The sequence below is a fragment of the Desulfobacula sp. genome (genome assembly GCF_030145145.1).
GTDB lineage: Bacteria > Desulfobacterota > Desulfobacteria > Desulfobacterales > Desulfobacteraceae > Desulfobacula.
On record NZ_JAQYWD010000039.1, the window covers coordinates 1 to 56,698 of the forward strand.

Consider the following 56,698-nt stretch of genomic DNA (forward strand, 5'->3'; position numbering starts at 1 on the left):
CCTTTAAAAACGCCCAGCCTTCAAACGTATCCGGGCAGGTTATCCGGGCATATCCCTTTTTAAAGGATAACGCCTTGATTTGGAAATCACCAAACCCGGCTTCCGAATACGTATCAACGGCCGCCTTAAAGCTCTCAGCCGTGTGGTTTAAAATTCCCTTTTTCAGGGCTGTCCGGGAAAAAATCTCTGCCAGGCCGGCTTCGAAAAATACTCTTTTTGCGGTATCCTCGCCAACAAAAAGGGATATGGATCGCCAGAGATCCAACCATCCGCCGGAAATATCCAGCATACACATACGGGTTCCTGCCAGGTCGAGCCAGCCTCTCTTTTTTTTTGACGTAAAATTGACCGTTGTTTTCCCTGATGTTTCCATCTGAATGACCTGTCGTTTGATGTGGCGATCAAATTTTAAAGCGGTTTTTTCAAGCGCGTCATCCAGATAAAAATTCAGGTGTTGCAGACCGTCTGTCTCATGGGGCAGGTGTTGATGGAAAATATCAAAAAAAACAGTTCTCAGGGTTGAAATCAGGCGCACCACTTGTGGTAAATCAAGCAGGTTTTGATCCATCAGCCTAAAAATAATCTGGATGAATGGATCAACCGCCAGTGGGATTGGTTCAGCCTGAATGACCCGTGTAAAGCCGCTGATGAATCGTTCAGCAATTTCACTACCATGGATCAAGGAGTTGTTTTTTTTAGAAAGGCTTGAAAGAATACTCTCTCGGTTTGAGTGTAAACACTGTAATACCTTTTTCAAACAGACTCCTGATGACACCCCTGCCCGGGTCACACCAGGGCAGGGGGGATGAAGCGTTATTGATATTTGTCTTTAATAAAGGCCAATGTTTCATCAATGGCGGTCACGGTCAGTTCCAGGTCTTTCTGGGTGTGCCGGTAGCTGATGTACGAATGATGAAACGGGGTGAAAAAGAACCCTTTTCGGATGAGCTGGGTGTAAAAATCCGTGCGTTTGGATTTGTATGCGCCGCTTGCTTCCTTTTCAAAGGTAATGTAGAACATGGGGGCCACGCCGCTCAGTTCTGCGCCCACATCATATCTGTCTATGAGCTCCTGGATTTTTTTCATCATCCATTCGCCCTTTTCCCAGATATTTTCCAGCACCTTGTCCCGTTCCAGGATTTCAATGGTCTTGAGCGCGGCCACAAAAGCTTCACTGTTGGGGAAAAAGGTGGACGAAATAAACAGCTTGGATTCAGCCGCCATCATGATGTCTCGTTTACCGGTGACAACAGAGATGGGGTATCCGTTGGCCATTGCCTTACCCATCACGGTGAGATCCGGGGTGACCCCATACAGTTTTTGGGCCCCGCCCATGGATAGCCTGAAACAGGTCCGGATTTCATCATACACCAGGACAGCCCCATATTTGTCAGCAATCTGTCTGACCCCTTCAAGGAAACCCGGTTTGGGGAGTTCCATTTTTTGATGGTTGGGATGGCCAAAGGGCGTCATGATGATGGCCGCGGTTTCATCCCCATGGGTGGCCATCAGCTCTTCCAGCTGTTCAAGGTGGTTGTATTGAAACTCAAACACATCTTCATAGAATTTGGACGGGATACCGCCTTTCATCTCAACGCACCAGTCATGCCAGCCATGGTAGCCGCAGCGCATGACCTTTATTTTGTTGGTATGGGCCCGGGCAATACGGATGCTGGCCGTGGTGGCATCAGAACCGGTTTTCAGGAAAATGCTCATTTCCGAAGAGGGGATAATCTGGGTTAATTTTTTTGCCAGCAGGTTTTGAAATTTCTGGGTCAGGGTAAAACAAAACCCTTTGTTTTTTATCTGCTGGTAAACCGCATCATCCACTTCTTCTTCGCGATATCCTAAAATGATGGGGCCGTACCCGCACAGGAAATCAATAAATTCATTACCGTCCACATCGGTGAGGCGACAGCCTTTACCGGATTCAAGAAAGATGGGGTATTCTCCATTGATAAAATCACCAGGCTTTCTGGCACCCAGGACCCCACCGGGGACCAGTGTGAGTGCTTCATCATATAATTCCAGGCTTTTCGTTATATTTAATTTTTCTGTTTCTTTCATGGAAAGCCTCCTGATTTATTTGTCTACTTCAAACATGGATTCAATTTTTTGACTCTGGTGGATTCTGGCCCCTCTTTTTAAGAAAGCACCAAGGAATTTATCCGGATCAATGCAGCCTTCCGGGGCCACAACGCCTTTTACAGTAACATCCCCGGCATCCATCATCAACGATGCAATGGATGCAGGAAGTCCGGTTCCCGGTGCCATTCGGCCCACCATGTCTGCGGTGTAGGTGATTTTTTTGCCGTCTTTTTCTCCCTTGACAATGACTTTAAGCCCTGAAGACTGGGGACCGTTGTCTCTTCCCTCGGGAATGGTTTCCCACAGTTTTAAGGCAAGGTCATAGGGGGTAACTTTTGTGCCTTTGATATCAATGGGGTCGTTGCCTAGAAGACCGGTCTGTTTCTGCTCTTGGATCAGTTCATCCACCCATAAGGGGATCAATGCACCCTTGATAATGATATTTTTTACCCCTTTAATATATTTGGGCAGGGTGATGGGCTGGGGATGGCCGACATACCGGACATGGCAGGTGCCTAAAGGGTCAAGAAACTTTTCTGCCACCGGTTCTGTCCCGCCTTCCACATGAACCAGCTCTCCGTTGATATACTGAGGAATTTTACCCAGGGTCATATGGAGGCTGTGGTCCCATGCGGCGCCTTTAAGTTCGGCAATGCTGACCACCCAATACAGATAGATTTCGTCTACACGGTCCAGCCGGTCTGCATACCATTTTACCAGCACATTGTTGGTGCCGGGATCTGATCCCATGCCCGTGAGAACGGTGATGCCCGCATCCTTGGCCATTTGGTCAATCTCGGACTCAAACAGAATCTGGGTGCCCTCATAATCGTCGCAGATATCAATATAGTTCACTTTTGCCGCCACAGCCGCTTTGGCCACGGGCACGGCGGTTTTGTAAAAAGGTCCTGCCGTGTTGATGACTACGTTGACGTCTTTGAATGCATTGACCATGGTGTCATGATCATTGACATCCATTTTGATAAGGGATGTTTTTTCACTTTCGCGCAATTTTTTTGACAGTCTTTCCGGATCCGGGTATAAGTCCGCTAAAATTACCTGGGTTACCTGTTCTTGTTTGATCAGGTCCCGGGCAACACCCTGACCCATACCGCCGACTCCGCCAATGATTAATGCTCGCATGTTTTTTTCCTCCTGAATGTTATTTTTATTCGTTATTTTATCTGTTATCGTTTAAGCCCCTATTTTTAGTACCAGGGCTGCGCCGGTATCCCCGGCTGCGCAGCCGGTGAACAGCATATATCCGCCGCCCTTGTCGGCCAGTTCCTCAATGCCTTCAATAATCAGACGCCCGGCCGTGGGGGCCTGGGGATGGCCGAAGATGAGGGAAGACCCGAAATTGTTGAAGCTGTTCACATCAATGTTCATCTGGCGGGCCAGATAGATGTCATTGGCAGCAAAGGGATTGTGGGTCTTGATCACTTTAACGTCTTTGATGGAAATGCCGGCCCGGTCCAGGGCCATTTGAGCGGCAGGGACCACGGCCATGGCCATGAACCCTTTTTTTGCCCGGGAAAATCCATAGGAAACAATCCGGGCATCCCGGGATGCATCCTGGCTGAGGTCTGCGGCTTTTTCTTTTGAGGTGACAATGAGGCCGCAGTTGCCGTCCGCGGGATGGGTCTGGGCGCCAAAGGTATGGGCGCCATTGGGCAGTACCGGCTTTAGATTCTCAAGGCCCTGCCGGGTGGTCGGCATCACCCCTTCATCGGCCACTACCTGGATGGTTTTCTTTTTGGATACGGCGATATTGACCGGTACCATATATTTTTTCTGGAATTCCCTGTCATTGGCAAGACTGTCCATGTACTGTTCATACCGTCTGAGAGCAACGTCATCACATTCTTCTCTTGTTACCCCGCTCTCTTTGGCCACATTTTCTGCGGTCTGAATCATGGCATTTTTTGCCCAGGGATCATGGTTGAAATTGTCCATCATCCAGTTTTCTGAAACCACTTGTCCGCCGGGGCCCTTGGGATTGGACCAGATGGTGTGGGGGCCGTTGGAACACCGGTCTGTCATCAGGGTAAAGGCTGTTTGATAGAGTCCGGTCTCAATGCCGGTGGCCGCCTGGAAGATGCAGGTGGTAGAGGTGGAACAGGCCTGGCTGATCATCACCCCGGGAATGTCTTGAGCCCCGATCAAGGCAGATGTCCATGGTCCGCCGTAAAACATGTGGGGTTGCCCCACCGTGACCCCAAGGATGAGGTAGTCAAAGGTATCGGGACGGATGTCCTTTGTTTCAAGCCAGCTTTTTGCTGTCTGGGATCCCAGGACAATGGAATTTTCGTTTGCCAGGCTTCCCTGCCATTTTGAAAAAGGGCTGGAATAGTAGCCCTTGTATGGGATAAACGCTTTTGTCAACATGATTAATTTCCCTTAAATTTAGACTGATCAGATGATCGTCTCACCCGATCTATAATAATTTGTTCTATAATCTGCTTAACGATTGTACTCGCTTAAAATGGCTTCCAGTACACTGCCGCCAATGGCCCGGGATTTTTCCGAGACGGTGGAACAATAATCGATATTCCCCCTGGGATCAATATCCCCGATTTTAAGCTGGTCCGTCACCTGGGTGTGGTTTCTTATCAGTCCCCTTAAGACCCCGTCGATCCGGGAGATGACCGGCTGGGTGTCAACCTGTCCGATCACATCATTTTTTTTCACCAGGGTACCAATGGTTAAAGAAGACGTGAAGATACCGGAGCAGGGGGCCCGGAGAACCCGTTCACTGGTGTATCCGGCAATATTGCCGGGAATGCCGGTGTTCGGTTCGGGACAACCGTTTGTCAGAATCCTTCCAAGGTTATGGCCCCGGTTGGTTTCAATGGCCATATGTACATCAAGGCCTGCCTCAAATCCAGGCCCCAGACCAATTACCAGCGGTGCCTCTGAGCGATGGGTGCCCAGGTTTTTTTTTGCAATAATGGCATCGATTACCACATGGGGACGGAGGGCTTTGATGGTATGCCAGTCTGGATCAACCACCACTGGGATCTGATGGCGGTTCCAGGCGGATTGAATCTCTGCCGTATCGGAAGTCTTTATGGCTGTAATGCCCTCTACACAGGTTGTCCCGTCATAAGCAGTCTCACAGAAACTGACGTTTCGTCGCACTGCCACAGGGTTTTGAATTTCCATCATAAAGATGTATTTAAAATTGGCATTAAAAAGACGACAAGCTGTACCAGTGGCCATTTCTCCGGCCCCTTTTATGGCGATGACCAGGTCTTTGATTTTTTTTGATTTCATTTGTATGTCCTGTTCGATTAAGTTTTCATTATCTATAATGGTGTGCGTTTAAGGTTGCGGGGTTAATCGGTTGGACCAACAGCCGATACAGAATCCGTTTGGTTTTAAACGGTATTTTAGATAAGGATGTTTCAAACATGATAGGTCTTCTCTCTGGTTTATCTTCCAAACGAACATACCGGATAATGACACACCTTACAATTCATGCACAAGCCGCCATGCCCCATGGCGGCAATGTCATCACCACTGATGGTCTCTCCTGCCAGAACCCTGGGAAAAATCAAGTCAAACACGGTCTGTTTATAATAAAATACGCAGGCCGGCAGACTGATAACAGGGGTGGTATCTAAAGTTGAGACCATGAGCATGGCGCCGGGAAGAACAGGGCTGCCGTAAAATGTGACATCGGCCCCGGCCTGGATAACGCCCTGGCGGGTCACATCATCCGGGTCAACAGACAGTCCTCCTGTAGTGATGATCAAATCGCACCCCAGCTTTTTCAACGCCAGAACAGCATTGGAAATGGCTGGGATATCATCGGGAACAAGAATTTTTTTAATGAGGGTGCATCCGGCATCTGTTATTTTTTTGCCCACGGACGGATCGAAATCATCCGTGATCAGACCGTTAAAGACCTCAGAACCGGTTACCACAGCACCCACCTTTAAGGGCGTGTAGGGCTTTACCGAAACAATGGTGCCGGTCTTTTTTGTCAATGCTTCAAGTTCTTCGATGTGTTTTGTGGGAATGGTCAAGGGGATAATCCGTGTGCCGGCAATGATTTCCCCCTTTTTACAGGGAAAATTATTTTTCAATGTGGCCACAATAATCTGTCCCATCTTATTGACCTGGAGCAGTGCATCCACATTGATTTTTAAAAGGCCGGCGTGGCGGGTGACAAGATTGATTTTGCCTTCCCGTGGTTCGGTGAAGTCAAGGGTTTGATCTGAAATGGCCGTTGCAATTCTTTGGGCGGCATCGTTTTCATGGAGCTGGTCATCCCCAAGCTCTAAAACATATAAAGACTGCTTTCCAATCCTTAAAAGTTCCGGTATATCCTCTTTTTTTACCAGATGACCTTTTTTAAACGCCACTCCTTTGAATTTCCCCCTGGTAATCCGCGTCATGTCATGGGCGAGAACTGTTCCTATGGCATCTTCAACTCTAATCTTTTTCATTCGTATACGTCCCATCAAGTATTTCGGTCAGAACCCCGCAGGTTTCAGTGGGCGGCATGATAAACGCATACCGGTTTCCAAACAGTTCTCTTGGTGTATCATCAATCAATTTTTTACCTTTGTTTTTTAACTCTTTTAATCCTTTTTCAACATCATCAGTCCGGTAGGAAATCAGGAAAACGCCTTCTCCTCTTTTTTCAATGAATTTTGCCACATCTCCGTCAGGAGATGTGGCTTCCATCAATTCAAGGGCAAGGTCTCCCAGATAATACCGGGCAACCTTTATCTTTTCGCTTTCCGCCACATATTCCTGGGCCAGTTCAAGTCCCAGGGTGTCTTCATATATTTTTTTGGCCTGCTCAAGGTTTTTAACGGCAAGGCAGATATGATCAATTGACGTGGCTTTCATTTACGACTCCTTGTTTTGGGGCCTGGATTTTTTTTCCTTAATAGCGGCCAGGATTTTGTCCGGTGTCAGGGGGAAAGAATCCATGTAGACGCCAATGGCATTACTGACGGCTGCTGCATACCCCTGGGCGGCAGACATGGCAATGGACATGCCGGCTTCCTTGGCACCATAGGGACCTAAAGGTTCTATTGATTCCACAATGATATTTTTAATGGTTGGCATGTCGCAGGCCAGGGGCACTTTGTAATCCAGCATGGTGGGATTGAGACACCTGCCGTCTTTCCATTCATGGTATTCGGTGAGCATACCGCCCTGTCCGCCCATGGCGATGGAGCCTTCAAACTGTCCTTCCAGCACAAGGGGGTTCAATGCTTTGCCCACATCCTGGCAGGCAGTGGCATTGAGTACCTCAACCTGTCCTGTTTCAGGGTCTACTTTGACCTCCACAATGGTGGTGCCGAAGGAAAAGGCTTCACACATCTGGCCATAGGGGTTGGAGACCCATTCCCGTTTCATATCCACTTTGGGCCAGTAGCCGCCTTCGGCATTGACAGAATTAAAATTCGTAAGGCTGATTCTGACCACTTTCTTAATGGAAATGGATTTTTCAGGAGTATCTTTGACAAAAATCAGGCGGTTTTTAGCAACAAGCGTATCCGCTTTAACCTTTAATACCTTGGCGGCCACTTCAAAGAGTTTTTGTTTACAGTTTTTAGCAGCGATCTGGACGGCCTGGCCCCCCACAAAGGTGGAGACCTGGGAATAGGACCCTGGATCCGAAGAGGTGGTCTCGGTGTCGGCGGACACCAGGTGAATATCTTCGGGCAACAGTCCCAGTTCTTCGGCAGCAATCTGGACCAGCATATTGTCATTTCCCTGGCCATTATCCACGACCCCGGACATGACAGTTGCTTCTCCGTCTTCATTGAATTTGATGAAACTCTGGGATCCCCCCCGGATGCCCATGGGAAATCCGACCTGCACCGCATTTGTGCCCATCCCTATGCCGTGAAAAGGGGGAAGCTTCCCCCATTTATCTTTAAACCCCGATGTCACAACGGCCTTGTGAATGGTTTCATCCATGGCACAGGAGCCAACCAAAGACTTTGTGTTGGTATACTCTCCTGGTTTCCGGACGTTCCTCAAGCGCATTTCCACAGGATCGATTCCCAGGTGCTCGGCAATCATATCCAATTGAGTGTCAAGACCTGCAGCAAAACAACGGCCATGGGTCCGAATCATTCCCCTGATGGGTTTGTTGGTATAGAGGCTGTAACCATTATACCGTACACTTTCCATTCGATACACCTGTTCCATGGAGAGAAATGGGACGCTTACCGCTATGGGCCCGGTGCTGACATAAGCACCGCCGTCCAGGTAGCAAGTGGTTTCCCTGGCCAGGACCCGTCCCTCTTTGTCTACTCCGGTTTTATGGGTGGTGATCATGGCATGTCCCTGACGGGTGGCAATGGAATTTTCTTCCCTTGTGAACTCGATTTTGACGGGTTTGTCCGATTTTTTGGCCAGCAGGGCACAGATATAGTCAGCCGGACAGATTTCAGACCGACCACCGAATGCACCGCCAATGGCTATCTTTCGAATTTTTACCTGGTGAAGCGGGATTTTGAATGCATTGGAAAGGGGTTTGGATTTCATATGGGGACCGCCGTTGGGACACCAGACTTCCAGGCATCCATCATAATCAAATTTGGCTACCACGGCATAGGGCTCGGCCATGAAATAGGAATCTTCCGGTGCCGTAAATGTATCTTCCCTGACATAGTGGGCTCGCTTAAAGTTTTCATCCACTTCACCGGTCTCGATGTTGACATGGACATTGATGTTATTGGGAAAATCTTCATGGATGGGTTCAGTTTGGGATGCCATGGCTTCCATGGATTCAAACACCGCCGGCAGTTCCTCGTATTCAACCTCAATGAGATCCAGTGCTTCTAACGCTGTCTCTTCATCCACAGCCGCCACACCAGCGACTTCATCTCCGATGTATCTGGCCTTTTCCATTTGAATGAACTGCTGATCCCGTGTATAGGAAAAAACCCCCCATTTAACCCCTTCGGTATCTTTCCCGGTTACCACTGCTTTAACACCGGGAAGTGCCTCAGCTTTTGACGTATCAATATTTAGAATCCGGGCATGGGCATAGGGGCTTCGTTTGATTTTTCCCACCAGCATGCCCGGTAGTTTCAGATCTGCGGTAAACCTTGCCTTTCCCATAACCTTGGCCCTGGAATCAACCCTGGGCATCCTTTTTCCGATGATGGTGTAATCAGACATCTCTTACTCCTTTTTCATTACTGCCCTGTTTTACAATCCGGACACTGGTTATCGGGACTGCCGGCATGGCAGACGGCATCAACAATTTTTGCATACCCTGTGCACCGGCAGATATTACCGGCAAGGGCTTTTCGGACGGTTTTCTCATCGGGTTTTGGATTGTTCTGCAACAGCGCATCGGCTGAAATAAGCATACCCGGGGTGCAAAAACCACACTGGACGGCACCATGGTTGATAAATGATTCCTGAAGATCTGATAATTGGTCCCCGTTTGCCAGTCCTTCTACTGTTTTAATGGTGCACCCGTCGGCTTCCAATGCCAGGGTCAGGCAGGATCGCACCGGTTTGCCGTCCATTTGAATCGTGCAGGAACCGCACACGCCTTCCCCGCAGCTCTCTTTTGATCCGGTCAGATCAAATTTTTCCCGTAATACTTCCAACAGCGTATCATTCGGGGCCACGTTGACCTCACGAAGTTTGTCATTTATAGTTAACGTAATCTTTATTTTTTCCATTTTATAATTCCATCCTTCACTTGATTATCTATCTGCAGCCTGAGCGGCTTCTTTGAGGGCCCTGAATACCATCTGGGCCACCATCTCGCATCGATACGCCAGGGTCGCGCCCACATTATGCACGGCAAAGGCTGAGGCACTGTTCATGGCTGTATCAGCTGCGGTTTTAAAGGCATCGATATCAGACAGTTTTTTCCCCTTTAAAGAGGATGACGCCTGGGCAAGAAACAGAGGAGACCTGCTCATGGCACCGACGACAATCCTGACGTCATCAATTTCCTCTTTTTTAGTGTCAGACGGTTTTAACAGTACGCCGGCACAGACAACAGGGTAATCAATGGCTGACCGGTAGGCCAGGCGATGATAAGCACTTTTGGCCCCTGTTAAAGGAATGGTGATTTCCTTGAGAAGTTCATGGGATTCCATGGCAAAGGGCATGATGCCGTCACTGGTATAAAAGTCTTCCAGATTTACGGTTCTTGCACTGCCTTTACTTGCCAGGGTGAGCTTGGCCCCTAAGGCCATCAGGGCTGTGGCCCCGTCTGACTGGCAGGTAGAGTTACACCGGTCGGCTTCATCCCGAGCATAACAGATTTTCCCCCCGTCCTTGTGACACGGTTGTCGACCAGATCTGTGAAAACTCGACTGGTTGTAGTGAAAACATCGGTTATCCTGGAGAATATTGCCGCCAATCGTCCCCCTGTAATGTTGAAGGGTGATGGCGCCGACTTTTTCACATGCCTGGGCCAGGGCATTTGCCTGGGTTTGAATCAGGTCAGATGCAATAATATCGGCCAGGGGGGTCCTGGCACCGATTTTAATCTCCTTGCCGTCTTCTTTAATATAGGACAATTCATTCAATGCTTTGAGGCTGATGAGCACTTTTGGTTTTAAAAGGCCTTTTTTCATCCTGACCACAAGGTCTGTTCCCCCGGCAAGTATTTTTGCCTCCTCTTTGTGGGTGGCTAACAGCTCCAGGGCAGCGTCAAGCGTATCGGGGCCTAAATAGTCAAATCTGGGTAACCGCACGGTTTTTTCTCCTTACTTCTATCAATTATTCTATGGGGTCAGTTCCATGGGGTCAGGCTTGATTATTGTACCAATAAGCCAAACCTGACCCCATTATGTTTTATATCAATAAGTCAATAACCCAAGCCTGACCCCTTTACTTTGCTTTATAAGAGGTTCGGTAAAAACAGAACCAATTGTGGAAACAGCATCATTATAATGATACACAATATATAGGCTGGCAGAAAATAAGCAACCCCTTTAAACACCTGCTCAAGTGGCACATCTTTTGCCATACCGCCAACCACATAGGTGGTGGCGCCCACAGGCGGGGTTACTGCCCCCAATGTGGTGACAATGGTAATGGTGACCCCGAACCAGATGGGGTCGTAACCGAGCTCCATGGCCACGGGAAAGAAAATGGGAATTGTGATGAGCAATAAGGCCAGGGCATCCATGACAGCGCCGCCGATGGCATAAATCAAAAAGATGATGGCCATGATGGTAATCTTTGAAAAAGGAAGGGCCACCACCCAGTCGGCAATATCAAAGGGGATTCTGGTAATGGCCAGAAACCGCCCAAAGATCATGGCCCCGGTAATAATAACAATCACCATGCAGGATATTTTCATGGTATCATAAATGGAATTGTAAAAATCATCCCAGGAAAGGCTTTTTTGAACCACACCAATGACAACGGCAAAAAATGATCCAATGGCACCGGCTTCTGTGGGGGTAAACAACCCGAAATAAAGCCCGAGCATGACCACCATGAAAAGAATGAGCATTTCAACGGCACCGGCAAGAGATTTGATTTTTTCCTTAAATGTGGTTTTATCTCCCACAGGTCCCCAGGAAGGATGTATGGTGCAGAGCACATAAACCGTGAGGGTCAGCAAAAGGGCTAAAAGGATGCCGGCGCCTAAGCCCCCGTAGAAAAGTTTGGCAATGGACTGCTCTGTGGACAGCCCGATAATAATCAGCACCACACTGGGGGGGATAACAACCCCCAGGGTTGATCCGCAGGCAATGGCTCCGGTACTGAGCATGGGTTCATACTTGTATCGGTTCATCTGGGGCAGGGCCACCGTGGTCATGGTGGCTGCCGTGGCCGCATTGGAACCGCAGATGGCGGCAAAGGCCGAGCAGGCCAGGACAGTTGCCATGGCAATGCCGCCCCGGATATGACCCACCCAGGTAAAGGCAGCCGTATACAGTTTTTCATTGACGCCGGAATAAAAAGCAATCTGACCCATGAAGATAAACAGCGGGATAACCGTTAATCCGTAGCTGGAAAAGGTGTCCCAGGTGACGGTGGCCAGCATGTTGAATCCCGCATTTAATGAAATCACATAGGAAAAACCGCAGAATCCCACAATGCCCATGGTAAACCCCACTGGGATACCAAAGACGAATAGAATAAACAGCAGTGCAAAAATACCGATAATACCAATCATTGTCAGGCTCATCTGGCACCTTCCTTTTTGGGCAGCACTGCCTTTAATAAATCTGTAAAAAGGGCCAGGGCAAGGATTAAACAGCCCAATGCCACGGCCAGGGTAAACGGATAATAAATAATCCGCAGGGTTTCGGAAACTTCATTTGCATTTTTCAGGGTCAATGCCTTTTGAACAATCTGCCAGGAAGCGATCAAGAAAAAAGTGCAGCAAACGATATGGTTGATAATGGAGATAATCCGTTTCAGCGGTTTGGGGTAGATGTTGACAAGGACATCAACAGAAATATGGCCATTGGTAAGCTGGGTGTATCCAAGGGCAAAGGCCGCTACAACGGCCCCGGCATATCCCATAAGTTCAAAGGTTCCCCTGATGGGAATATACATCTGTCGGATAAAAATGTTGGCACAGGTCAGAAGGATCATACCCAGAAGAAGGGCACCGCCGGTCAGTGTGAGCAGCTTATTCAAAAACTTATTTATTTTCGTTAAAAGATCCATGGGAGGCTCCGAGGTCTGGGGACGAGGGGACAAGATGGAACATCTGTCCCCCGTCAACCCAGTCAAATTACAAAGGGGTTATTGAATAAATGCTTTTATATCCTTGATGATCGCTTCTGCCGGAAGGCCTTTTTCATTGGCGTTCTTAATCCAGTTTTCAGTAATAAACTCAAGTTTGCTGTCCCATTTGGCTTTTTCATCAGCAGAAAAGGAGATAAATTCAACATTATGGGCTTCTTTTGACCAGGCAATGGCTTTTTGAATCTGGTCATCCATATACGTTCCAGTCCAGAGCGATTGTTCTTCTTTCAGATCCATCATGACCTTTTGTACATCTGCCGGAAGTGCATTCCATTTTTGTTTGTTCATAATAACGGCAAAGGGGTAGATGACCGTTTCGGTCATGGTGACATATTTGCAGTATTCAGCAAATTTAAAGTCCTTCATGACTTCCAGGGAAGAAAAAAGACCTTTGACGGTGCCTTTCTGCAATGCTTCAACCGTTGCCGGCATGGGCATTCCCACCGGGTTGGCGCCCCAGGCTTTCAGGATCTGTGCGGCACCACCGGAAGCTCTTAAAGACAGACCTTTCATATCATCCAGGGTTTTTACCGGCGCCTTGGTCATGACATTTCCCGGGGCATTGGCAAACATGGTCAGAACAACAACATCCTTAAAGGCTTGGGGTTGATACTTTTCATAGAGCTTGAGAAGGGCAAGGCTGCCGGTTTTGGCATCCGGGATGCCCAAGGGAAGGCTTGTGGCATTGGTGACAATGAACCGGCCCGGCTGATATGCCATACAGATGTTCCCGATGTCGGCCTGGCCTGCAATAACACCGTCCATCATGCCTTTTGCTCCCAGAAGGGTTCCGCCGGGAAAGGTATTGATCATCACCTGTCCATTGGTACGTTTTTCTACTTCTACCTTCCATCGTTCCATTTGAACACAGGGAAATGTGGGTGCGGGAGGGAAATTGGCATAATTGAGTTTTATTTTACCGGCCATTACCGGCGCTTGAAATACCAGAAGACAAATGACAATCGTAAACAAAAACAAAGTTGCTGATACAATAGATCGTTTTACCATGGGTTGATCCTCCTTGATTAAGAGCGTGTTTGCTCTGTTAAAAAATGATCGGTTATTAAAAAACGGATAGCTGTATTGTTTTTAACCGTTTTTTTCCTTTAACGCGGCCAGTATTTTTTCAGGTGTAATCGGCAGATCCTTAATCCTGACACCGACGGCATTATAGATGGCATTGGCTATGGCAGGCGCTGTTGGAACACATCCGGGCTCTCCAATGCCTTTGGCACCAAAAGGGCCGTCTTTGTCATCTGTTTCAATTACCGGGGCTTTGATTTTAACCGCATCTTTGGCTGTAAACAGTTTGTAATCCCGGAAGTTGGCATTCATGATTTCGCCATTTGCCACTGTCACTTCTTCTGTCAGGGCATACCCAAGCCCCATCACAACGCCGCCATAGACCTGACCTTCAAGGAGTAAAGGATTGATGGCACGGCCGACATCATGGGCTGCCACGTATTCCAGTACCTCTACTTTACCGGTTTCTTCATCTACCTTGACTTTTGCGCCATGGGCGCCGAAAGAGTATGTCATGGACATATTCCCTTTTAGTTCCTTGCCCATGTTTTGATTGTCAGGATCATAAAAGTGTTCTGCCATGAGCATGTTACCACCCGGTGAAAAGTGGGCTTTTCTTAACAGTTTTCCAATGGGCATATTTTTTTCCGGGTTGCCTGTTACAAATACCATCTTGTCCTTGAGCTCAATCTCTTCTGCAGGCGTTTCAAACAGTTTTGACGCAAAGTCCTGGATTTTCTTTTTCACTTTTTTGGCCGCACCTAATGCCGCATTACCGGCTACAAACGTGCTGCGGCTGGCATGGGCACCCACATCCCAGGGACAGATATCCGTATCGGAATGCACGACATTGATATCTTCGGCAAGAAGTCCGAGCTCTTCTGCCACGATCTGGGCGGTGATATTGTCCAAGCCCTGTCCCATGTCTGTGCCGCCGGTAAAAATATCAACCTTGCCGTAATCATCCATTTTTAAGATAGCACCACATCCGTCAGAACCGTAGATCCTTGCACCACCTCCCACATGAATTAAAGAAGCAATGCCCGTGCCCACGCCTTTTTCGCTTTTATCCTTAAAGTCTAACTCTTTTTCAACCGATTCAATACATTCGGCAAGACCGCAGGAGGTTATTTTGAGTCCTTGGGGTGTTTCCTCTCCGGCATGGTTTTTGTTGATTTTCCTGAACTCAATACGATCAATACCGGCCTTTTCCGCCAGCATGTCTATGCTGCTTTCAATGGCAAATGTGGCCTGGGGATTTCCATACCCTCTCATGGCCTGGGAATATGTATTGTTTGTATAAACACATTTTGCAGTATATTTCACATTTTTAACCGTGTAAAGAGAACTTATCGGCATCAGCATAACAGAAGGGGTAGTGGCTCCCCAGGAGGTATGTCCACCGTTATCCAATACCATTCTCATATCCCTGAATGTCAGTTTGCCGGTCTTGTCGCATCCTTGTTTGATATAGATGATGGTCGGCTGTCTTGTTGACGTTGCCTTGAATTCTTCCACACGGTCAAACACCATTTTTACCGGTTTCCGGCAGGCATATGCCAGAAGAATGGCAATATGCTCGTAGGCATACGTATCTAATTTACTTCCAAAACCACCACCGATGGTCGGTTTGATAACCCTGACGCGTTTGTTTTTAAGACCCATGGCCTTTAACGCTTCAAGGAAGTCTTTCTGGGCAAGGGAAGGAATTTGTGTGTTGGTGTAAATCGTCAGGTTTTCGGATGCATCAAACAGTGCAACCGCTCCGCTGGTACCCATACAGCAGTGGGTAACCCATGTCGTTGTAAATCTGTCTTCCACAACAAAAGCAGATTCTTTTTCTGCTTTTTCCACATCTCCATAATGAATGTCCCAGGGCATTTTAAGTACATTTGATTTAAGATGGTCATGAACCAGGGGTGAATCTTTTTCCATGGCTCGTTCAGGATCAAAAATACCTTCAAGCTCTTCATACTCAACTTCAATCAGGTCAAGCGCCTTTTTGGCAATTTCCGGGCTTATGGCAGCAACCGCGGCCACTTCATCCCTGAAACAACTGACCTTGCCTTTTTTTATGGGGGGATTGTCCTTGATAAATCCCATTTTCATTTTTTCCGGAACATCCTCTCCAGTGAGAACGGCATGGACGCCTGGTAATGCCCGGGCTTTTGATGTGTCAATTTTAATGATATTGGCACTGGCATATTTGCTGTAAAGAATTTTTCCATATAGCATTTGCGGCAGCTTGATATCTTGAATATACGCTGCCCTTCCCATGGCTTTCTGGGCTGCATCCAGCTTGGGGATTCGTTTGCCGACCACACTGAATTCTCTTTTAGTGTTACTCATTTTGCCCTCCCATTTTTTTGGCCGCCTCAACCGATTCAAATATCGGTATATATCCGGTGCATCTGCAGATATTTCCGGCAAGTGCATGCTGTATTTCTTCACGATTCGCATCTGGGTTTTCATCCAGCAGCGCCTTGGAAGACATGATCATGCCCGGTGAACAGAATCCGCACTGGATGCCGCCGTTGTCCACAAAGGACTGCTGGAGCGGGTGCAATGTGCCGTCAGTTGAGGCAAGGCCTTCAATGGTTTCAATGGTGGTCCCGTCGGCTTCAATGGCCAGATAAAGGCAGGAATTCACCGCCAGTTTGTCAACAATAACCGTGCAGGCACCGCACTCACCATTCCCGCACCCTTCTTTTGTTCCGATCAGTCCCATTTCTTCCCTGAGAAGATGCAGCAGGGTCCAATGGTCCTTAATCTCATAAGAGATCTTGTCGCCATTTAATGAAAAAGATATAGTGGTTGTCATGGGTAAAGTTTCTCCTAATTGTTCGCTCGTATTATGTTCATACATTTGAGACCCATCCTTTTTACATGGACCCGGACCATTTCTCGCCTGTGCCAGGCTTTGCCTCTGACAGAGTCCCTTACCTTGGATTCGTCAGCCGCAAGTTTTCCCGCCTCAATCAATAGATCTTCATTAATTTTTTTTCCGACCAGATAATTTTCCGCATCAAATGCCCGCATGGGGGTGGGGCCTGCGACTCCCAGGACAATTCTTGCCCGGGTGCAGGTCTCAAGATCATCATCCAATGTTAAAAGAACACCAATACCGACCAGGGGCAGCTCCATGGCGGCCCTGCGGCCAAATTTAGTATAGGCGCTTCCGGTATGGGGCGCCTGGGCGGGAATGGTGATCTTTTTCAATATTTCGCCGGGCTTTAAAATGGTTTTATAGGGTGCCAGGAACAAGTCTTTGACATCTGAAGACCGTTCACCGTCAGGTCCGTGAAGCAGGGCGACCCCGTCCAGGGCAATCATGGGGACGGCCCCGTCGGCGGACGGCACCGCATTGATCAGGTTGCCACCGATGGTGCCGACATTCCTGACCTGTAAGGATCCGATATTGGAGACGGCATCATAAATGATGGGGTACTCGTTTTTAATCATGAGTGATTTTTCAAGGGTAGCATGGGTGACAAGGGCCCCGATGGACAGTTCTTTGGTGGCCTCATTTTTATGGAGTTCACTCATTTCTTTGATTCTTTTCAAAGAAATCAGAAAGTCCGGTTCCATCCAGCCTTCTTTGACCTTCACAATCACATCTGTTCCCCCGGCCATGAATTTGGCTGTTTCACTATGCTGGCCATAAAAAGAAATGGCCTCTTCAACGGTTGTGGGGGATAAGTATGTAAATGGTTTCATATGGGTTCCTTTCTTTAGCTGCGGTTATCAAAGATCCGCTTGGTTTTTCCTTCAAACCGCGGCAATTGGCCATAGGCACAAATTTGTGCATCACAGCTGACCATGATCTTTGAGTGAACAGTTTTCTTTATTTTGTTCCTGATATCATCCGTATTTGCCAAATCAAATCCCTGAACGGCTTCAGCCCTGATGGTCATGTAATCCTTGCCGTCATCCTTTCTTTCAAGATGAAGCTGGTACTCACTGCCCACCTCGGGAATGGACGACAATACCTCATCAATCTGGCCGGGATAGATATTCACCCCTTTTAAAATGATCATGTCATCGGAGCGTCCCATGATTTTATCATGCATGAAAAGGATGTTTCCACAAGAGCAGGGGGCACTAATCTTTCGGGTAAGATCCCTTGTCCGGTAGCGCACGAGGGGAGCCGCTTCTTTACACAGGCTTGTGACCACCATTTCACCGACTTCGCCGTCTTGAACAGGTTCCAGGGTATCCGGGTCTAAAATTTCAAGAATAAACTTGTCTGCCCAATAGTGAATCCCTTCATGTTTTGGGCAGTCAAGGCCGGTCCCAGGGCCGTAAAGCTCTGTCATACCAGTGATGTCAAACATATCTTCAAGCCCAAGAAGATCTTTGATCTTCGCATGCATGGCCGCACTGCACCGCTCTGATCCTAAAATGATTTTCTTTAAATTGATCTTGTCTTTCAGTCCCCTTTTATGGACCTCTTCGGCCATGAGAAGCGCCATGGATGCGGTACAGCAAAAGACAGTGGCCTGCAGATCCTCAAGGAACTGGCATTGCATGTCAATATTGCCGGGGCCTATGGGAATGGCCATGGCACCGAACCGTTCACATCCCATCTGAAATCCCATGCCGGCGGTCCAGACACCATAGCCAACGGCAATCTGTACCCTGTCCAGTTGCGTCAGGCCGGCCAATTCATAGCACCGGGCAAACATGTCAAACCAGTCATCCAGATCTTTTTGGGTATAGGCAAGGACTTTCCGTTTTCCCGTGGTGCCCGAGGAGGCATGAATGCGGACCACCTGTTCTTCCGGTACGGACAAAAGGGGCAATGGATAGCCGTCCTTTAGATCCCTTCCCGTGGTAAAGGGAAGCTTTGACAGATCATCGAGACTCTTGATGTCATCCGGGGTCACGCCGGCGGATTCAAATTGTTTTTTGTAAAAGGCGGATCCATTATAGGTATGGGCAACAGTCCACTTCAGTCCGTCCAATTGATGGTCAAAAATTTGCCCTGGATCATTAAACTGGGGCATAAAGGTTTTTTTCATTTTCTGCTCCACTAAGTGCTCAATTGTTATTCTTACGACATTGTCGGGTCGCAGTAAGATCGAGTGTTAAGGTGTCTGGCTCAATAATCACACCATAATCCACTTTCGCTCGTTCAATACTTACATAGCCATATTGTACATCTTTTTCCACGGCTTCTGGGTCCCGTTCAAAGGGGTCGCCGTACCCACCGCCACCGGCGCTGACAAAGGAAACGGTATCACCCGGCTCACAGAAGGTCAGACCGCTGGGGTCTGCATTCTCACCGTTTTTCAAGAATTTGGCCAATGATCCGTCTTTCCCTCCAAAGATGCCCTCAGGCGGATAAATATAGCGCCCTGCCTGCACGGCAATGGATGTCGTTCCCGGAGAATTATCCCCATCGTCGGGTGATCGGATGATCATCTGTCTGCCAATCCCCCCCCGCTGCTTACCAGGACCCCCTGAGTCTTGTATCAGGCTTCTTGATTCAACGATCATGGAGGTATCGCTTTCAAGAATTTCGACAGGCGTATTTGCGCCGTTGGCCGGGAAAATGGCACAGTGATGACCGTCAAGCCGGGAAGAGGCTCCCATGCCGCCGCCGCGGATAATCATGGTATGCCAGGGTTTGCCGTTGGCAAAAGTCCCATGGAAAATATTGGTCTGGGCAGGCGTTCCGCCCGATCCGGCAATAATATTATCCGGTGCGGCCTGGCCCAGTGCCTTGAACACCATCTCCGTCATGAAATGACCCACCACCATCCTGGCAGCCACAGCTGCAGGGAACTTACAATTGACAACAGAGCCGTGCGGTGCTGACATGGTGATCGGCCGAATCGCACCGTCATTAATGGGGACGCCAGGGTCAAAAGCAGACTTAACCGCCATGAACACATAGGCATAGGTAAAATTGTAAACAACATTAACCCCCCAAGCCACCTGTTTGGAGGTACCGTCAAAATCAACATGGATCTCGGATCCGTCCACGGTTACGGTGAGTTTGATGGGGATGTCCGATTTATCGCCCGCACCTTCGATAATCCCCTCGTGGGTATAGGTACCGTCTTTAATCCCTTCAATGGAAGCGCGCATGCTTTTCTCGGTCCGGTCAAAAATTTCGTCAGCAAGGTCATCTAAGGTATCAAGCCCTTCGTCTTCCATCATCTCTATGATTTTCTGGGAACAGACATGGTTGGCCGCGACCTGGGAACGGATATCCCCGTCAAATTCCTTGGGTGTCCTTACATTCCAGCGGATCATGTTCACAATATCCTGGTTGAGCTTGCCTGCATCATAGAGTTTGGTCAACGGGATATAAAGACCTTCGGCATAAACATCCCGGTTGTCCGAGGCAGTTCTGCCGCCGATGTCGGTGTGATGGAAAATACATGCCGTAAACGCCACAACCCTGCCTTTAAAAAAGATGGGACTCCAGACGCAGACATCATTTAAATGCCCGGCCAGGAGCCACGGATCGTTCACAATAAACACATCCCCGTCATGATAGTCTTCCAGGGGTATGGATTTGACAATTTTTTTCATGCCCAGGGCCATGGCACCGGCCATTCCCGGTGTGCAAAGCGTTCCCTGGACCAGTTCCTGTCCCCGGCTGTCGGTGAACATGCAGGTATAATCGTGGGCATCCCGTAACAGGCTTGAAAAGGCGGTCCTGATAACGGATGCATCAGATTCATCCACAATGGAGACCAGGCGTTTCCAAAGGATTTCCAATGTAATCGGGTCGAATTCTCTTTTTAAATTTTTCATCGTTTATCCTCCCCGTCAACGATATTAATCCAGATGAAACCGAAGTCATCCACCCTTGCAGTGGTATCCTCACCGATGACAATGGTGGATTCCCGTTCCTCGATAATGGCCGGCCCGTTGAACTGGGCATTGGGGAAAAGTTTTGCCCGGTCATAAACGGTAAAGGGGAGATAGTCCTTTTTAATGACGGAAAATGCCGGCCGCTGCCCTTTGATACACGCTTGAATATCCCTGTTCTCTGTGGACAGCTTTGAAATGGTAAATGGTTTTTTCGGCAGGCTTGCCCGCACTTTAAAGGTGACAAATTCCACGGGAGATTCAGCACTGCTCCTGCCGTACAGCCTTTTATATTCATCATCAAACATGGTTCTGATGTCATCTTTTGAAAACTGCTGAAACTCTTTTTGTTCAATGCCCAGGTCGATCTCGGCACCCTGGCCGACAAACCGCATCAACAGCGTTCGTTCAAAAATAACATCATCACCGGTCTGGGCGCCTTCCAGAATTTTAGCCGCCTCATTTTCAAGCTGGCTGAAAAGGTCTTCAATCTCATTAAAATCGGCTTCTTCCAGTACTTTCCGGTGACTTCTTGACATATCAAACGCCACGGGAGCGGTAAAGAAACCCAGGGCCGATCCAACACCGGCAAGGGGCGGTACAAGGATGGATCCGGCACCGATTTTCTTGGCAAGCCCGTAAGTGTGGACGGGTCCTGCTCCGCCAAAAGCGGTGACAGTAACGATATTTGGGTTACCGCCCTTTTCTGCAATATGGGTTTTTGCCGCTGCCGCCATGGTTTCGTTGATCAAATCGTGAATACCAAAGGCCGCCTCCACCATGGTGGTTCCCAGGGGCCCGGCAATCTTCTCCTGTATGGCTTTTTTGGACAATTCTATATCCAGCCGCATGGTGCCGCCCAGAAAGAAGTCGGGATCCAGATATCCCAGGACCAAGTCGGCATCGGTAACGGTTGGGTTCTCACCGCCCTGGCAATAGGCCGCAGGTCCGGGATCCGCACCAGAGCTTTCAGGGCCTACCTGGAGCAGTCCCATCCGGTTAATATGGGCAATGGAACCGCCGCCGGCCCCGATTTCCATCAAATCAACAACCGGCACCTGTATGGGCAGCCCGCTGCCTTTTTGAAACCGCTGGACCCGGCCGACCTCAAAGGTGGACACCAGTCCTGCGTGGCCGTCCTGGATCAGGCAGGATTTGGCGGTGGTCCCACCCATGTCAAAGCAGAACATATCTTTAATATTGAACATTTTCCCGTAATACTGGGATGCAATCACGGCTGCCGTAGGTCCGGATTCAATGATCCTCACCGGAAAATCCTTTGCGGTTTCCACCGAGGTGATCCCGCCCGAAGAAAGCATGATAAACAGTTTGCCGCCAAAACCGATGGTTCCCAGTCTGTTCACCAGTTTATTCAAATACCAGTAGGTGATGGGTTTGACATAGGCATTCACCGATGTGGTGCAGGTCCGTTCATATTCCTTTATTTCCGGAAGCACCTCAAACGAACTGGAAAGAAACAACTCCGGCACTTCCCGTTCAATGATCTCTTTTATCTTTCGTTCATTGACCGGGTTTTCATAGGAGTTGATAAGGCAAACGGCAATGGATTCCACGCCGTCTTTTTTAATTTTTTCAACCAGGGCCAACACCTCTGGTTCATCCACATCTTTGAGTATCCGGCCGTCAAAGGTCATCCGCTCGTCAATTTCATACCTGTCTGACCGGGGTACGATGGGTTCGGGGTATTCGCTGAAAATATCATAGGCATCATACCGTTTTTCCCTGCCCAGTTCTAAAACATCTCTGAATCCCCTGGTCGTTATCAATGCTGTTCTGGCACCTTTTCTTTCAATGATGGCATTGATGACCAGGGTGGTGCCGTGGATAATCTCCTCGACATTGTCCAAAAATCCGGGAAGGACTTGTGTCAGTTCCCGAATGCCCTGTTCAATGGCATTCGATGGATCCGAAGGGGTGGTCAGGCATTTGTTCGTATGAAATTCTCCTGTTGTATTATTTACAAGGACAAAATCTGTAAACGTGCCGCCGATATCGCATCCCAGTCGATAGGTTTCCTGTTCCAATTTTTATCTCCTTAGTAAAAATCCGGTTCGTTCCATTCACCAAATACATCCCTGAAAACACCGGCCATTTCTCCCACCGTGGCATAGGCATGGCAGCAGTTTACCAGGTGCGGCATGACGTTATCACTGCCCCTGGCTGCCGTCTCAAGATCTTTAAGGCTTTTTGTTACCGCTTTGTTGTCTCTGGTCCTGCGAAGTTCTTTTAAGTTGGCCTTGGATTTTTCAGCCCATTCCTGATTGTATTCATGCAGTTCAACCGCTGTTTTTTCCGTTTCCTGGTCTGGTGAATCTCCTGATTCCGAGGTCGGGACAACGCCTACTTTTCTGTATTCTCCGGACTGGAGGCCTTTTTCATATTCATAGGCCTGTCTGGAGACTTTTCTTTGAATAAACCCTTCAGAGATACTCTTGGTCATGCCGCCCCATTTTTGGACTTCTTTCATCTCCTCAACGATTTTTTCTTCCATCTCAAGGGTGAGGGTTTCAATAAAATAGGAACCTGCCAGGGGATCTACGGTGTCTCGTAATCCCACTTCATCCATGAGCATTTCAAGGGTCCGCAAAGAGAGCAGCGCCGATCTTGGGGTGGGGATGGTATAGGCTTCGTCAAAAGAACACAACGCGGTTGTCTGTGCACCGGACAAGGCCGCACCCAGTGCGTAATAGGCCCCCCGCATGATATTGTTTTCCGGCTGTTCCTTGGTGAGACCGGAGCCGCCGCCACCAAACAACCCTCTTAAGAAAAGGGTTTTCTTGTTGGTGACACCATATTCAGTTTTCAGCATTTTTGCCCAGAGTTTTCTGGCAGCCCTGAATTTGGCAATCTGTTCCCAGAGATTTCCATATACATTGAAATTAAAGGAAAACCGTCCAACAAAATCTTCCGGTTTGATGCCCCTTGCTGTGACATTGTCAATATAGGCTTTGGCAATCTCAAAGGCATAGGCGATTTCCTGGGCCGGTGTGGCACCGGATTCACGGATATGGTACCCACAGATACTGACCGGGTTGGATTTGGGTAGTTCCTTCACTGCATATTCAATAGAGTCTCCAACCAGCCTTACCCCATGTTCCACCGGGAATATCCATGCACCGCGGCCGATCATTTCCTTTAGGATATCGTTCTGGGGTGTTGTGGAAATCTGGTCTTTGGAATATCCGAATTTTTCTGCTGCTGCCTGGTACATGGCCATCATGATGGTGGCCACCGCATTGATGGTTAATCCGGACCCAATTTTGTCCAGGGGAATACCGGCAAAAGCGGTTTCAAAATCTTTTAATGAGTCAATGGCCATGCCAACACGGCCGACTTCCCCTTCCGCCAGGGGATGATCCGAGTCATAGCCCATCTGTGTGGGCAGGTCAAAGGCCACATTCAATCCGTTCTGGCCATTGGCAATCATCAATTTAAACCGTTCATTTGTCTCTTCCGGGGTGCCGAATCCCGTGTATTGCCTTGTGGTCCAGGCCCGACTGCGATAGCTTTGAGGATGAATACTCCTGGTAAAGGGGTATTCTCCAGGGGCTCCTAAATCTTGTTCATACGTGAAACCCGCTTTTTTAAGGTCTTCAGGACCGTAGACCGGTTTTACCCTTATTCCGGACTGGTAGGTCACCTCTTTTATTGCGCCTCTTTCATCCTTGGTATATTTTGCAACACCCATTGTTTACCTCTCTTAAGTTTTCGGAAATGATCCGGATTATTCAAACAGGTTGTTCATGCCGGTAATAATGTCCTCAAAAGAGGTTCCGCCGGGAAACACAGCTGCCACCCCCATTTCTTTGAGTCCAGGAATATCCTGGTAGGGAATAACGCCTCCCACGGTCAGGCGGATATCATCAAGCCCCTGTTTTTTCATCATGGTGATGAGTCGTTTACAAATGGGCAGATGTGCCCCGGACATAATGCTTAACCCGATGATATCCACGGCTTCCTGGGTGGCTGTCTGCACGATTTGTTCAAGGGTCTGGTGGAGACCTGAATAAATCACTTCCATGCCTGCATCCCTTAAGGCCAGGGCCACAATTTTGGCGCCCTTGTCATGTCCGTCAAGACCGGGTTTTGCAATCAATACCCGAATTTTGTGTGTTGTTTCCATCAGTCATTTTCCTTTTAATTATTTTAAAATAATCATTGTATTGACCACATGTTCTGCCGCACTGATCGGATCCATCTCATGGGTCTGTATTTTTTTTAAAACGGCGTCATATTTTGGAGAGGCTTCCATGAATGAGCGAATTTTTTCCAGGGTCAGATCATTTAGCAAGGATTTGAAATAGAGGGTTTCCTGGGTTCTTTTCGTTTGATCGGTCAGGCTGTTTTTTTTCAAGAAATCAAAATGGGACAAAAACGTGTCAGCCAGTTCATCAACACCGGTTCCGTCCAGGGCCTTGGTCTTGAGTACCAAAGGCGTCCACTTTGGGGATGGATTTGACAGTTGTGTTCCCCTGTTGCGCATCCCGATCATCATGGTCAGTGCATGCACAGACGCGTCAGCACCCGGCCGGTCACATTTGTTGACAATAAAGACATCCCCTGTTTCAAGAATACCGGCCTTGACGGCCTGGATGCCGTCTCCTGTTCCGGGGATGCTGACGATCCCGGTTGAATGGGCAAGGCTTGCAATGTCAAACTCTCCTTGCCCGGCACCCACGGTTTCAATCAGGATGATGTCATACCCCATGGCATCCAGGACAATGGCTGTATCTTTTGTGGCCCGGGAAAGACCCCCCGTCTGTCCCCTTGATGCCATGGACCGGATAAAAACGGCTTCATCTGTTGCATGGCGCTGCATGCGCAGCCGGTCTCCTAAAATCGCTCCCCCGGAAAAAGGACTTGACGGGTCCACGGCAATGACCGCGATCCGTTTATCCCGTTTACGAAATTCCAGGATCAAGGCATCCATCAGGGTGGATTTGCCCACGCCGGGTGATCCGGTAATGCCGATGATAAAGGCGTTACCGGAATGGGGATACAGCTGTTTGAGCAGCGGAAAGGCTTTGGGACTTCCCTCTTCAATCAGTCGGATCATCCGTGCACCGGCTCTCTGGTTTCCCAGCAGTATGTCCTTTATTTCAGGCACTTTTTTTGTTGCCTTCCTCTTTTTCCAATTTGTTCAAAACAGCAGCCTTTCCTTTGATAATGTGCTGCCTTACGAGGTGTTCAACCGTTTTGCCATCCCGGTTTTTAATGGCCTCAAGCATTCTGATATGGTCGTCGTTGCTCTGCTCTGCATATCCTTCCTGTTTAAGAATAATCTGCCGGAACCTGGAGATCTGGGCCCGAAGCTGGTTGATCATTTTGATCAGCCGTGGGCTTTTGCTCAAACTGTAGAGAAGATCATGAAATTCCGTATTGATTCGCTGAAGGTTGGCAGTGTCCTTTTCTCCCAGGCAGTTCTGGTATTCCATCATCTTTTTTTCCAATGGAATCAGATCCTTTTCCTGGTGGTTTTCAGCAGCAAGTTTTGCTGCATATGCCTCAAGCACACTCCGGATACCAAAGGTCTGCTCAATTTCATTTTTTGTGAGTGTCACTACCTGAAATCCGCCGGAAGGAATTTTTTCAATCCAGTCCTCTCTTTCCAGCTTGTGCAGGGCTTCCCGCAACGGTGTCCTGCTGATCCCCAGCATATCGGCAAGCTTGCTTTCCACAAGCCTTGCACCCGGCTCAATGGTCTGGTCAATGATGGCATTTTTCAAATAGTCAAATACGTTCTGACCTAATGATTTTCTTTCCTTAAATTTGTTGTCCAGCTTCATTGGACTATAGTTCCCATGCAATTATGCTTTCTGTTAAACAATTCCTTTTTCCTTAAACTCAGCAAGCGTTGCCGCATCATATCCCAGGAGGTCACCATAGATTTCCTGGTTTTGTTCGCCAAAACGGGGGGGAAAGGACAATTTCTGATCATGTTCTTCAAGAAAGGGCGTCATGTTGGGTGGCGGCGCAAGGGTCACCTTTGTGCCTGTTTTGGGATCTGTTGACGTGAGAATCCGTCTTGCGATTAAGGGATCTTCCAGTACTTCATTGATTTTCTTGATTTTTGAAATGGGTACGGTAATCGCCGTGAAGAGCTCAATGAGTTCTTCCGAGGTGTGCTGTTCCGTAATGGCCGTAATGGCGGTGTTCAGGTTGTCGACATCTGCAATTCTTCCCTTGTTTTTCTTGTATTCTTCCTTTGCAAGGGATTTGAACATGTCCTGGGAAACCATGGATTCCCACTGACGGTCATTGCCCACGGCCAGATAAACAAATCCGTTGCTGGTTTTATAAACCGATACCGGGCTGAAAAATTCATGGGTGTTTCCCCGGCGGGAAACGGTTGCACCAAAGCTTTTTGTAAGGGAAATGGGGGTGGTCATCCAGGAGACTGTAGATTCAAACATGGAAAGGTCAATGCGGGTACCTTCGCCTGTGACAGATCGTTTGAAAAGGGCTTTCATCAACAGCCCGTATCCGTGTTCACTGGTTCCCATGTCCGGCAGCGGAATCCCCAGAACCTGGGGATCTCCATCGGCTTCTCCCGTGAGTTCCATTAACCCGGATCTTGCCTGGAGGATGGGATCATAGGCGCCTTCATTGGAGTCCGGTCCAAATCCGGTGAGACCCAGCCAGATGATATCGGGTTTAATTTCTTTCATTATGTCATAGGCCATGCCCAGCTTGGTGTAATTCTTGGGCAATTGGTTGGTGATGAAAATATCAACATCCAGCTTTTGGACCAGTTCTTTAAATATCTCCTGGCCCTTGGGGTCGGCCATATTCAAAGTTAATGCTTTTTTCCCGGAGTTGATGCACAGAAAATAGGCGTTCATCCGTTCTTCATCCAGAACGTTTTCTCCGATAAACCGGTTTGGATCTCCATATATCGGATGTTCAAGGCGGATGACATTCATCCCGTCCTGGGCCAGCCTGTAAGTGAGATAGGGGGCAACGGTTGCCTGTTCAAGTGATAGTACCGTAAGGTTTTTAAAAATTTTCATAAAGGCCTCCATGGGCAATGGCTAAAGGTTGTCCTGCGGTGAATTATAGTACACTGTATACTGTATACAATTGGCTGTCAAGATGTTTTTTTTGTTGCTTATGTCTCATGAAATTCGTAACACGCACAGAAAAAATGCCAATAGTCTATTTTGGATTTCAGGCACAAAAAAAACCGGGGCTGACACCTTTAAAAGATACCTTCCCCGATTTTTTTAAGCCAATGGTTTGATGAAATTTTATTGCAACCGGTTGAACCTTATCTGCCCACGATGGTTCGTCCGATGATCATTTTTTCGATTTCTTTTGCCCCTTCATAGATTTCAAGGACTTTTGCAGATCGGTAGAAGCGCTCGATATCATAATCATCAAAATATCCGTATCCGCCGTGGAGCTGAAGGGCCTCATCAACCACTTCAACCGCGATGCGGGACGCATACAGTTTTGCCATGGCTGTCACATGCGTATCGGGTGTCCCGTTGTCAAGCAGCCAGGCAGCCTTGTACATGAGGGTTCTGGCCAGTTCAATTTTTACCGCCATATCCGCGATTTTGAACTGGACACCTTGGAAACTGCCAATGGGTTTTCCAAATTGTTTCCGGTCTCTGACGTGTTTCACTGCCATATCCAGTGCTCCCTGGGCCAGTCCAACACCATGGGCACTGACATAGGCCCGGCTCCTGTCAAAAAAAGCCATAAGCTGGTGAAATCCGTTTCCCCGGGTTCCAATCAGGTTTTCTTCGGGTACACGGACATTGTTCAGATAGATGGCCGCCGTATCTGAACAGCGCAGCCCCATTTTTCCGTGCATGGATTCGGCCGTGTATCCTTGCCGGTCTGTCTCAACAATAATGATGCTGTGCCGTTTGGACCTGGATTTTGCCTCGGGATCCGTCAGGCAGTAAATGAGCATGAAGGTTCCCCGGGTTCCGTTCCCAATCATGACTTTTGATCCGTTAATCACCCATTCATTGCCGTCTTTCACGGCTGTCGTCGATGCTGCCAGCGTATCGGACCCCGCGTCCGGTTCTGTGATGGCAAATCCCATCACCGCGTCTCCTGTAAAAATGGGGTCAAGATATTTTTTACCCTGTTCTTCGGTACCGAAAAGGATAAATTCTTCCGCACCAAACGTTAAAGAGCAAAGCTGCTGGCTGATACCGGGATCCACTTTCCAGAGCTCTTCTAAAACAATGGCCTGCTCAAGATATCCCAGACCCGGACCGCCGAATTTTTCAGGAATGAAAAGCCCGATAAGATCCAGTTCCCTGGCTTTTTTCACAATGTCTGCCGGATAGGTTTCATTCAGATCAAATTCCCGTCCCACGGCTGCCAATTCCCCCCGGGCAAATTCTTTTGCTGCTTTTTGAATATATTTTTGTTCTTTTGTCAGTAAAAAATCCATTTGTTTATCTCCTATATTTCAAATTTTATGACTATTGAGTTCAAATGATTGATGCATATTTTATTTTCCGGTTACAACGGGATGTTTCCATGTCGCCGGAACGGCTCTGGCCGTCGCTTATTTTTCAACATTTGAAGTCCCTTGATGATCTGGGTTCGGGTTTCAGACGGTTCAATAACCTTGTCAACCAGCATATTGGAGGCGGAATGAAACGGATTTGAATACTTGAAATCATATTCTTCGATTTTCTGCTGTTTGAAGGCTTCCGGGTCTTCTGCCGCCTGGATCTCCTTGCGATATATGATATTGATGGCTGCCGCAGTATCCAGTACGACCAGCTGGGCAATGGGCCAGGCCAGCATCAGGTCCACCCCCATTCCTTCGCAGCACATGGCCATGACAGCCCCGCCGTATTCTTTTCTCAAGGCCAGGGTAATCTTGGGTACCGTGGCTTCTGCATAGGCATACAGCATTTTTGCACCATGCCGGATGATACCGGCATGTTCCTGGTCAACCCCGGGAAAATATCCGGGTACATCCACAAAATTCACCAGGGGGATGTTAAAACAATCACAGAACCGGATAAACCGACCGGCTTTGTCTGCGGAATGATAATCCAGGCATCCGGCCATAATGGTCGGCTGATTGCCGACGATGCCGACGGTGTTGCCGTCAAGTCGGGCTAGGCCCGTTATAATGTTGGGTGAAAACTCAGGCAGGACCTCTAAAAAATCTTGATTGTCCACCACCTCGGAGATGACCTGGTGCATGTCATAGCCCCTTCTAAAGTTTGCCGGTACGATCTCGGTGAGGATGTCATTTTTTCTGTCCGGCGCATCGTTGCAGGGACTGGAAGGGGGGGGTTCATCATGATTGGATGGCAGAAAGCTTAACAGGTGACGGATAAGGGCGATGCTTTCCTGGTCGGTTTTTGTTACAAAATGGGCCTGCCCTGTGACCCGGCTGTGAATATCGGCACCGCCCAGCTCCTCCAGGGTCACGGTTTCACCGGTCACATCCGCGATGACTTTGGGGCCGGTGATGACCATCTGGCTCTGTTTTTCCACCATGATGATAAAATCCGTCAACGCCGGTGAATATACGGACACACCGGCACAGGGTCCCATGATGCACGAAATCTGGGGTATGACTCCGGATGCAGCGGTATTCCTCAAGAACATGCCGGCCACTCCCCTGGAGGCAAAAAAGCCTTCATGAAGCCGCCCTCCGCCGGAATCATTCAGGCCGATCAAGGGGGCTTTTACTTTCAGGGCCTCATCCATGATCCTGCAGATTTTCTGGCCATGGATTGTTCCGACTGATCCGCCCAGCACTGTCGCATCCTGGGCATATGCAAAGACGGTCCGTTCGTCAATGGACCCATACCCAATAACCACACCATCTCCGGGGACTTTTCTTTTTTCCATGCCGAAATCCATGCACTGGCTTTCGGCCAGGTCATTCAACTCTACAAAACTGCCCGGGTCAAACAACAGGTTCAATCGTTCCCTTGCGGTCAATCTGCCTTTGGAACGATGGCGATCCATTGCTTTCTCACCACCTCCCATAAAGGCTCTCTGTTGAAGGCTCTTTAATCTTTCAAGTTCTTTCTGGTGTGTTTTTTCGGTCATGGGAGACATCCTTGATTTTAAGTTATATGGACGTTAAAAAAAAGCCATGAAATGCGGGTTTCATGACGGATTATAGCCATTGTATACTGTATACAATGGATCAGTGTCAAGCCTATAATTGAAAAAAAATCTATTGGGTCAGAAGGGATACTGCAACAGCCATCCGGCGGGTGACACCGATCATGAGGTGAAAAAAAACAGGGGTGTGCGGGTCAATACCCTGTGGGTTAGTGATGATATCAACCCAGGGGGGTGTTTCTCATAAATGCTGTGGCAACAGCCACAAAAAAAAATCAGATACCTTAGTTTTGGGAACAAAACAGGCAGCACTTTTTCAGGCAGATTTTTTTTCATGACTGTTGCCCTGATGGCACTAATTTCCCATGGCCATTTGTTTGCCGGTCTCGTAACAGGCATCAAAAATTTTTAAATTGGTGCGATTAAAAGGTCCGGGACTCATTTTATCCACCGTCATCCGCAGATCTGCCGCACTCAGGGGGCCGACGTCAAAGGCGGCATAAAACGCCACCATGGCCAGGTTGGTTGACTTGGAAGACCCCATCGCCATGGCTGTTTTGGCCGCTTCCATGGCCCAGGTCTTGATGTTTTGTCCTTCAAGATAAGCCGCGGTCCGTTCATCCGGAAACTGGTTTGAAGGGGCATTGGCAAATAATTTTCCGCCTTTTTTCAGGTAGGGCAGATACCGATACGCCTCGGACTCATCCATGGACAAAAGAAAGTCGGCAGCGCCTGCCCGGATCAAGCTGGATCGGGCATCCCCGATCCTTAAGTGCGATACGACAGACCCGCCCCGTTGTGCCATGCCATGGGTTTCCGCACCCAGGATATTATACCCTTTGTCTAAAGCAGCGGTGGCCAGCACTTTTGTCATAAAAAGAATTCCCTGCCCACCAAGGCCGGTTAATACATAATTGATCGTCTTCATATTATTTTTCTCCGTAAAAGGGTTAGGCTTTTTCAATGGCATGTTGCGGGCAGATCTGTATACAGACACCACACTCGGCACAAAGCAGTTCGTTGATTTCCGTCTTTCCATTTTCTTTGTCCTGAATCAGGGCAGGGCACTCAAACCGCGTGTGGCAGAATCCGCAGTCATTGCACTCGTCTGAAACACGCACCTTTATCTGTTCAGGAATGGCCTGATCCTTGAATGCAATCACACAGGGATGGCGGGAGATGATCACGGCAATACCGCCGTCCGGATCATTTACATGGTCTGCTGCATCCTTTACGGTCTGAATCATGGTTTTCGTATCATAGGGGTCAACCACTTTTAAATAGTTAATCCCGCATCCTTTGACAATGGTTTCAAGGGAAATGGCATTGCCTTTTCTGCCGTCCACCCGGTCTCCCTGGGTAATGGATGGCTGCATGCCGGTCATGGCGGTAACATGATTGTCCAGGATCACCAGGATAAATCGTGAGTCATTGTAAACCGCATTGATGAGGCCTGTGGTGCCGGAATGAAAAAAAGTGGAGTCGCCTATGGTGGCCACAATGGGTTTTTTTACATCATCCTGGATATAGGCGTTCCAGAACCCGGATGCCATGGTAATCCCGGCCCCCATGTCAAGGACGGTGTCCACAACGCCTAAATTGCTGCCAAGGGTGTAACACCCGATGTCGGACGGGTAAATGGCCTTTGGCAGGGCTTTTCTGATGGAATAAAAAGAGGCCCTGTGGGGACATCCGGGACACAGGGTCGGCTTTCTTATGGGAAGATCAAGACCGCCCACAAGCGTGAAGGCTTCTGTGCCGCAGTCATGGTCTGATAATGGCGGCAGTCCGCAGTCTGAAAGGGCTTTGTTCAACACCCCTTCTATTTTTTCCGGCACCAGTTCACCTTCCATGGGCACATGATGGGTGAGTCTTCCCAGGGTTTTGTGTTTATCCCTTAACATATATTCAATCAGTGTGTCGGTTTCTTCAATGACCAATACCTTGTCACAGGCATCCATGAATTCATCAGCCAGTCGTTCCGGGAAAGGGTAGGGTGCACCCAGTTTCAGGACCGGGATGTCTTTCCTGTCATACTCTTCAAACATGTCTTGAACCACGCATGAGGGAACGCCACCGGTGACAACACCAAACGGATAGGACGTTCCTTTTTCAAGGGTATGCATATTAAACGGCGTCAAGGTATTGAATCGTTCACTGATCCTTTCATGTTTTTCATTCAAGGCCTTGTGTTGAATAAGCCTGAACTTTGGTGTGGATGCCCAGCGACTTGGCTCCCGTTTAAAATCAGCCTTGGTCAAATTACTTTCAAGGGCACCGTACGTGATATTCTGCCGGGCATGGCAGACCCGGATGGCGGGTCTCACCATCACTGGCACCTGGAATTCTTCGGAAAGATCAAAGGCGACTTTGATCATTTCCCTTGCCTCTTCAGGGCTTCCCGGATCAAGTACCGGCACTTTGCCCAGGCGTGCCATGAGCCGGGAGTCTTGTTCCGTTTGGGAGGAGTGGGGCCCCGGGTCATCACAGGAGATAATCACAAGACCGCCGATGTTGCCGATATAGGCTGCAGACATAAACGAGTCGGCCGCAACATTCAGGCCCACCATTTTCATGCAGCAGGCAGCCCGTTTGCCGGATATGGCAGCTGCAAACGCATTGTCAAAGGCCACTTTTTCATTAACGGACCATTCAATGCTGGTGTTCAGGTTAGCCGCTTTGGAAAACCGGACAACTTCGGGAAGGATTTCGCTGGAGGGGGTCCCGGGGTAGGAGGTCATGATCTGGCAGCCGGCCTCTAAAATTCCAAGAGCAATGGCGCCGTTTCCAAGTAAAAATTCTTCTTTCATTGTAAAATCCTTAAAATTTGATTCATGCAAATTTTTAAATTATCCGCCGTTGTTAAACACGTGTCAACCCGTGTCACAATGGGGGGTAAATTACAGTCCGTCGTGAACTAAGGTCTGGGGTCAGACCGCATTCAGGGGGGGCCAGTGGTAGAGAAAAGGGGAGGCGGTTGCCTGTTTAGGAGATAAAACATTGTCAATCCTGCAAGGGTCCATAAACGTCTCCATTTTTATAATAGATACGATTGTTTACAATACTGACTCGTATACCTTACAGAATTGTTGAAAGTCAAGCACTGTTTTTTGGGAAGAATCTTTACAGCAATAGCGTTACCATTTAAAATTGGTTTTATTGCCCAGACCTTTACACGGCATTTAAATATTGTTATTTAGTCTGCTGATAATGGTCACGTTTGGGGCTGCAGACCCGTTAAACATGAAACCTGTGCAAAATGTCTTATGGAGTTGTGATGCATGAAAACGAATCCCATGAAACCCAACCGATCAAATCTTTCCGTTCCCGGGCATGTAAAAAAAATGCATGGAAAAGCAATCGACTGCGCTGCAGATGTTGTCATGCTGGACCTTGAAGATAGTGTGCCACCGGATAAAAAAGTCACGGCACGCGAATTGGTCGTTCAGTCGCTTCGGCATATGAACTGGAAAGAAAAAACCGTAACGGTTCGCGTCAATTCCCTGGATACGCCATTTGCGTATCGGGATATTCTTGACATCGCTGAAAAGGCAGGAGATATAATCAATGCCATTGTCCTTCCAAAAATACATCATCCGGGTGATGTTCATTTTGTCAGCCGCCTTTTGGACGGGATAGAAATGGCCAAAAGATTTAAGCGTGAGATACAAATCGAAGCCTCCATTGAAACCGCCCGGGGGATGGCGGCTGTTTCACAGATTGCCCAGGCAAGTCGCCGCCTTAAAACCCTTGTGTTTGGTGTTGCAGACTATTCCAATTCCATTGGTGCCGGATTGATGTCGATTTCAGGTCATGGCGAAAACGAAGCCAACCTTTATCCGGGCCACCGGTGGCACTATTCAATGAGTAAAATGGTCATGGCTGCAAAAGCCAATAACCTTTTGGCCATTGATGCACCCTACGGTTACTTTAAAGATCGTGAAGGCCTTTGCCATTCTGCTTCACTGGCCCGGGCACTGGGGTTTAATGGCAAGTGGGTGATACACCCCGATCAAATTGATGTCGTAAACCAGGTTTTTTCGCCTTCCCCGGAAGATATCAAAAGGGCAAAAACCATTCTTGATGCCTGTGAAGCTGCCGAACATAACGGAAAAGGCGCCATTGGCATTGAGGGTAGAATGGTTGATCAGGCCACTTTGCGGCTTGCAAAAACATTATGGGCTCAGGCCGCTTATCTGGGTCTTGTATAACAATGGTTTTAATTCAGCGATTGTTTTATAATCCGTGATATCGCATTGAATAGGTGTTATGGAAATATGGTTTTGGGATAAAGCGGTGACATCGGTGTCCGGTTCTCCATCCCCTTGATTTGGGGTGCTGTACCAGTAATACGGCCTGTTTTTGGGGTCCACCCGTTTTTCAAATTGCCGGGAAAGATTTTTAGAGGCTTGCCTTGTAATTTTGATGCCGCGCATATCCGTCAGCAACAGATCCGGCGCATTGATATTTAAAAATGTGCCAAAAGGAAGTCCGTCATCGTGCAGCGTGTTCACAAGGGTTGCAATAAAGCCGGATACGCCTTTAAAATCTACAACTTTCCCCTGCTTTATGGAAACAGCCATGCTGAACACCCCATTTAATGCCCCTTCTCTGGCAGCGGCAACCGTACCTGAATAGTTGATATCTATGCCGAGGTTGCACCCTGAATTAATCCCTGAAATAACCAGGTCCGGCGGTGTGGAGAAAAGTTCAAACAACCCCAGCTTGACACAGTCTGAAGGCGTTCCCGTTACGATATACCCGGTGTCGTCCCCCTTCAGGGGGATGGGATTCATCCGCAGGGGTTTATGAAGGGTGAGACTATGACTCACGGCACTTCTCTCTCTCTCCGGTGCGATCAGAACAATTTCGTGATCAAAGCGAAGGGTTTCATACAATACCTGAATTCCGGGCGCATTGTAGCCATCGTCATTTGTAAGGAGAATTTTCATTATTTTTCTATATAATTTTAAACCTCAATGCGGAAAAGACCGATTCCACAACAGAAGCGGTCTTTAAAAATTCCGATTCCATCTATGTTTCAGTGACAAGACGATGCAATTTTATTTTAAATGGTATCTGATTAAAATGGATGAATTATTCAAGTTTAAATGACACTTTTAATTTGGTACGATATCCAACAATTCGGTTATCCTCCAAACGCATATCCATCATAACCACCTCAGCCACACGAATATCTCGAACCGATTTGTCAACAGCGGCAACAGCAGCCTTGGCAGCATCTTCCCAAGACTTTTCAGAAAACCCTACGACTTCAATTATTTTGTAAACACTTTTTTCCATGACAATCTCCTTTCAAAAGTTAAAATGACCTTAAAATGAGTTTGGTACAATCCTAAGAAGTGTGTGAGTAATATTGCACCTGTTATCTTGATGATACAGATAACCAAACACTTTGCAAAGTTATTTTTAAAAAAAACCAGAATAATATTTTTTTTGAAATGCCTGGATGGGTTTTTTAAACCGTATCGTCTGGTTTTATCGTCTGTTTACAAGATATATGCCTGTTCCCACCAGAACAAGTGCACAAACGAGTGACAGGGTTATCTGTTCGTTTAAAAAGATGGCCCCGGCAATTACCCCGAAAAAAGGGGTTAAAAACGTGAAAGATGCCAGCTTTGACACGGCGTAATTGCTGATCAACCAGAACCAGACAATATAGGTAATAAAAGCGATCCAGACAATTTGGTAAAAAAGGCTTCCGATAACCAGCGGCGACAGGTTCGTGATGCCGGGTTCTCCCAATGCCAGGGAAGCGGCAGGAAGCACCATTGCAGAAACACCAATCTGGTATAAAAGGGTTTTGCTCGGTGCAATAAAGGCAAGGGGACCGGTTTTTATGACCACGGTGGTTGCCCCCCAGAAGACCGCAGCACCCATCAACATGACATCTCCCAGGAGTGTCTCCCGGGTGGGAAGGTTTAAGGATTCATTGAATGCGACAATAATACCGATAAAAGCCAGGCAAAGACCGGACAACTGGACTTTACTGAGGGTTCCTCCGGGAATGAAAAGTTGGGAACCCAGGGCCACAACAAATGGCGATGTGTTCAGGAAAATGACGGCCCGGGAGGCATTGGTGAAATTAAGCCCCCAATAGATCAGAATAAATTCCGCTGAAAAGAGAAGGCCCACAGTGATGCCCCACCAAAGGGTCTTGTCTTTTGACAGGACGGGGATGTGGCGCAGGGTCATCCACACCAGCACCAGCAATGTGGCGCCCATGGACCGGATGCCCGCCTGGAGTATGGGAGAGATGTCCTGAAGGATCACCTTGATGGCCACTTGATTAAAGCCCCAACTGGCACAAAGAAGGACAAGCAGCGTGATCCCTTTAAAATCTAAAGCCGCATTATTGGGTTTCATAGGGTATTCATTCCTTTCAAATTACCAAAAGACAATTCATTCAACAGCAGGATCATGAACCATCGTATCCTTCTAACTTTTTCCATACTTTTTCAAAAGTGTGCTGTAGGGGGTGAACAATGCCTCATAATCTACACGGCCTTTTTTCAACAGGACGGAAAGGTATTCCGCCTCGCTGGTATTGACCACGAGATTTGCACTAAAGGTTAATGCCTCCAGATCAAAGAGCGTCTGAAATTCCGGCCCCATAAGAATATAGTAAATCGACCGTCGTTTTGACATGTTCAGCTGCATCATAAACCGATGAAAATCCTGGGCGTTTAATGGTGATGTTTCGTATTTGCTGTGATAAACCACTACGGCAAAATCCCGGAATCTCATGCTGTTAATGGCTTCGTCCACTGTGTCAGGAAAATAGAGCTGATATGTTTGTTCTTCAAGGGCGTTGGTAATGGTCTGTTTTATAGGGCCTTCCGGCATCAGAACCATGGCAGTGGGAATCGTATTTATAACCTGGTCCTCTTTTAATTTTCCATTGGCGAGCCATCCGATATCCTGGGGGTTGGGGGGCGTGACAGGGACCCGGGGGGAGGGGGAGGGTAAAATTGGTGCCCCAGAGGCTGATTCCTTTACAGAGACGGGGAATCCGTCTGATTGGATCTCTATGGGCTTCTTGCATTTTGGACAGGCAAATTTCAGGGTCCTGTCAGGGGGCAATCTGTTAATGGCGGTGGTCAATTTCTGTCGATGGGCATCTGAAAAGCGCAGGGCCTGATGGCAATGGGGGCATTCTGAAATCATGTGGTTTTCCTTTTAATCATCCAAAACATAAGGGGTTAATCATTCAACTTTCGGACTTTAGCTTTAATCGACGGGGTCAGGCTTTTTTTATGGTGCTTTTTATCACTATCTCATAAATAGTATGGGTAAAAGTGCCATAAAGAAAGCCTGACCCCATGTGAAAATGGCCAACTCCGAAAGTTGAGTTAATCGTGTTCACCTGACAGGTTGTCATCGTTTTCTTCCAGGGTTTCATTGTCCCGCCAGTCAATGGTCAGGCCTTCAATGGCCGACGTTTTTTCTCCTTTTTCCCGTTTTAATATGTCCATTTCCTGGGACATCACATTTTTATGGGAACAATAGGCAAATGCGGTTTCTTCTGAGATCAGACCCTCTTGGAACAGATCCAGGATATGCTGGTCAAAGGCCTGCATGCCGAATGCCCGGGAGTTGGTGATAATATCGTTAATGGTCTTGCCTTCAGACTCCCCGTTCAGGATAATATCATTGATTCTCAGGTTCATCCCCAGGATTTCCAGGGCCGCAATCCTTCCACCACCGATTTTGGGCAGCAGGCGTTGGCAGACGATGTATCGAATGGTATCCGCCAGTCTGTGGCGGATCTGGGGTTGTTCCTCCTGGTCAAACATGCCCAGAATCCGATTGATGGTCTGCCCGGCATCAACGGTATGCAGGGTGGAAACTACCAGGTGGCCGGTTTCAGCAGCAGACAGACCGATTTCCATGGTCTCCCGGTCCCGCATTTCTCCCACCAGGATGACCTTGGGTGCCTGGCGCAGGGCAGCCCTCAGTCCCGTGGGAAAGGCATCAAAATCATTTCCCAGTTCCCGCTGGTTAAAGGTTGCTTTTTTATGGGGGTGGACAAATTCCACCGGGTCTTCAAGGGTCACCACATGGATGGATTTTTCTTCGTTGATCTGGTTGAGCAGCGCAGCCAGTGTGGTGGATTTCCCCGAACCGGTTGCTCCGGTTACCAGGATCAGCCCGTTTTTTTCCTGGCCCATTTTATGAAAAATAGGGGGAAGCCCCAGCTTTTCAATGCTGGGGATGATGGTTTCCAGCTTTCTTAAGATGGTTGTCAAATGGTTTTTTTGTTTAAAAATATTGACCCGGAACCTGGCCTTGTTGCCCAGCCAATAGGACAGATCGCAGGACCCCGTGGTAACGAGATCTTTAAGGAGTCTGGGATCCCCCCCAATAAGGTTTAGGGCAAAGACCTCTGCCTGGAACGGGGTTAGCTCGGTGACTTCCGGGACCACGGGAACCGGGGTCAGTTGTCCGGATGATTCTACCTGCAGACTCTTTCCCACGGTGATATTCAGGTCGGATACATTGCTGAAGGTTTCCAGCATGCAGGTGATCCAATAATCAATTTCAGGTTGTTTCATTTTTCTTTCCTTGGTAAAGAATTAAACTCACCCCTAGCGGCACGATTAATGCGGCCCTGAAATTTTTCACGGTTATCGTCTCCCGCTTCTAATGAAACCATAACCCGCGCCAATGAATCCGCCGACAAGGTGGCTGAATTGGGATATCCGGTCTATCTTCAGGGTTGATACCACTTCATTGCCAATGAACAGCACTGCAATGATGATAAAGGTCAAGGGGATCTCCTTTGATCGGATATTTGAAAATGAGCTGAGCAGAATCAGCATGAAAGCAATACCACTTCCCCCTAACAGGGATGTTGAAAATATAAAGGCATTCAAGAGTGCTGTGACAATGGCGGTGATGAATATCATTTCCAACAGTTTGCCTGAACCGTGTTTTTCTTCCAGCAGGGGGCCCACCAGAAGGATAATCATAAAATTTCCCATCAAGTGACCCCAACCCTCATGACCGGCAATATGGGACACCAATCGCAGATAAAAATAGGGGTTTGAAAAGGATAAATGAGAAGGGGAAGAAAAATATGCAGCTAAAACCTGGTTAGAACAAAAGAACAGAACGCCTAAGGACAGGATGGAATAGGTTAAAATGACCGGGGCATTGTATTTGATTTTCATGGGGTGTTTCTCTTTTTTGCATTGAAAAAATTACGCTTCAAGGTTTTTTAAAACAGGGTTATCGCTTCTCAAAATTGTGCAGGTTTCAGAGTCATGGTCAAAAACAATTACGGCTTTTCCTGTTTTGAGTTGCGCCATCACCTGGGTGATTTTGGTTTCCAGGGGGACCTCAGTTTCTCCATAATCTGTCCCATCCCTTGTCACAAATTCTTCAATAACGCCATGAAGTGCCACTGGGTTTAATTGATCATGGGGAATTTTAACGGCCTTCATTCTTTAAAATTCCTGTTTTCCAACGCCAGAATTTTTTTTTCAGCTGACAGCTTTTTAATTTGATATTCCAGTTTAAACGCCTCCTTTTTTGTCAAATCCTTTCTCACGGCTACAACATCCACCGGAAGTCTTGATCTTGTGTATTTTGATGCGGTGCCCGCGTTATGTTTTGACACCCGGTTCTCAAGATTATTTGTGACACCGCAGTACAGGGAGCGGTCAGAACATTTTAATAAATACACCTGCCAGTTGTTCAAATTTTATCCTTTTGATTCCCCTATTGAAACTGCCTGTTGTTTTAGTGTATTTACTGTCATTGCATGGACCTTGTCAAGGATTAGGATAAAATGAAGCAACCGGCAGTCAACCAGACAGGTGTTATCACGGAGGTTCTCAAAGGAATCGTGGATCGGGTGACCTTTCATAACCCGGATAACGGATGGTCTATTCTTCGGGTATTGCCCTTTAATAATCCCCATGGTCAGGAAACAGTCATTGTCCATCAAACACAGGTATTTGCCGGTGCCACAATGGAATTTGAAGGGTCATGGACGGTTCACCCCAAATATGGGCGCCAGTTTCAGGCCAGCCTTGCCAGGGAAAAAAAGCCGGCAACAATCGCTGCATTGGAAAAATATCTGGGTTCAGGATTGATTAAAGGAGTGGGGCCCAAGACGGCTAAAAAAATTGTCAGGTATTTTGATCATCAAACCCTTGCTGTTTTTGAAGAATCCATTGAAAGACTTATCGAAATTCCCGGCATTGCCCAAAAAAAACTGGATATGATAAGCCGGGCCTGGACAGAGCACAAGGCCATTCGGGAAGTGATGATGTTTCTGCAGTCGCATGGTATCAGTACCTTGTTTGCGGTTCGGATTTATAAAGTGTACAAAGAGGATGCCATAAAAATTGTGACCAAAGATCCCTACCGGTTGGCAAATGACTTTTATGGCATTGGTTTTTTTTCTGCTGACAAGGTGGCGTTAAGTATCGGGCTTGAACCTGACAGTCGCCAGCGGATCATGGCCGGTATCCGGCATGTTTTAGCGGCCAGCAGGAATTTTGGACACTGCTATCTGACAGCCGCCCAGATTGATGAGCAGGTTAAAACTGTCTTACAATTAGATTTGTCTCATAAACTGGTTGAGCTGCTGCAATATATGGAACGAGAAAAGCTTTTGATGCGTCGGGAACTCGTGGGGGAAAAGGGGACAACTGAGCACTGTTATTATTCAAAATCTTTATATTTTGATGAAGGCTATGTCGCAAAAAGAATCGTTAATATGGGACCCCCTCCACGGGTTGATATGGTGAGGGTCGATCAGTGGATGGCCATGTACTGCAAAGCAAATACCCTTTCTTTAAGCACTGAACAGGCAGACGCGGCCAAGGGCATTGTCTGTGAAAAATTTTCAATTCTTACGGGGGGGCCGGGGTGTGGTAAAACAACCATTACCCGTGTCATTGTTAAATTAATCCAGGCAATGGGGTTAACGGTTCTTCTGGCAGCACCCACCGGCAGAGCGGCTCAACGGATGACGGATGTGATTGGACAGGAATCCAAAACAATTCATCGGGTGCTGGGATGGCAGAACGGCAAATTTAAAAAAAATGAGGAAGCGCCTCTAAAAACAGATTTTCTCGTTGTTGATGAATGCTCAATGCTGGATATCAACCTCACCGCATCACTGCTCAAGGCGGTTCCTGAAACGGCCCAGGTGTTGTTCATTGGCGATCCTGACCAGTTGCCGTCGGTGGGTGCGGGCAATGTGCTCAAAGATATCATTGCATCCGGGCGGGTGCCGTGTTTTAAACTGACCCAGATATTTCGACAGGCCCAGGCCTCCCTTATTATTAAATATGCCCACCAGATCAATAAAGGGGACATGCCCTGGATTCAATCCCCGTTTAAAAGCCCTGACATATGGCAGGATAAGATCGATTGTTTGTTCCTTGATTCAGATGAGGCCACCCAGGAGCAGATACAGTTTATTGCACGGGTGAAACGATTTTATGCGCTAACGTCTTCTGAATTGGAAAACACGGTATTTGAGGCATCTGATGACGGTGATTTTTTTGAATTCCGGATCCAGGAACCCGTTATCCCCTATGAAACGGAAATCAGCATCCCAAAAAAATTTGAGCATGTGAATCTGAAAAAAGTGTCTGAAGCCCAAACCAGGATTGAAGAGTTGCTTTTGGTTGTGAAAAAGGTTCATCCCTGGTCAACGCTCCATTATGGACTCGCTGCATTCGATGTTATCAGAAAGCTTTACCAGGAATGGATCCCCAAATATTATGGCCAGTGTGAAATACAGATCCTTTCTCCGATGACCCGGGGAAGCCTTGGGACGGTCAGTTTAAATAAACTCATCCAGGAAACCGCAAATCCCTATGCCCAGGGCAAGCGCCAATTGAAGGTCGGAGAAAGAATTTTCAGGGTGGGGGACCGGGTGATTCACCGGCGAAACAATTATGACCTGGGTGTCTTTAATGGGGATATTGGTGTTATCAGAGATATTGATACGATGGCGTTAACCTGCACGGTTGTTTTTTATCCGGATAACCGGCGGGTTCATTACAAGCAAACCGATATTATGGAACTGGATCTGGCGTATGCCATCACCATCCATAAATCCCAGGGCAGTGAATTTGAAATTGTTATTATCCCGGTGCTTACCCAGCATTATAAAATGCTGTTTCGGAATTTGATCTATACCGGGATAACCCGGGCAAAAAAACTGGTCGTGTTTGTCGGTACCCGAAAGGCCCTTTCCATGGCAGTTAAAAACCATGATATCAGCAAACGGCAAACCGCTTTGCAGGTTTTACTGATGTCCTGAATTCATGATCGGCACTTCTATTGTCGTACCGGATTATTTTTCCTGCCAGACCGGGATCCGTTTTTCAAAAAATGCCGTGACCCCTTCTTTTGCATCATCTGTGGTGCACAGGCGGGCAAAGGCTTCATTCATATAGGCAAACTGGGCATCGTAGGACATATCTTCGGAATGATAAAACGCCGTCTTTGCAATCTGGACCGCAATGGGGCTTTTTTGTGCCAGTTCTTCGGCCCACAGGCGGGCCTGGACATCCAGTGCTTCGTTGGCGACGATTTTATTTATCAGACCCAGGGAAAGGGCTTCCGGGGCTTTGATCAAGTTTCCGTAAAGCAGGAGTTCCAGGGCCTTTTTCCGGCCCACACACCTGGCAACAGGAAGGATGGGCCCAATACAGTTCAGTCCGACATTAATGGCCGTCAGTCCCATGCGCGAGGTCTCTGCAGCAATGACCAGGTCTGCAGCGGCAATCAATCCCATGCCGTTTGCAGCGGCAACGCCATGAAGCTGTGCAATGACCGGTTTTTTTATTTTTGAAAGGGTAACAAGGGGTGCCTCCATTCGTTCGATCCATTCGCGGTATTCAATGGCAGTCTTCCCGGCAAGTTCGGTTACGTCAATTCCAGCACAAAATGCCCTGCCTGCGCCCTTTATCAGAATCACCCTGACCGATGGATCGGTATCCAGCTCAACCAGCGCCTGATTCAGTTCGACAGCCATCTGGGTGCTGAAAGTATTCATGCTTTCAGGGCGGTTCAAGGTGAGTGTTGCCACATGATTCCCACCAATTTCAATGATCACCTGTTCAAATTTCATTATGACATCTCCTTTTGTATCGGTTGTCATCATCATCCTGTCCAAATTCCTGATTTACATGTTACCGTAGCAGTTACCAGGGGGAATGAAAAGAGTTGTCATATTATTTTGATGTTATCGGGTTTTCCAGACCGGGTACAAGGTCGCGTTATTAAATCGGATATACAGGTCTTTAAACGGTTTTGATACCATGAGAACCGCCTTTTTTTCAACGGAACCGGTAGCACTGCACTGGTTTCTGAGGTCAGAAAAATCCGCTTTTTCCAGGAGATATTTTAATGCACTGATGTGTGTTTCAATGATGCTGCTGTCCGGGTCAGTGTCGTCACATTTAAAACACTGCCTGACCAATCGCTCATATTCTCTTTTGGACGCAGTTTCAATACAGTGATGGCTTAAGTCTAAAATAATTGTCATAGCAAAAAGAGCCTGCTATAGTTTTTTTAATTTATCAGGGTATTCCCTGGCAAGGTCAACGTAAAGCTGTTTCCCCCAAGTCCAGAAATCTTTGTGTTTTTGTTTGACATCACCAAGGATTTTGAACGGCACCCCCCCTGTGATTTTTCCGTCAGGAATGATGGTGTTCTGGGGTATGACACAGCCTTCGGCTACAATGGCCCATGATCCGATGACCACATCAAAACCAATGATAGAACCAATGCCGATGACAGCATGGGATTTTATATATTTGCCGTGGACAATGGCCCCATGACCCACGGTAACTCTTTCTTCGAACTCCTGAACCCCATCGGGCTGGATATGGAGAATGGCATTCTCTTCTATGGCAGTTCCGGCCCCAATGATAATTTTACCATAATCTCCCCGGACAATGGCCCCATGACCGATATAACACTGGTCACCGATGGTGACATCGCCAATGACCCTTGCAGAATCGCTGATATATGCATCTTTTCCAATTTTGGGGATTTTTTCACCATATTGGTATACTGCCATGTTGTCTCCCGTTTTCAACCTTTATAATTTAGCAGGGTTTTTGTAATGATCTAAAATCGCATCTAATTTTTTTTGAATATAGTCACACGCCGAGCGGGCTTTTTTATAGGTGATGGTGGGCATGTCTGAAGACAGGTGTTCTATTTCCTGCTCATCCATCCCGGAAATTTTGTTGATGGCAAACACATCCACTTCACCCTCCTCTGCTAACAGCCCGCATCCGCTGATAACCCCAAGATACTCGTCGTTTAAAAAAATGGGGACCACCACCTTGAGCAGTCCGGCATCACATTCGTCAATTATATATTTTTTTGTCTGCATGGCCTGGTTAGACATATTCATATGGGCAACAGCACAGATAAACGTCTGCCCTTTATCCAGGGATTTGATGGCCGGACATAATTTGTTGGACCAGTTTTTGCTGTCGGTGATTCTAATCCCCTCTGTATTGAAGACAGAGGTTTGCAGGGTATAGGTTTTTGACACGTCAGATTCAAGTAAACGCCATCCTTCAAGGGATTGGATCTGGTTTAATTCCATTTTACGCATTCCTTGTTTGATTTTACAGGTTTTTCAAATTTTTTGACATGTAATTGCTCAATGCCTCCTGAACGGTCCTTGCCGCAAGTTCAGCGCAATGGACATCTTTATCCGGAAGCCTGCCGATGGTGGTTAAAACCATTTCTGATGTGATATCTGTTATTTCATCCGGGTCTTTGCCCAGGGTCAGTTCTGCAGCAAAGGAGCCGCTGACAGAACTTGAGGCACAGCCGTTGGTAAAATAGGATGCATCAGAAACCCGGTCATTCTCAAATTTTAAATAAATTTCCATGGTGTCACCACATTCTCCGGTCACACTGGCGTGGCCATCCGGATGTTCCATTCTGCCATTAAATTGGGGATGGCGCCATCTCTGAAATCCTTTTTCTCCCAGTTCCCGTTTGGCATCCTCAAATATTTCGTTTTGAAGGTTATCTATAAAGTCGTCTAAATTTTTCATGATTAAAATTTCTTCCCACAGCAGCTTCCCGGTCCTGCACATCCTTCAGCCTTGCCGGGAGAAGCCCCGCAACATGCCGTGTCTCCTAATCCGGGCAGGCTGTTTCTGGTTGGGCCTGACATGGCTGAATGGGCCGATACCTGCTTTGTCATGTTTGTACTACCGCATGATTTACATACGGGCGTATCGTGTCTCCCGATAATGAGGAGTTCATTTGATGCGTTGCAGTCCTTACATTTATATTCATAAAGGGGCATTCATCTCTCCTTTTTGTGAATGAATCAACCGGTGGGGGGATGAAGAAAAGCACCCTGTCTGTGAATGGGCATTTATTTGGTTTGGAAAGAGTGCTTTTCTTCTCCACTCGTGAACCGATTACCAGTGACCATCCTTATTGGCATCATCGGCAAAAACAACATTGCCCTGTTTAAATTTCTGGACCGCATCAATGACCCGTCCGCTCTGATCATTGACCACTTTTACACCGGCAGCTTCCAGGGTTTTAAAGGCATTGGGACCGCAGAATCCCGTCAACAATACCTCAACGTCCTTATCACTGACCGTTGTTGCCGCTTGAATCCCGGCGCCTTTGAATGAATCTTTATTCTCTTGATTATTAAATGCTTCAAATTCAAGTGTTTCCGTATCGACAATGAGGATATACGCAGCCCTTCCAAATCTTGGATCCAGTTGAGCATCCAGCGTATCTCCCTGTGATGTGACAGCTACTTTCATTTTTGCGTTCTCCTATACCCTATGTTACACCTGTCCGCCGCCGCCGCCACAGACTTGATCATTGCTGATTTCAGCCAGTTTGCCGGCAATCAGATCTTTTACAACCGGTTCTATTTCCGGGCGTTGATCATCATGATATACATCAATGCCCACCTGTCTGAAGCCCATCAACGGCCGCATGCCGATACCGCCGACGATGAGCGCATTAACCCTGTTTTCAGACAAAAGATTGACCGGTACCATGCAGCCGCCTTGGGCATGCTCCTGATTTTGGAGAATGGATACTTTTTTGATTTCACCATCTTCCACGTCAACAAAGGTAAAGACATCACAATGACCGAAATGGCCGGCCCTTGTTCCATTGAGTCCGCCCTGGCCGTTAGATGGAACTGCTATTCTTCCGTTTTTCATCATTTTATTGCTCCTATAAATGTTGCATTATATTGTTCACAGGTGTGTTGAATTCCGGCAGAGACACAATGGTGTCCCACACCTTTTGTATTTCAATACTGGCCTGTGAGTTCTTGTCGTATTCAAAAATCGTTTTTGCCTGGATCATGGATTCCGTAAACGTCTGATCAAATGAGATTTTGCCGGCAATCGCGATATGGGTCTTTTGGGCAAGGTCTTCAATTCTTTTTGTTTGATCCGGATTCAGATCATACTTATTGATGCAGACCATGGCAGGAATGTTAAAATGTCTGGCAAGTTCCCCCACCCGTTCCATATCATGGAAGCCTGAAACCGTGGGTTCTGCTATGATCAGTATGGCGGAAGCCTGACCGATGGCGGCAATGACCGGGCATCCGATGCCGGGAGGGCCGTCCGTCAGAATAAGGTCAAGATTGTTTTGGGTTGCCATTTTTTTTGCTTCCTGCCGGACAAGGGCCACAAGTTTCCCTGAATTTTCCTGGGCAATGCCAAGTCTTGCATGGACCATGGGGCCAAACCGGGTTCCTGAAATATACCATTGTCCGCAAATGGTCTCGGGAAAATCAATGGCCTGTTCCGGGCACAGGTCTACACAAACCCCGCAGCCCTCGCATGCAATGGAATCAATTTCAAAGGTGTCCCGGACCGCATCAAATTTGCAGACCTCAATGCAACGGCCGCATTGGGTGCACATGTCCGGGTTGATCACGGCTTCATGGCCGCCTACAAAATCAGTGGATTGTTTGAAATCAGGGTCCAAAATCAGGTGAAGGTCTGCTGCATCAACATCCGCATCACACATCACCATGTTTTTAGCCAGGGAAGCAAACGCTGCTGTGATGGTTGTTTTACCTGTTCCGCCTTTCCCACTTAAAATTACCAGTTCTTTCATCTGTTTTGTCCCCCCTTTTCTACCAATTGCGCTATTTTTTCGAACAAGTCCTGAAATTTTTCTTTATACTCAGGCAGTTTGTCAACAACCATCTGGCCGTTGGAATAAATTTGTGCAATTTTTTTATCAAAAGGGATTTCCATGAGGATGGGCAGGTGTTCCTTTTCTGAATATCGTTTAACATCGTCATTGCCCAGACCTGCCCGGTTGATGACAAGCCCGTGGGGGATGCCGAGGATTTTGACCGTTTCAACGGCAAGTTTGAGATCATGCAGACCAAACGGGGTGGGCTCGGTGACCAGCAGGACAAAATCCGCTTTGTTCATTGCGGCAATCACCGGGCATGAGGTCCCGGGAGGCGCGTCAATGATGGTGACAAGGTTCGGATCTGTATAGGACCTGACTTTTCGTATAATGGGGGGGGCCATTACCTGTCCGACATCCATGCAGCCCCGGACGAAAGAGATGCCCCTTGCTGATCCATGCTCAATGTCACCCAATGATCGTTTTTTTTCAAGAACCGCACCTTCGGGGCAGACTTCAAAGCAGCCTCCGCAGGAATGGCAGAGGGTGTCAAAGGTAAGGACTTCTTTTTTTAAAACAGCAAGGGCACCAAACCTGCAGATGTCCATGCATTTTTTACAAAACGTGCATTTTTCCAGGTCAATTTCCGGTACCGGTGCAATGACCGGTTCTTTTTTCCCCATGACCGGATTTAGAAAAAGGTGGCAATTGGGTTCTTCAACATCACAGTCAAAAAGTTGTACCTTCTGTTCAATGGAAAGTGCAAGATTGGTTGAAACCGTTGTTTTTCCGGTCCCTCCTTTACCACTTGCAACACTGATAATCATTATATGGGTTCTCCTTTTGGTTTGCTTGTCCGGTTTGAAATTCGGGCGATGTGGTTCAGGTGATCCAAAAGATTCTGGGCCTGCTCTTTACCCGGCACCAAAGGAAACTGCATCAGAACGCCTAAGCCTTCATAGGCTTCATGAAACGCCTTGTGGTCCAGTGCGCTTAATACCACACAATTCATCATGGCATTCTTAAAAAGGACATTTTCGATCAGCTTTCTTCCTGTCATGTCCGAAAGGTGTTCATGGGTAATGAACAGGTCGAAGTTTTCTTCAGAAAGTTTAGAAAGGGCATTTTGCGCCGTATCTGTCCATTCAGTGGTGACATTATTTTCTGAAAAGGCTGTTTCCAGTTCTGAAAAATTGTTTTTTTTCTGGCTTACCAGCAGTACATGCGTCATATGTTGTTAACTCCCTTGATGTTTCATATTTGGTCCTGCGTTTATCCCATATGCAAGCCATGTGCCATAAATAAAAATAAAAGAATTAATTGATAATAATATAATGATTTTAGGATGTTAAGAAATTGTTGGGTGGGTTGGTTTGTTTAAAAAAAAGAAATGGTCGCGGTTATGCGACCATTCGAATCGTTAATGATTCGATGGGGCGGGTATTTGTTTGACCATTTTTATTTTATTGAATCCCTCCGGGGTATGACTGTATTCGACGGTATCCATCACCTGCTGAATAATATAAATGCCCAGTCCCCCGGGTTTGATCTCATCCATTTTGCGTGCTTCAATCGAATCGATATCAAATTGAATCCCATCATCAAGAACCGAGATGATGATACGATGGGTTTCCTGTCGAATGGTCAGATCAATCGTCCGGTTATGATCATTTTTATAACTGTGCTTGATTATATTGGAGCAGGCCTCATCAACCGCCAGAATGATATTTGTCGATTCTTTTTTTGACAGATCTGTTTTCGAGAGGGCATCTGTGATCACTCTCCTGATACGTTTCAAGTTCCTGGGGTGTGACCTTACGCTGAAAAAAATGGGTTCCGGGTTCATAACGGTGTCAATCCGGTATTCGTTGAAGCATATTAATACGGACCAAATACCATCAGGGTCAAATCGTCGCTCTGGCCCTGGGTTTCGGTAAATTTATCGACAGCACCCTTGATGCCTTTGATCATTAAATCAGGATCATTGGTCTGTCGTGCAATTACGGATAAAAGCCTGTCAATCCCAAACAGGTCATTGTTGTTGTTTTTTGCCTCAATAACCCCATCCGTATACAGCGTGATACTTGAATTCTTTTGAAGCGTAAAATTTTCCTGGGCATATTCAAGGTCCGGGATAATCCCCAATGGCGGCCCTTTTTTGGTGTCATGACCTAATAGTAAAACCCCTTCATCGTCAGAATAAATGGGGAAGACATGCCCTGCGTTTGCCATTTGTATGCTGTTCTCAACAGTATCCAGCAGCATGTAAACAAGGGTAACAAACATCCCCCGTTTTGCCCGTTCACACAGCACGTTATTTATATGGCTCAACAGTTCCCGGGGCTCGGGATATAAAAGGGCGAAATATTGAAAATCACTGGTAAGCCTCGCCATGAAGAGGGAAGCTGAAATGCCTTTTCCTGAAACATCCCCCAGCACAATTCCCAATTTGTTTGTGGGCAATTTGAAAAAATTGTAAAAATCTCCTCCGATTTCCAGGGCCGGTTGATTTAAAGCGGCAAACCGATAGGTTTCAAGTGTGGGAAGCATTCTGGGTAAGAAGCTTTCCTGTACCTCTTTGGCAAGTTTTAAATCCCTTTCAAGGGTTTCCCTTTGCAGAATGATTTTATGCATTTTAGCCGTATCAATGGCCACCGCAGCGCTGCTGCTGATGGTGACCAGCATGTCCAGTTCTTCATTAGAAAAAATAAAGGGGGGCGTGATTTTGTTAATCACCTGGATAACCCCGATGATTTTATTGCGAACCTTAAGGGGAACACAGAGCATGGCCCGGGTTCGGTAGTTTGTTTTTTTGTCATGCTCAGTAGAAAATTTCGGGTGCTGGTAAGCATCTTTAATATTAAGGGGGATGCCGGTTTCTGCGACGAGTCCTGCAATCCCCTGTCCCTTTTTCAATCGGTAGATTTCTTTGATGTCATCGCCGACATCCCCAAGGGCAATATGAAATATCAGGTCTCCTGTTTTTTCGTCTAGTAACAGCATACTGACCGCATCAGCTGAAAAGGCTTTTCTAGTCGTCTCCATGACATTGGACAAAAGCTTTCCAATAGAAAGTTCGGAGTTTATCAGGTTAGCGATTTCAATGCAGTTGGACAGACGTTCAACTTTGCTGATACAGGCCTTGAGATCTGAGGCATTATCGGTAATCATATAGGGGTAAATGTTTTTTTCCATGACCATATTAAATTTTTATATAAAGCCTTGCCGGGTTTGTCAATCTTTGTAATTATCGTTGACACGGAAAATCGGGTACGTTATCTTGAAATCCATAAACAGATAAGTGATAAATAAACGCTATGATCAAAGTAGAAAATCTTGTAAAAAAATATGGCAATGTTACCGCTTTAAATCACTTGAATTGTCGGTTTGAGACGGGAAAAGTCACTGTTATCCTCGGTGGCAGCGGGTCAGGGAAAAGTACCCTGCTACGGCAGCTTACCGGCCTTGAAAAACCGGATTCAGGGTCTGTTTACTTTGATGGCGTGAACCTGACAACGGCAAACAAGAAAAAATTATATGGCATCAGAAGAAAGATGGGAATGCTGTTCCAGGGATCTGCTCTTTTTAATTATTTAAACATTTTTGAGAATATAGCGTTTCCCTTGCGGGAACACACAAAAATAGCCGATAATATCATAAAGACCATCGTGACCATGAAACTGGAGATGGTGGGATTACGGGGGACTGAGAAGCTCATGCCCTCCCAGTTGTCCGGGGGGATGATGAAACGGGTGGGGCTTGCCAGGGCCATGGTGATGGATCCTAAAATCATTTTTTATGATGAGCCCACATCCGGTCTAGACCCTATCTCTACCGGAGTGATTGACAAGCTGATCAAGGACCTTAATCAGGCGCTGAATATTACCTCTGTCGTGGTTTCCCATGATATGGAGTCCTGTTTTAGAATTGCCGATAATATCATGATTCTTTTTTTCGGGGATATTATTGCAGAAGGGACCGTGGAAGAAATACGTAATAGTAAAGATTTGAGGGTGAAACAGTTTATCAATGGGGAGCCTGAAGGGCCCATTCCATTTACCCGGACGGATAAAAATTATTTAGATGAAATTCTATTCAGATGACATTTCGTTTGATTAAAGGAGCGTTGTGAGTTTGGAAATTGCCGCATCACTTGGCCGTATCACTTTAAATCGTCTTCAGATCCTGGGCAGGAGTGGCATCTTTTTGTTCATGAGTGTTTTCCAGGCGTTTTTACCGCCGTTCAGGATACCCCGCCTGGTGAAAGAAATTGAATTTATCGGATCAAAGTCCTTTTTGATTGTTTTTGTCACCGCCCTTTTCACTGGGATGGTATTGGGTATTCAGGGGTATTATTCATTAAGCCAGTTTGGCGCAGAAGCAGCTTTAGGGGTGATGGTGGCCCTTTCAATCATCCGAGAGTTGGGGCCGGTGCTTTGTGCATTGATGGTCACCGGCAGGGCCGGGTCTGCCATTACTGCGGAAATTGGCATCATGAAAATTACGGATCAGTTTCCGGCGCTTGAAATGATGGCCATTGATCCGTTGAAATATGTGATCAGCCCTAAGGTGGTTGCCGGAATTATTTCCCTGCCGCTTTTAACGGCTTTTTTTGATCTGGTGGGCATTGCCGGGGGGTACCTTGTCGGGGTGAAGTTACTAGGGGTCAATGAAGGCGCCTATTTAGGCAAGATGGTGAAAGCCATCACATTTACCGATATCCATGGGGGAATCCTGAAATCGCTGTGTTTTGGCCTTTTGATTACGTGGATATCATCATTTATGGGGTTTACAGCTGAACCCACCACCGAGGGCGTGAGCCGTGCAACTACCAATGCGGTTGTCCTGACCTCTCTGTCTATTCTCATTGTGGATTATATCTTGACATCTTTATTACTATAGGATTTAACGTATTCATCATGTATGGAAGAAAAACAGAAGTATCCGTCGGTATTTTCATGATGGTGGGCATTGCCTGCCTGGTCTATTTATCCGTTAACCTGGGCAATGTTGACCTTTTTGGATCTGACGATTTTGTGATTGATGCCAGCTTCGGATCCATAGAAGGTCTTGAGATTAGTGCCTCCGTTGAAATTGCCGGCGTGCAGGTGGGGAAAGTAACAAGAATTACCCTGGAAGAAAATCAAGCCCTTGTACAGATGGAAATTAAAAAAGGAACTCAAATATCCGATGATACCATTGCTTCCATTCGGACAAAGGGGGTTATCGGAGACAAATTTGTCAAATTATCACCGGGCGGTTCTGATGAAATGTTGGGAGATAACGACTCATTGATGGATACAGAGTCTGCTATCAGCCTGGAAGAATTGGTCAGCAAATATATTTTTGAAAAATAACAGGCTTATGAGTTTTAAAATCAAGAACACAGAAAAAGAAAATATCGGTATTATCATCGTTGAGGGTGAAGTTGATATGTTCACCTCTCCAAGTTTGCGGGATAAACTGCTGCCCTACTTTGAACGAGGGGTTAAGGGGGTTATCGTAGACCTTTCCGGGGTCTCATTCATGGACAGTTCCGGCATTGCAACCCTTGTCGAGGGGCTTCAATGGAGTAAAAAAAATATAAAGGAATTTATATTGACAGGATTGGGTGACAATGTGCTGAACGCACTTTCCCTGACAAAGCTGGATAGAGTGTTCAATATAAAAGCAGATACAGATGATGCATATAAAGAATTGTCTGAACGGTAAAAATCTTTTTTATTTCAGGAGGTATCAATGAAACGGGTTGGAATGGGTGTGCTTATTGTCTTTGCGGTCTGTATCTTTTTTTCGGTAAATAATGCCGGTGCGTCATCTGTTCAGGATCAGTTGAAAGCCACCATTGATCAAGTGATGGCCATATTGCGGGATCCATCTCTCAAGGGAGACGCCCAGACTGAAAAAAGAAGAGCCGCCCTTCGGCGGGTGATCCATGAAAGATTTTCTTTTGCCAGAATGTCACAACTGAGTCTTGCCCGACATTGGAAAACAAGAAGTGATGCGGAAAAAAAAGTCTTTGTCGAGCTGTTTGGGCAACTCCTTGAGCAAACCTATGTCGCCAAAGTAGAAGCCTATAACGATGAGAAGGTGGTCTATTTAAAAGAATTTGTAAAAGAAAAACGAGCACAGGTCAATACAACGGTTATTACCGGCACACTTGAAATCCCCATTGATTATCGACTGTATCAATCAACAGATGGCTCATGGATGGTCTATGACATCGTCATCGAAGGTGTCAGCCTGGTGGGAAATTACCGCTCCCAGTTTGATCAGATCCTGCAGAAAGATCCGTATGAAAAATTAGTGGAAGAATTGAAAAAGAAAATTAACAGCTGATGGGTGCCATAAAACCGGTTGATTGGGATCAGGGCTGGGAAATCCAGGACACTTTTTACAATACCCTCTACAACAAGGCAGCGCACCTGTTAAAGATACGGCTGAATACCCTTCATACCCGAGTATCTTACCATTGTGCCCTGAATCTCCTGGCAACAGAAGGGGGAAACCCACGGGTTGTTCTCCCGGCGATCTTACTGCATGATATCGGCTATTCGCAACTTCCTGAAACCGAGATTAAGGATGCCTTTGGCCCGAAAATCAAAAACCCCGAACTCCAGAGATGTCATGAGCTTGAAGGAGTTCATCTTGCCGGGAAGATACTGCGGGAAATAGACTATCCGGCTGATATGATTCAGCGTGTTCAAGCAATTATTGATGGCCACGATACAAGGGAAACGGCTCACGATAGAAACGATATGATTGTCAAAGATGCCGATAAGCTTTGGCGCTACAGCTTCGAGGGGTTTTATTTGAACTATCAATGGTTCGATTTAACACCGCGAGCGTATATGGATAGATTGATATCAAAAATTCCAGTATGGTTTTTTACGAACACAGCCAAAACCTCAGCCATTGAACAAGCAGAAAAACGCAGGAAAGATTTAAAAATACTGAAATGAAGAAGGCGGGTTTGTTGAGTCAATAATTCATTTTACCCGGAATAACCCCCCGGACGCCTCCCCGGGGATTCGGGGTGTCATCCTTTCTTCGGGGAATGAGGTGAATGTGGGTATGAAAGATGGTCTGGCCTGCGGTTTCTCCGCAATTGACACCAATATTAAAGCCATTCACCATTGGATCCTGTTCCAGGATTTTTTTTTTCAGTGCTATCATTAATTCATGGGCATCGCATCTTTCCTGCCGGGTCATTTCAAAATAATCAAGACAATGCCGCCTGGGGATGACCAGCATGTGGTCCAGACTGACGGGTGAACTGTCCCGGATGGCAAAAACCGTTTTGTTTTCACCGATGATTGTTAAGTGTTCCGTCCGGCAAAATGGACAATGGATCGGTGATCCCGGGCGGCTTTCTGGTAAAATAATAGGGTCGCTCATTTGATCTTGGATGGCATGGTTATAATAACAACTCAATTTTCGGGGTGCCATTTATGTCTGACCCCTTCCGTTAAAACTGAAGACCGAACGTTGAGTTAACAATAATCAATGTATGTATTATCAGGGTATACCATAAACAAAATATTTTTTAAAAATAAATTTTTAATTGAAAATGGATGGGGTTATCATATAGTATATTAAGGTATGTATATTTTTATGGATATGAGATACAATATGTTATTAATTATTTAATATAAAACGACAATATAAAACCGCTAACACAAAAGGAGAATAAGCATGGAATTTGGATCGATTGATGAAATATTAAGTTTTGCTGTTGACAAGGAAGAAGAAGCTGTTGCATTTTACCTGGCGTTAGCCAAAGAAGCCACCAGGGCTTCCCTTAAAGAAACGTTTGAGAGATTTGCAAAAGAAGAAGAAAAACATGTGGCACTTCTTTCAGATATTTCAGGCAACAAAGAGAAAATTGATTCCTATGAGTTTAAGAAAGTTACAGATCTTAAAATCAGTGATTACATGGTGGAAGTGGAGTATGAAGAGGGGATGCCCATGCCGGAAATCCTTAAACTGGCCATGAAAAGAGAAGAAAAAGCGGTTAAGCTTTACTCCATGCTGGCAGATCAGACGGACAATGCGGATGCTAAAAAGGTGTTTACGATTCTTGTTCAGGAGGAATCAAAACACAAGCTGGGTTTAGAATCAATGTACGATGATTATCTGGCAGATCAGGATAATTAATTTGTATTAGTCAAAAAAGGTTGATGGGGTATCCTGTCAGCCTTTTTATCCCTCCTGATACCCCTTTCATCCCAGTGAATTCAGCGTGCCGGAAAAAAGGAAGAAAAGTGGATTTAAAATGTCTATTCAGACCAGCGACCATGGCAGTTATCGGTGTGTCCACATCCCAGGACAACCACCCCGCTAATGTGATTTACAATAAAAACAATTTGCGGTATCCGGTGAAAACATTTCCCGTGAATCCAAAGGGGGGACTTTTGAACCGGGAACCCCTTTATCCCAGTGTCGGGCATATCCAGGAGGATGTTGATATGGCCGTCATTGCCGTCCGGGCAGCGTTTGTTCCCACGGTGGTGGAACAATGTATACAAAAGGGCGTCAGGGGTGCGGTGATTGTCTCGGGCGGATTTGCAGAAGCCGGAAATTCAAGTTTGCAGCAGCGGGTGGTGGATATTGCCAGAGAGGCAGCTTTCCCTTTTGTCGGTCCCAATTGTCTGGGGATTTATGCCCCTGATCATGTGGATACCTTTTTCCTTCCCGGTGAAAGAATCATTCGCCCGGACAAAGGAAATATCGGGTTTGTCAGCCAGAGCGGCGGCGTCCTGGTGGATCAGATGGTCAATTTTGCAGGCCAGGGGATTGG

Annotated in this window: 60 protein-coding genes (1 of these 60 cut by a window edge); 10 read left to right on the forward strand and 50 right to left on the reverse strand. The window is 47.1% G+C overall.

Features of this window, described 5'->3' with window-relative positions:
• The 28 genes from Q1Q15_RS19765 to Q1Q15_RS19900 all read right to left on the reverse strand — a co-directional run.
• A partial coding sequence (locus Q1Q15_RS19765) for a hypothetical protein (protein WP_300463910.1) occupies positions 1-757 on the reverse strand: 757 nt, incomplete at its 3' end.
• Positions 758-813: 56 nt separating this feature from the next.
• Positions 814-2,067: an aminotransferase class III-fold pyridoxal phosphate-dependent enzyme gene (locus Q1Q15_RS19770; RefSeq protein WP_300463911.1), complete on the reverse strand. Its 1,254-nt coding sequence runs from the start codon at positions 2,065-2,067 to the stop codon at positions 814-816.
• 15 nt (positions 2,068-2,082) lie between these two features.
• Positions 2,083-3,231, reverse strand: a complete 1,149-nt coding sequence (locus Q1Q15_RS19775) for a saccharopine dehydrogenase NADP-binding domain-containing protein (protein ID WP_300463912.1) — start codon at positions 3,229-3,231, stop codon at positions 2,083-2,085.
• Between the two features lie 51 nt (positions 3,232-3,282).
• Positions 3,283-4,476: a thiolase family protein gene (locus tag Q1Q15_RS19780; RefSeq protein WP_300463913.1), complete on the reverse strand. Its 1,194-nt coding sequence runs from the start codon at positions 4,474-4,476 to the stop codon at positions 3,283-3,285.
• Between the two features lie 75 nt (positions 4,477-4,551).
• Complete coding sequence (gene yqeB, locus Q1Q15_RS19785; protein WP_300463915.1) at positions 4,552-5,364, reverse strand: selenium-dependent molybdenum cofactor biosynthesis protein YqeB; 813 nt, start codon at positions 5,362-5,364, stop codon at positions 4,552-4,554.
• Positions 5,365-5,522: 158 nt separating this feature from the next.
• Positions 5,523-6,542 (reverse strand): molybdopterin-binding protein, encoded by a 1,020-nt coding sequence (locus Q1Q15_RS19790; RefSeq protein WP_300463916.1) that lies wholly within the window; start codon positions 6,540-6,542, stop codon positions 5,523-5,525.
• Complete coding sequence (locus tag Q1Q15_RS19795) at positions 6,529-6,951, reverse strand: VOC family protein (RefSeq protein WP_300463918.1); 423 nt, start codon at positions 6,949-6,951, stop codon at positions 6,529-6,531. Before Q1Q15_RS19795 ends, Q1Q15_RS19790 begins: the two co-directional genes overlap by 14 nt.
• Positions 6,952-9,246: a xanthine dehydrogenase family protein molybdopterin-binding subunit gene (locus Q1Q15_RS19800; RefSeq protein WP_300463920.1), complete on the reverse strand. Its 2,295-nt coding sequence runs from the start codon at positions 9,244-9,246 to the stop codon at positions 6,952-6,954. It lies immediately after the preceding gene.
• 17 nt (positions 9,247-9,263) lie between these two features.
• On the reverse strand, positions 9,264-9,761 hold the full coding sequence (locus tag Q1Q15_RS19805) for a 2Fe-2S iron-sulfur cluster-binding protein (protein WP_300463922.1): 498 nt from the start codon (positions 9,759-9,761) through the stop codon (positions 9,264-9,266).
• A 24-nt stretch (positions 9,762-9,785) separates the two neighbouring features.
• A complete protein-coding gene (locus Q1Q15_RS19810) occupies positions 9,786-10,790 on the reverse strand; it encodes an FAD binding domain-containing protein (protein ID WP_300463924.1) in 1,005 nt (334 codons plus the stop codon).
• Positions 10,791-10,936: 146 nt separating this feature from the next.
• Positions 10,937-12,238, reverse strand: a complete 1,302-nt coding sequence (locus Q1Q15_RS19815; protein WP_300463926.1) for a TRAP transporter large permease — start codon at positions 12,236-12,238, stop codon at positions 10,937-10,939.
• Complete coding sequence (locus tag Q1Q15_RS19820) at positions 12,235-12,726, reverse strand: TRAP transporter small permease (RefSeq protein ID WP_300463928.1); 492 nt, start codon at positions 12,724-12,726, stop codon at positions 12,235-12,237. The genes Q1Q15_RS19815 and Q1Q15_RS19820 overlap by 4 nt, the downstream gene beginning before the upstream one ends.
• A gap of 78 nt (positions 12,727-12,804) precedes the next feature.
• Positions 12,805-13,815 carry a TRAP transporter substrate-binding protein gene (locus Q1Q15_RS19825; protein WP_300463930.1) on the reverse strand — a complete coding sequence of 337 codons (1,011 nt, stop codon included), beginning with the start codon at positions 13,813-13,815 and terminating at the stop codon, positions 12,805-12,807.
• A gap of 81 nt (positions 13,816-13,896) precedes the next feature.
• Positions 13,897-16,179: a xanthine dehydrogenase family protein molybdopterin-binding subunit gene (locus Q1Q15_RS19830; RefSeq protein ID WP_300463932.1), complete on the reverse strand. Its 2,283-nt coding sequence runs from the start codon at positions 16,177-16,179 to the stop codon at positions 13,897-13,899.
• Positions 16,172-16,651: a 2Fe-2S iron-sulfur cluster-binding protein gene (locus Q1Q15_RS19835; protein WP_300463933.1), complete on the reverse strand. Its 480-nt coding sequence runs from the start codon at positions 16,649-16,651 to the stop codon at positions 16,172-16,174. Before Q1Q15_RS19835 ends, Q1Q15_RS19830 begins: the two co-directional genes overlap by 8 nt.
• A 14-nt stretch (positions 16,652-16,665) precedes the next feature.
• Positions 16,666-17,547, reverse strand: coding sequence for a xanthine dehydrogenase family protein subunit M (locus tag Q1Q15_RS19840; protein WP_300463935.1), 882 nt, complete (start codon positions 17,545-17,547; stop codon positions 16,666-16,668).
• A 14-nt stretch (positions 17,548-17,561) separates the two neighbouring features.
• Entirely contained in the window at positions 17,562-18,851 is a 1,290-nt protein-coding gene (locus Q1Q15_RS19845) for a phenylacetate--CoA ligase (RefSeq protein WP_300463936.1), read from the reverse strand.
• A gap of 19 nt (positions 18,852-18,870) precedes the next feature.
• Entirely contained in the window at positions 18,871-20,598 is a 1,728-nt protein-coding gene (locus Q1Q15_RS19850) for a hydantoinase B/oxoprolinase family protein (RefSeq protein WP_300463937.1), read from the reverse strand.
• Complete coding sequence (locus Q1Q15_RS19855) at positions 20,595-22,700, reverse strand: hydantoinase/oxoprolinase family protein (RefSeq protein WP_300463939.1); 2,106 nt, start codon at positions 22,698-22,700, stop codon at positions 20,595-20,597. The genes Q1Q15_RS19850 and Q1Q15_RS19855 overlap by 4 nt, the downstream gene beginning before the upstream one ends.
• A gap of 11 nt (positions 22,701-22,711) precedes the next feature.
• Positions 22,712-24,364: a methylmalonyl-CoA mutase family protein gene (locus tag Q1Q15_RS19860; protein WP_300463941.1), complete on the reverse strand. Its 1,653-nt coding sequence runs from the start codon at positions 24,362-24,364 to the stop codon at positions 22,712-22,714.
• Between the two features lie 36 nt (positions 24,365-24,400).
• On the reverse strand, positions 24,401-24,799 hold the full coding sequence (locus Q1Q15_RS19865) for a cobalamin B12-binding domain-containing protein (protein WP_300463943.1): 399 nt from the start codon (positions 24,797-24,799) through the stop codon (positions 24,401-24,403).
• An 18-nt stretch (positions 24,800-24,817) separates the two neighbouring features.
• Positions 24,818-25,783: a methylmalonyl Co-A mutase-associated GTPase MeaB gene (gene meaB / locus Q1Q15_RS19870; RefSeq protein WP_300463944.1), complete on the reverse strand. Its 966-nt coding sequence runs from the start codon at positions 25,781-25,783 to the stop codon at positions 24,818-24,820.
• The gene (locus tag Q1Q15_RS19875; protein WP_300463946.1) at positions 25,776-26,462 is read right to left on the reverse strand and encodes a GntR family transcriptional regulator; all 687 of its coding nucleotides are present in this window, start codon (positions 26,460-26,462) and stop codon (positions 25,776-25,778) included. The genes meaB and Q1Q15_RS19875 overlap by 8 nt, the downstream gene beginning before the upstream one ends.
• Positions 26,463-26,495: 33 nt before the next feature.
• Entirely contained in the window at positions 26,496-27,686 is a 1,191-nt protein-coding gene (locus tag Q1Q15_RS19880; RefSeq protein ID WP_300463948.1) for a CoA transferase, read from the reverse strand.
• A gap of 257 nt (positions 27,687-27,943) precedes the next feature.
• Positions 27,944-29,089 carry an acyl-CoA dehydrogenase family protein gene (locus tag Q1Q15_RS19885; RefSeq protein WP_300463950.1) on the reverse strand — a complete coding sequence of 382 codons (1,146 nt, stop codon included), beginning with the start codon at positions 29,087-29,089 and terminating at the stop codon, positions 27,944-27,946.
• A gap of 71 nt (positions 29,090-29,160) precedes the next feature.
• Positions 29,161-30,720, reverse strand: a complete 1,560-nt coding sequence (locus Q1Q15_RS19890; protein ID WP_300463952.1) for an acyl-CoA carboxylase subunit beta — start codon at positions 30,718-30,720, stop codon at positions 29,161-29,163.
• Between the two features lie 373 nt (positions 30,721-31,093).
• Positions 31,094-31,666 (reverse strand): indolepyruvate oxidoreductase subunit beta, encoded by a 573-nt coding sequence (locus Q1Q15_RS19895; protein ID WP_300463954.1) that lies wholly within the window; start codon positions 31,664-31,666, stop codon positions 31,094-31,096.
• A gap of 22 nt (positions 31,667-31,688) precedes the next feature.
• Entirely contained in the window at positions 31,689-33,548 is a 1,860-nt protein-coding gene (locus tag Q1Q15_RS19900) for a thiamine pyrophosphate-dependent enzyme (protein ID WP_300463955.1), read from the reverse strand.
• Between the two features lie 471 nt (positions 33,549-34,019).
• On the opposite strand from Q1Q15_RS19900, the gene Q1Q15_RS19905 reads away from it, so the two are divergent.
• Positions 34,020-34,949 (forward strand): CoA ester lyase, encoded by a 930-nt coding sequence (locus Q1Q15_RS19905; RefSeq protein ID WP_300463957.1) that lies wholly within the window; start codon positions 34,020-34,022, stop codon positions 34,947-34,949.
• Here Q1Q15_RS19905 and surE read toward each other — a convergent pair.
• The 8 genes from surE to Q1Q15_RS19945 form a co-directional block, all read right to left on the reverse strand.
• Positions 34,914-35,690 carry a 5'/3'-nucleotidase SurE gene (surE, locus tag Q1Q15_RS19910; protein ID WP_300463959.1) on the reverse strand — a complete coding sequence of 259 codons (777 nt, stop codon included), beginning with the start codon at positions 35,688-35,690 and terminating at the stop codon, positions 34,914-34,916. The two genes, Q1Q15_RS19905 and surE, sit on opposite strands and share 36 nt — an antisense overlap.
• A gap of 145 nt (positions 35,691-35,835) precedes the next feature.
• Complete coding sequence (locus Q1Q15_RS19915; protein ID WP_300463961.1) at positions 35,836-36,042, reverse strand: dodecin family protein; 207 nt, start codon at positions 36,040-36,042, stop codon at positions 35,836-35,838.
• Positions 36,043-36,237: 195 nt separating this feature from the next.
• Positions 36,238-37,125, reverse strand: a complete 888-nt coding sequence (locus Q1Q15_RS19920; protein WP_300463963.1) for a DMT family transporter — start codon at positions 37,123-37,125, stop codon at positions 36,238-36,240.
• 72 nt (positions 37,126-37,197) lie between these two features.
• The gene (locus Q1Q15_RS19925) at positions 37,198-37,926 is read right to left on the reverse strand and encodes a hypothetical protein (RefSeq protein WP_300463965.1); all 729 of its coding nucleotides are present in this window, start codon (positions 37,924-37,926) and stop codon (positions 37,198-37,200) included.
• Positions 37,927-38,111: 185 nt separating this feature from the next.
• Complete coding sequence (locus tag Q1Q15_RS19930; protein ID WP_300463967.1) at positions 38,112-39,314, reverse strand: PilT/PilU family type 4a pilus ATPase; 1,203 nt, start codon at positions 39,312-39,314, stop codon at positions 38,112-38,114.
• A 72-nt stretch (positions 39,315-39,386) separates the two neighbouring features.
• Positions 39,387-39,932, reverse strand: coding sequence for a rhomboid family intramembrane serine protease (locus tag Q1Q15_RS19935; RefSeq protein ID WP_300463969.1), 546 nt, complete (start codon positions 39,930-39,932; stop codon positions 39,387-39,389).
• A gap of 30 nt (positions 39,933-39,962) precedes the next feature.
• Complete coding sequence (locus Q1Q15_RS19940; protein ID WP_300463971.1) at positions 39,963-40,205, reverse strand: YheU family protein; 243 nt, start codon at positions 40,203-40,205, stop codon at positions 39,963-39,965.
• Positions 40,202-40,462, reverse strand: coding sequence for a GIY-YIG nuclease family protein (locus Q1Q15_RS19945; protein ID WP_300463973.1), 261 nt, complete (start codon positions 40,460-40,462; stop codon positions 40,202-40,204). Before Q1Q15_RS19945 ends, Q1Q15_RS19940 begins: the two co-directional genes overlap by 4 nt.
• Before the next feature lie 90 nt (positions 40,463-40,552).
• On the opposite strand from Q1Q15_RS19945, the gene Q1Q15_RS19950 reads away from it, so the two are divergent.
• Entirely contained in the window at positions 40,553-43,048 is a 2,496-nt protein-coding gene (locus Q1Q15_RS19950) for an AAA family ATPase (RefSeq protein ID WP_300463975.1), read from the forward strand.
• Positions 43,049-43,081: 33 nt separating this feature from the next.
• Here Q1Q15_RS19950 and Q1Q15_RS19955 read toward each other — a convergent pair whose 3' ends face one another.
• The 13 genes from Q1Q15_RS19955 to Q1Q15_RS20015 all read right to left on the reverse strand — a co-directional run bounded on the left by Q1Q15_RS19955 (position 43,082) and on the right by Q1Q15_RS20015 (position 51,093).
• Complete coding sequence (locus Q1Q15_RS19955) at positions 43,082-43,861, reverse strand: enoyl-CoA hydratase-related protein (RefSeq protein ID WP_300463977.1); 780 nt, start codon at positions 43,859-43,861, stop codon at positions 43,082-43,084.
• Between the two features lie 114 nt (positions 43,862-43,975).
• Positions 43,976-44,278 carry a hypothetical protein gene (locus Q1Q15_RS19960; protein WP_300463978.1) on the reverse strand — a complete coding sequence of 101 codons (303 nt, stop codon included), beginning with the start codon at positions 44,276-44,278 and terminating at the stop codon, positions 43,976-43,978.
• Positions 44,279-44,293: 15 nt separating this feature from the next.
• Complete coding sequence (locus Q1Q15_RS19965; RefSeq protein ID WP_300463980.1) at positions 44,294-44,815, reverse strand: gamma carbonic anhydrase family protein; 522 nt, start codon at positions 44,813-44,815, stop codon at positions 44,294-44,296.
• A 21-nt stretch (positions 44,816-44,836) separates the two neighbouring features.
• The gene (locus Q1Q15_RS19970; protein ID WP_300463982.1) at positions 44,837-45,355 is read right to left on the reverse strand and encodes a PocR ligand-binding domain-containing protein; all 519 of its coding nucleotides are present in this window, start codon (positions 45,353-45,355) and stop codon (positions 44,837-44,839) included.
• A 22-nt stretch (positions 45,356-45,377) separates the two neighbouring features.
• Positions 45,378-45,815 carry an iron-sulfur cluster assembly scaffold protein gene (locus tag Q1Q15_RS19975; RefSeq protein ID WP_300463984.1) on the reverse strand — a complete coding sequence of 146 codons (438 nt, stop codon included), beginning with the start codon at positions 45,813-45,815 and terminating at the stop codon, positions 45,378-45,380.
• Positions 45,816-45,817: 2 nt separating this feature from the next.
• Entirely contained in the window at positions 45,818-46,072 is a 255-nt protein-coding gene (locus tag Q1Q15_RS19980) for a zinc ribbon domain-containing protein (RefSeq protein WP_300463986.1), read from the reverse strand.
• A 118-nt stretch (positions 46,073-46,190) separates the two neighbouring features.
• The gene (locus Q1Q15_RS19985; RefSeq protein WP_300463988.1) at positions 46,191-46,550 is read right to left on the reverse strand and encodes a NifB/NifX family molybdenum-iron cluster-binding protein; all 360 of its coding nucleotides are present in this window, start codon (positions 46,548-46,550) and stop codon (positions 46,191-46,193) included.
• A 24-nt stretch (positions 46,551-46,574) separates the two neighbouring features.
• A complete protein-coding gene (locus tag Q1Q15_RS19990; protein WP_300464024.1) occupies positions 46,575-46,961 on the reverse strand; it encodes a NifB/NifX family molybdenum-iron cluster-binding protein in 387 nt (128 codons plus the stop codon).
• A 13-nt stretch (positions 46,962-46,974) separates the two neighbouring features.
• Positions 46,975-47,874 (reverse strand): ATP-binding protein, encoded by a 900-nt coding sequence (locus tag Q1Q15_RS19995; protein WP_300463990.1) that lies wholly within the window; start codon positions 47,872-47,874, stop codon positions 46,975-46,977.
• The gene (locus Q1Q15_RS20000; protein ID WP_300463991.1) at positions 47,871-48,725 is read right to left on the reverse strand and encodes an ATP-binding protein; all 855 of its coding nucleotides are present in this window, start codon (positions 48,723-48,725) and stop codon (positions 47,871-47,873) included. Before Q1Q15_RS20000 ends, Q1Q15_RS19995 begins: the two co-directional genes overlap by 4 nt.
• Complete coding sequence (locus tag Q1Q15_RS20005; protein WP_300463993.1) at positions 48,725-49,129, reverse strand: hypothetical protein; 405 nt, start codon at positions 49,127-49,129, stop codon at positions 48,725-48,727. The genes Q1Q15_RS20000 and Q1Q15_RS20005 overlap by 1 nt, the downstream gene beginning before the upstream one ends.
• A 189-nt stretch (positions 49,130-49,318) precedes the next feature.
• Positions 49,319-49,744: an ATP-binding protein gene (locus tag Q1Q15_RS20010; protein WP_300463995.1), complete on the reverse strand. Its 426-nt coding sequence runs from the start codon at positions 49,742-49,744 to the stop codon at positions 49,319-49,321.
• A gap of 32 nt (positions 49,745-49,776) precedes the next feature.
• A complete protein-coding gene (locus Q1Q15_RS20015) occupies positions 49,777-51,093 on the reverse strand; it encodes a SpoIIE family protein phosphatase (RefSeq protein ID WP_300463997.1) in 1,317 nt (438 codons plus the stop codon).
• A gap of 122 nt (positions 51,094-51,215) precedes the next feature.
• Here Q1Q15_RS20015 and Q1Q15_RS20020 point away from each other — a divergent pair, with 122 nt between their 5' ends.
• Genes Q1Q15_RS20020 through Q1Q15_RS20045 form a run of 6 tightly spaced genes read left to right on the forward strand, consistent with a single transcriptional unit; the run spans position 51,216 to position 54,860 of the window.
• The gene (locus tag Q1Q15_RS20020) at positions 51,216-52,001 is read left to right on the forward strand and encodes an ABC transporter ATP-binding protein (RefSeq protein ID WP_300463999.1); all 786 of its coding nucleotides are present in this window, start codon (positions 51,216-51,218) and stop codon (positions 51,999-52,001) included.
• 25 nt (positions 52,002-52,026) lie between these two features.
• Complete coding sequence (locus Q1Q15_RS20025; protein WP_300464001.1) at positions 52,027-52,800, forward strand: MlaE family lipid ABC transporter permease subunit; 774 nt, start codon at positions 52,027-52,029, stop codon at positions 52,798-52,800.
• Positions 52,801-52,817: 17 nt separating this feature from the next.
• A complete protein-coding gene (gene mlaD / locus Q1Q15_RS20030; protein WP_300464003.1) occupies positions 52,818-53,255 on the forward strand; it encodes an outer membrane lipid asymmetry maintenance protein MlaD in 438 nt (145 codons plus the stop codon).
• 7 nt (positions 53,256-53,262) lie between these two features.
• Positions 53,263-53,610, forward strand: a complete 348-nt coding sequence (locus Q1Q15_RS20035; RefSeq protein ID WP_300464004.1) for an STAS domain-containing protein — start codon at positions 53,263-53,265, stop codon at positions 53,608-53,610.
• 27 nt (positions 53,611-53,637) lie between these two features.
• Positions 53,638-54,237, forward strand: coding sequence for an ABC transporter substrate-binding protein (locus tag Q1Q15_RS20040; RefSeq protein WP_300464006.1), 600 nt, complete (start codon positions 53,638-53,640; stop codon positions 54,235-54,237).
• The gene (locus tag Q1Q15_RS20045) at positions 54,237-54,860 is read left to right on the forward strand and encodes an HD domain-containing protein (RefSeq protein WP_300464007.1); all 624 of its coding nucleotides are present in this window, start codon (positions 54,237-54,239) and stop codon (positions 54,858-54,860) included. The genes Q1Q15_RS20040 and Q1Q15_RS20045 overlap by 1 nt, the downstream gene beginning before the upstream one ends.
• A 19-nt stretch (positions 54,861-54,879) precedes the next feature.
• Here the strand turns inward: Q1Q15_RS20045 and Q1Q15_RS20050 are convergent, their stop codons facing one another.
• On the reverse strand, positions 54,880-55,347 hold the full coding sequence (locus tag Q1Q15_RS20050; protein WP_300464009.1) for an HIT family protein: 468 nt from the start codon (positions 55,345-55,347) through the stop codon (positions 54,880-54,882).
• Between the two features lie 246 nt (positions 55,348-55,593).
• Here Q1Q15_RS20050 and Q1Q15_RS20055 point away from each other — a divergent pair, with 246 nt between their 5' ends.
• Positions 55,594-56,055 carry a ferritin family protein gene (locus Q1Q15_RS20055; protein ID WP_300464011.1) on the forward strand — a complete coding sequence of 154 codons (462 nt, stop codon included), beginning with the start codon at positions 55,594-55,596 and terminating at the stop codon, positions 56,053-56,055.
• Between the two features lie 107 nt (positions 56,056-56,162).
• Positions 56,163-56,698 carry the beginning of a CoA-binding protein gene (locus Q1Q15_RS20060; protein WP_300464012.1) on the forward strand. Its footprint extends 832 nt past the window's final position, so only the first 536 of its 1,368 coding nucleotides appear in the window; it begins with the start codon at positions 56,163-56,165; its stop codon lies off the right edge, out of view.

What these genes read in the sequence shown, in the direction of transcription:
- Q1Q15_RS19995 (WP_300463990.1), bottom strand. Translation starts at nt 47,874, where the DNA reads ATGAAAGAACTGGTAATTTTAAGTGGGAAAGGCGGAACAGGTAAAACA.
- mlaD (WP_300464003.1), top strand. Translation starts at nt 52,818, where the DNA reads ATGTATGGAAGAAAAACAGAAGTATCCGTCGGTATTTTCATGATGGTG.
- Q1Q15_RS19980 (WP_300463986.1), bottom strand. Translation starts at nt 46,072, where the DNA reads ATGCCCCTTTATGAATATAAATGTAAGGACTGCAACGCATCAAATGAA.
- Q1Q15_RS20010 (WP_300463995.1), bottom strand. Translation starts at nt 49,744, where the DNA reads ATGAACCCGGAACCCATTTTTTTCAGCGTAAGGTCACACCCCAGGAAC.
- Q1Q15_RS20035 (WP_300464004.1), top strand. Translation starts at nt 53,263, where the DNA reads ATGAGTTTTAAAATCAAGAACACAGAAAAAGAAAATATCGGTATTATC.
- Q1Q15_RS19775 (WP_300463912.1), bottom strand. Translation starts at nt 3,231, where the DNA reads ATGCGAGCATTAATCATTGGCGGAGTCGGCGGTATGGGTCAGGGTGTT.
- Q1Q15_RS19975 (WP_300463984.1), bottom strand. Translation starts at nt 45,815, where the DNA reads ATGAAAAATTTAGACGACTTTATAGATAACCTTCAAAACGAAATATTT.
- Q1Q15_RS20005 (WP_300463993.1), bottom strand. Translation starts at nt 49,129, where the DNA reads ATGACGCATGTACTGCTGGTAAGCCAGAAAAAAAACAATTTTTCAGAA.
- Q1Q15_RS19830 (WP_300463932.1), bottom strand. Translation starts at nt 16,179, where the DNA reads ATGAGTAACACTAAAAGAGAATTCAGTGTGGTCGGCAAACGAATCCCC.
- Q1Q15_RS19890 (WP_300463952.1), bottom strand. Translation starts at nt 30,720, where the DNA reads ATGACCGAAAAAACACACCAGAAAGAACTTGAAAGATTAAAGAGCCTT.
- Q1Q15_RS19815 (WP_300463926.1), bottom strand. Translation starts at nt 12,238, where the DNA reads ATGAGCCTGACAATGATTGGTATTATCGGTATTTTTGCACTGCTGTTT.
- Q1Q15_RS19915 (WP_300463961.1), bottom strand. Translation starts at nt 36,042, where the DNA reads ATGGAAAAAAGTGTTTACAAAATAATTGAAGTCGTAGGGTTTTCTGAA.
- Q1Q15_RS19970 (WP_300463982.1), bottom strand. Translation starts at nt 45,355, where the DNA reads ATGGAATTAAACCAGATCCAATCCCTTGAAGGATGGCGTTTACTTGAA.
- Q1Q15_RS19960 (WP_300463978.1), bottom strand. Translation starts at nt 44,278, where the DNA reads ATGACAATTATTTTAGACTTAAGCCATCACTGTATTGAAACTGCGTCC.
- Q1Q15_RS19990 (WP_300464024.1), bottom strand. Translation starts at nt 46,961, where the DNA reads ATGAAAAACGGAAGAATAGCAGTTCCATCTAACGGCCAGGGCGGACTC.
- Q1Q15_RS20000 (WP_300463991.1), bottom strand. Translation starts at nt 48,725, where the DNA reads ATGATTATCAGTGTTGCAAGTGGTAAAGGAGGGACCGGAAAAACAACG.
- Q1Q15_RS19860 (WP_300463941.1), bottom strand. Translation starts at nt 24,364, where the DNA reads ATGGGTGTTGCAAAATATACCAAGGATGAAAGAGGCGCAATAAAAGAG.
- Q1Q15_RS19770 (WP_300463911.1), bottom strand. Translation starts at nt 2,067, where the DNA reads ATGAAAGAAACAGAAAAATTAAATATAACGAAAAGCCTGGAATTATAT.
- Q1Q15_RS19865 (WP_300463943.1), bottom strand. Translation starts at nt 24,799, where the DNA reads ATGGAAACAACACACAAAATTCGGGTATTGATTGCAAAACCCGGTCTT.
- Q1Q15_RS20050 (WP_300464009.1), bottom strand. Translation starts at nt 55,347, where the DNA reads ATGGCACCCCGAAAATTGAGTTGTTATTATAACCATGCCATCCAAGAT.
- Q1Q15_RS19925 (WP_300463965.1), bottom strand. Translation starts at nt 37,926, where the DNA reads ATGATTTCAGAATGCCCCCATTGCCATCAGGCCCTGCGCTTTTCAGAT.
- Q1Q15_RS19950 (WP_300463975.1), top strand. Translation starts at nt 40,553, where the DNA reads ATGAAGCAACCGGCAGTCAACCAGACAGGTGTTATCACGGAGGTTCTC.
- Q1Q15_RS20015 (WP_300463997.1), bottom strand. Translation starts at nt 51,093, where the DNA reads ATGGAAAAAAACATTTACCCCTATATGATTACCGATAATGCCTCAGAT.
- Q1Q15_RS19795 (WP_300463918.1), bottom strand. Translation starts at nt 6,951, where the DNA reads ATGAAAGCCACGTCAATTGATCATATCTGCCTTGCCGTTAAAAACCTT.
- Q1Q15_RS20040 (WP_300464006.1), top strand. Translation starts at nt 53,638, where the DNA reads ATGAAACGGGTTGGAATGGGTGTGCTTATTGTCTTTGCGGTCTGTATC.
- Q1Q15_RS19790 (WP_300463916.1), bottom strand. Translation starts at nt 6,542, where the DNA reads ATGAAAAAGATTAGAGTTGAAGATGCCATAGGAACAGTTCTCGCCCAT.
- Q1Q15_RS19940 (WP_300463971.1), bottom strand. Translation starts at nt 40,205, where the DNA reads ATGAAGGCCGTTAAAATTCCCCATGATCAATTAAACCCAGTGGCACTT.
- Q1Q15_RS19850 (WP_300463937.1), bottom strand. Translation starts at nt 20,598, where the DNA reads ATGAAAAATTTAAAAAGAGAATTCGACCCGATTACATTGGAAATCCTT.
- Q1Q15_RS19820 (WP_300463928.1), bottom strand. Translation starts at nt 12,726, where the DNA reads ATGGATCTTTTAACGAAAATAAATAAGTTTTTGAATAAGCTGCTCACA.
- Q1Q15_RS19840 (WP_300463935.1), bottom strand. Translation starts at nt 17,547, where the DNA reads ATGAAACCATTTACATACTTATCCCCCACAACCGTTGAAGAGGCCATT.
- Q1Q15_RS20045 (WP_300464007.1), top strand. Translation starts at nt 54,237, where the DNA reads ATGGGTGCCATAAAACCGGTTGATTGGGATCAGGGCTGGGAAATCCAG.
- Q1Q15_RS19800 (WP_300463920.1), bottom strand. Translation starts at nt 9,246, where the DNA reads ATGTCTGATTACACCATCATCGGAAAAAGGATGCCCAGGGTTGATTCC.
- Q1Q15_RS19920 (WP_300463963.1), bottom strand. Translation starts at nt 37,125, where the DNA reads ATGAAACCCAATAATGCGGCTTTAGATTTTAAAGGGATCACGCTGCTT.
- surE (WP_300463959.1), bottom strand. Translation starts at nt 35,690, where the DNA reads ATGAAAATTCTCCTTACAAATGACGATGGCTACAATGCGCCCGGAATT.
- Q1Q15_RS19900 (WP_300463955.1), bottom strand. Translation starts at nt 33,548, where the DNA reads ATGAAAGAAGAATTTTTACTTGGAAACGGCGCCATTGCTCTTGGAATT.
- Q1Q15_RS19805 (WP_300463922.1), bottom strand. Translation starts at nt 9,761, where the DNA reads ATGGAAAAAATAAAGATTACGTTAACTATAAATGACAAACTTCGTGAG.
- yqeB (WP_300463915.1), bottom strand. Translation starts at nt 5,364, where the DNA reads ATGAAATCAAAAAAAATCAAAGACCTGGTCATCGCCATAAAAGGGGCC.
- Q1Q15_RS19835 (WP_300463933.1), bottom strand. Translation starts at nt 16,651, where the DNA reads ATGACAACCACTATATCTTTTTCATTAAATGGCGACAAGATCTCTTAT.
- Q1Q15_RS19895 (WP_300463954.1), bottom strand. Translation starts at nt 31,666, where the DNA reads ATGAAGACGATCAATTATGTATTAACCGGCCTTGGTGGGCAGGGAATT.
- Q1Q15_RS19845 (WP_300463936.1), bottom strand. Translation starts at nt 18,851, where the DNA reads ATGAAAAAAACCTTTATGCCCCAGTTTAATGATCCAGGGCAAATTTTT.
- Q1Q15_RS19985 (WP_300463988.1), bottom strand. Translation starts at nt 46,550, where the DNA reads ATGAAAGTAGCTGTCACATCACAGGGAGATACGCTGGATGCTCAACTG.
- Q1Q15_RS19930 (WP_300463967.1), bottom strand. Translation starts at nt 39,314, where the DNA reads ATGAAACAACCTGAAATTGATTATTGGATCACCTGCATGCTGGAAACC.
- Q1Q15_RS19780 (WP_300463913.1), bottom strand. Translation starts at nt 4,476, where the DNA reads ATGTTGACAAAAGCGTTTATCCCATACAAGGGCTACTATTCCAGCCCT.
- Q1Q15_RS20020 (WP_300463999.1), top strand. Translation starts at nt 51,216, where the DNA reads ATGATCAAAGTAGAAAATCTTGTAAAAAAATATGGCAATGTTACCGCT.
- Q1Q15_RS19885 (WP_300463950.1), bottom strand. Translation starts at nt 29,089, where the DNA reads ATGGATTTTTTACTGACAAAAGAACAAAAATATATTCAAAAAGCAGCA.
- Q1Q15_RS20055 (WP_300464011.1), top strand. Translation starts at nt 55,594, where the DNA reads ATGGAATTTGGATCGATTGATGAAATATTAAGTTTTGCTGTTGACAAG.
- Q1Q15_RS19905 (WP_300463957.1), top strand. Translation starts at nt 34,020, where the DNA reads ATGAAAACGAATCCCATGAAACCCAACCGATCAAATCTTTCCGTTCCC.
- Q1Q15_RS19880 (WP_300463948.1), bottom strand. Translation starts at nt 27,686, where the DNA reads ATGAAAATTTTTAAAAACCTTACGGTACTATCACTTGAACAGGCAACC.
- Q1Q15_RS19955 (WP_300463977.1), bottom strand. Translation starts at nt 43,861, where the DNA reads ATGAAATTTGAACAGGTGATCATTGAAATTGGTGGGAATCATGTGGCA.
- Q1Q15_RS19935 (WP_300463969.1), bottom strand. Translation starts at nt 39,932, where the DNA reads ATGAAAATCAAATACAATGCCCCGGTCATTTTAACCTATTCCATCCTG.
- Q1Q15_RS19825 (WP_300463930.1), bottom strand. Translation starts at nt 13,815, where the DNA reads ATGGTAAAACGATCTATTGTATCAGCAACTTTGTTTTTGTTTACGATT.
- Q1Q15_RS19875 (WP_300463946.1), bottom strand. Translation starts at nt 26,462, where the DNA reads ATGAAGCTGGACAACAAATTTAAGGAAAGAAAATCATTAGGTCAGAAC.
- Q1Q15_RS19965 (WP_300463980.1), bottom strand. Translation starts at nt 44,815, where the DNA reads ATGGCAGTATACCAATATGGTGAAAAAATCCCCAAAATTGGAAAAGAT.